Origin of the sequence: Paenibacillus sp. AK121 (assembly GCF_019042715.1) — a bacterium.
GTDB classification, from domain to species: domain Bacteria; phylum Bacillota; class Bacilli; order Paenibacillales; family Paenibacillaceae; genus Paenibacillus; species Paenibacillus polymyxa_C.
This window is the reverse complement of sequence record NZ_JAHPJM010000017.1, coordinates 1-57671: the sequence shown is the minus strand read 5'-3', so window position 1 is coordinate 57671 and position 57671 is coordinate 1. Positions and strand designations below refer to the sequence as shown.

32 protein-coding genes (1 of these 32 running past the window's edge) are annotated in these 57671 nt (G+C 48.0%); 31 read left to right on the top strand and 1 reads right to left on the bottom strand.

All coding sequences use genetic code 11. From position 1 onward, the window contains the following. From spoIIE to KSP24_RS22480, 31 genes are all read left to right on the top strand, one after another. Positions 1 to 781: the 3' end of a stage II sporulation protein E gene (spoIIE, locus tag KSP24_RS22630; protein WP_216976820.1), read on the top strand. 1727 nt of this gene lie to the left of the window's left edge; the window shows 781 of its 2508 coding nt (coding positions 1728–2508); its start codon lies beyond the left edge, outside the window; the stop codon is at positions 779 to 781. 126 nt (positions 782 to 907) lie between these two features. Beyond that, on the top strand, positions 908 to 1657 hold the full coding sequence (locus KSP24_RS22625) for a vWA domain-containing protein (protein ID WP_016818910.1): 750 nt from the start codon (positions 908 to 910) through the stop codon (positions 1655 to 1657). After that, positions 1641 to 2579, top strand: a complete 939-nt coding sequence (locus KSP24_RS22620) for a protein kinase domain-containing protein (RefSeq protein ID WP_013368691.1) — start codon at positions 1641 to 1643, stop codon at positions 2577 to 2579. The genes KSP24_RS22625 and KSP24_RS22620 overlap by 17 nt, the downstream gene beginning before the upstream one ends. Before the next feature lie 66 nt (positions 2580 to 2645). Further along, on the top strand, positions 2646 to 4094 hold the full coding sequence (gene tilS, locus KSP24_RS22615) for a tRNA lysidine(34) synthetase TilS (protein ID WP_216976818.1): 1449 nt from the start codon (positions 2646 to 2648) through the stop codon (positions 4092 to 4094). 47 nt (positions 4095 to 4141) lie between these two features. Next, positions 4142 to 4681, top strand: coding sequence for a hypoxanthine phosphoribosyltransferase (hpt, locus tag KSP24_RS22610; protein WP_013368693.1), 540 nt, complete (start codon positions 4142 to 4144; stop codon positions 4679 to 4681). Positions 4682 to 4778: 97 nt separating this feature from the next. Beyond that, a complete protein-coding gene (gene ftsH / locus KSP24_RS22605) occupies positions 4779 to 6818 on the top strand; it encodes an ATP-dependent zinc metalloprotease FtsH (RefSeq protein WP_013368694.1) in 2040 nt (679 codons plus the stop codon). Between the two features lie 280 nt (positions 6819 to 7098). Beyond that, positions 7099 to 8712, top strand: a complete 1614-nt coding sequence (gene nadB, locus KSP24_RS22600) for an L-aspartate oxidase (protein WP_216976816.1) — start codon at positions 7099 to 7101, stop codon at positions 8710 to 8712. Further along, complete coding sequence (gene nadC, locus KSP24_RS22595) at positions 8702 to 9592, top strand: carboxylating nicotinate-nucleotide diphosphorylase (protein WP_013368696.1); 891 nt, start codon at positions 8702 to 8704, stop codon at positions 9590 to 9592. The genes nadB and nadC overlap by 11 nt, the downstream gene beginning before the upstream one ends. A 6-nt stretch (positions 9593 to 9598) precedes the next feature. Then, on the top strand, positions 9599 to 10366 hold the full coding sequence (locus KSP24_RS22590) for a type III pantothenate kinase (protein ID WP_076294550.1): 768 nt from the start codon (positions 9599 to 9601) through the stop codon (positions 10364 to 10366). A 218-nt stretch (positions 10367 to 10584) separates the two neighbouring features. Beyond that, entirely contained in the window at positions 10585 to 11469 is an 885-nt protein-coding gene (gene hslO / locus KSP24_RS22585; RefSeq protein WP_025674491.1) for an Hsp33 family molecular chaperone HslO, read from the top strand. A gap of 20 nt (positions 11470 to 11489) precedes the next feature. Further along, positions 11490 to 12440: a peptidyl-prolyl cis-trans isomerase gene (locus tag KSP24_RS22580; protein WP_013368699.1), complete on the top strand. Its 951-nt coding sequence runs from the start codon at positions 11490 to 11492 to the stop codon at positions 12438 to 12440. Between the two features lie 241 nt (positions 12441 to 12681). After that, complete coding sequence (gene cysK, locus KSP24_RS22575) at positions 12682 to 13620, top strand: cysteine synthase A (protein WP_016818901.1); 939 nt, start codon at positions 12682 to 12684, stop codon at positions 13618 to 13620. Between the two features lie 146 nt (positions 13621 to 13766). After that, positions 13767 to 15389, top strand: coding sequence for an anthranilate synthase component I family protein (locus KSP24_RS22570; RefSeq protein ID WP_216976814.1), 1623 nt, complete (start codon positions 13767 to 13769; stop codon positions 15387 to 15389). 5 nt (positions 15390 to 15394) lie between these two features. After that, positions 15395 to 15970, top strand: a complete 576-nt coding sequence (pabA, locus tag KSP24_RS22565) for an aminodeoxychorismate/anthranilate synthase component II (RefSeq protein WP_013368702.1) — start codon at positions 15395 to 15397, stop codon at positions 15968 to 15970. Between the two features lie 3 nt (positions 15971 to 15973). After that, entirely contained in the window at positions 15974 to 16861 is an 888-nt protein-coding gene (locus KSP24_RS22560; protein WP_216976813.1) for an aminotransferase class IV, read from the top strand. Beyond that, positions 16858 to 17724: a dihydropteroate synthase gene (gene folP / locus KSP24_RS22555; RefSeq protein ID WP_129548507.1), complete on the top strand. Its 867-nt coding sequence runs from the start codon at positions 16858 to 16860 to the stop codon at positions 17722 to 17724. Before KSP24_RS22560 ends, folP begins: the two co-directional genes overlap by 4 nt. A 319-nt stretch (positions 17725 to 18043) precedes the next feature. Further along, a complete protein-coding gene (folB, locus tag KSP24_RS22550; protein WP_013368705.1) occupies positions 18044 to 18406 on the top strand; it encodes a dihydroneopterin aldolase in 363 nt (120 codons plus the stop codon). Positions 18407 to 18415: 9 nt separating this feature from the next. Then, entirely contained in the window at positions 18416 to 18964 is a 549-nt protein-coding gene (folK, locus tag KSP24_RS22545; protein ID WP_013368706.1) for a 2-amino-4-hydroxy-6-hydroxymethyldihydropteridine diphosphokinase, read from the top strand. After that, positions 18916 to 19116 carry a helix-turn-helix domain-containing protein gene (locus KSP24_RS22540; RefSeq protein WP_013368707.1) on the top strand — a complete coding sequence of 67 codons (201 nt, stop codon included), beginning with the start codon at positions 18916 to 18918 and terminating at the stop codon, positions 19114 to 19116. The genes folK and KSP24_RS22540 overlap by 49 nt, the downstream gene beginning before the upstream one ends. A gap of 45 nt (positions 19117 to 19161) precedes the next feature. Beyond that, on the top strand, positions 19162 to 20190 hold the full coding sequence (gene dusB, locus KSP24_RS22535) for a tRNA dihydrouridine synthase DusB (protein ID WP_013368708.1): 1029 nt from the start codon (positions 19162 to 19164) through the stop codon (positions 20188 to 20190). 214 nt (positions 20191 to 20404) lie between these two features. Further along, positions 20405 to 20881 (top strand): transcription elongation factor GreA, encoded by a 477-nt coding sequence (greA, locus tag KSP24_RS22530; protein WP_013308160.1) that lies wholly within the window; start codon positions 20405 to 20407, stop codon positions 20879 to 20881. A 112-nt stretch (positions 20882 to 20993) separates the two neighbouring features. After that, the gene (gene lysS / locus KSP24_RS22525; RefSeq protein ID WP_013368709.1) at positions 20994 to 22520 is read left to right on the top strand and encodes a lysine--tRNA ligase; all 1527 of its coding nucleotides are present in this window, start codon (positions 20994 to 20996) and stop codon (positions 22518 to 22520) included. Positions 22521 to 22607: 87 nt separating this feature from the next. After that, entirely contained in the window at positions 22608 to 23945 is a 1338-nt protein-coding gene (locus tag KSP24_RS22520) for a TrkH family potassium uptake protein (protein WP_040102440.1), read from the top strand. Positions 23946 to 24233: 288 nt separating this feature from the next. Next, positions 24234 to 24767: a hypothetical protein gene (locus KSP24_RS22515; protein ID WP_216976811.1), complete on the top strand. Its 534-nt coding sequence runs from the start codon at positions 24234 to 24236 to the stop codon at positions 24765 to 24767. A 423-nt stretch (positions 24768 to 25190) separates the two neighbouring features. Then, positions 25191 to 25961, top strand: coding sequence for an enoyl-ACP reductase FabI (gene fabI, locus KSP24_RS22510; protein ID WP_216976810.1), 771 nt, complete (start codon positions 25191 to 25193; stop codon positions 25959 to 25961). Positions 25962 to 25973: 12 nt separating this feature from the next. Continuing rightward, positions 25974 to 27434 (top strand): class I adenylate-forming enzyme family protein, encoded by a 1461-nt coding sequence (locus tag KSP24_RS22505; protein WP_058831387.1) that lies wholly within the window; start codon positions 25974 to 25976, stop codon positions 27432 to 27434. A 44-nt stretch (positions 27435 to 27478) separates the two neighbouring features. Further along, positions 27479 to 28702, top strand: coding sequence for an aldehyde dehydrogenase family protein (locus tag KSP24_RS22500; RefSeq protein WP_013368715.1), 1224 nt, complete (start codon positions 27479 to 27481; stop codon positions 28700 to 28702). Next, entirely contained in the window at positions 28699 to 30399 is a 1701-nt protein-coding gene (locus tag KSP24_RS22495) for a thiamine pyrophosphate-binding protein (protein WP_064962611.1), read from the top strand. Before KSP24_RS22500 ends, KSP24_RS22495 begins: the two co-directional genes overlap by 4 nt. Before the next feature lie 20 nt (positions 30400 to 30419). After that, complete coding sequence (gene fabF, locus KSP24_RS22490; protein ID WP_013368717.1) at positions 30420 to 31664, top strand: beta-ketoacyl-ACP synthase II; 1245 nt, start codon at positions 30420 to 30422, stop codon at positions 31662 to 31664. Between the two features lie 4 nt (positions 31665 to 31668). Further along, positions 31669 to 32076, top strand: coding sequence for a 3-hydroxyacyl-ACP dehydratase FabZ family protein (locus KSP24_RS22485; RefSeq protein WP_013368718.1), 408 nt, complete (start codon positions 31669 to 31671; stop codon positions 32074 to 32076). A 95-nt stretch (positions 32077 to 32171) separates the two neighbouring features. Beyond that, positions 32172 to 55901 carry a non-ribosomal peptide synthase/polyketide synthase gene (locus tag KSP24_RS22480; RefSeq protein WP_216976808.1) on the top strand — a complete coding sequence of 7910 codons (23730 nt, stop codon included), beginning with the start codon at positions 32172 to 32174 and terminating at the stop codon, positions 55899 to 55901. Between the two features lie 115 nt (positions 55902 to 56016). On the opposite strand, the gene KSP24_RS22475 is transcribed toward KSP24_RS22480, so the two are convergent. Then, positions 56017 to 57051, bottom strand: coding sequence for an alpha/beta hydrolase (locus KSP24_RS22475; RefSeq protein ID WP_216976806.1), 1035 nt, complete (start codon positions 57049 to 57051; stop codon positions 56017 to 56019). Between the last annotated feature and the right edge of the window lie 620 nt (positions 57052 to 57671).

Sequence of the window (57671 nt, the reverse complement as noted above, 5' to 3'; positions counted from 1 at the left end):
CGAAACGGAGGCAGATCGCCGCCAAGGCTTGGCTACAGTCATGTTCGGCTCTGCTAAAACATATGAGATTGCTACAGGAGTAGCTAGTGCAGCCAAAGGAGGCGATTTCTTCTCAGGAGACAGCTACAGCATGATGGAGCTAGGGAATGGGACTTTTGCAGTCTCTTTAAGCGATGGTATGGGGAACGGAGAGCGTGCGCAGCAAGAGAGCAGTGCAGCACTTAACATTTTGGAAGAATTACTGCAATCGGGGATGGACGAAAAATTGGCGATCAAGTCGGTTAACTCTGTGCTGATGCTGCGATCACCTGAGGAAATGTATGCTACGGTGGATATGGCGCTGATTGATCAGTATACGGCCCGGACAACCTTTATGAAGATTGGATCTACACCGAGCTTTATTAAAAGAGGGGAGGAGGTTATCCCCGTATCTGCCAGCAATTTACCGATTGGCATTATACAGGATATCGAGGTTGATTTGGTTTCGCTGCAACTCCAGCCGGGGGATATTCTCATTATGATTACAGACGGTATATACGATTCACCGGGTTATGCAGTCAATAAAGAGATATGGATGAAACGCATGATTCAGGAAATTGAAAGTGAAGATCCACAGCAATTGGCTGACTGTTTGCTAGAACGGGTTATACGATACCAACAAAATCAAATCTATGATGATATGACTGTAGTTGTTAGTAAAATAGATCATTTTCGCCCAGAGTGGGCAACTCTCCATGTACCCGGCATGAGGTGGTTAGAACGTCCACGGACGGTGAGCTAGACTGACATTGCCCGGGAAATTCCTTATACATTTTTAAAAATCCGCATCCTTCGTTTGAATCGTTCCGGATTAGGCAAAGATAGAATCTATCGGAATAGATTAAGAGGAAGCGGAGGTCAAAAAGCGATGAAGCAAATTTTGATCATTACAGATGGATGCTCTAACGTAGGTGTTAGCCCAGTTATGGCGGCTGCCCAAGCTTTACGGGAGGGAATTACAGTGAACGTCGCTGGAGTCATAGACTACGGAACCATCGGCGAGCTTGGGAGCGCAGAGATTCAGGAAATTGCTAAAGCAGGGGGAGGGTTTAGCCAAATCGTCGGTACGAAGCAGTTGGCGCAAACCATGCAAATGATGACGCGCAAAACAGTGGTTCAAACGATTCAGCAGGCGGTTAATAGAGAGTTAACGCACATTTTGGGTGAGGGCGGTGCCCGGCATATCGGTGAACTGCCTCCGGCCAAACGAGCCCAGGTAGTTGAGGTAATGGATGAATTGACAGAAACTAGTCCTCTGGAAATTGCTTTACTCATTGATGCAAGTGCAAGCATGAAGCCTAAGCTGCCTGCTGTAGAGGACAGTATACGCGATTTGCTGCTCAGCTTACAGTCCAGAAGCGGACTCAGCCGTATATCTGTATTTCATTTCCCGGGTGGACGAATGGGAGAAGACGCAGTCATGGATATCGGGTGGACCTCTGAGCTTGACCAGATCAAATCGATATTCGGACGCTTACGGATGAAAGGAGCGACACCGACAGGACCGGCCATTTTACAAGTGATTGATTATTACCGATATGTTACACTAGGGGAACAGAAAGATCTGGAAGAATCCTATGGCAAAGGAGAAGGGATGCTCGGTGACTACGTCGTCTGATCCCGTTCTTGCACCCGGAACGGTCATCAAGGGCAAGTGGAAGCGGAGTAGCTATGTCATCCAGCGCTTGCTGGGCCGGGGAGCGAACGGAACTGTATATTTGGTAAAAGAAGCACAGGCCGATCGGCAATTTGCTCTCAAAATGGGAAAGAACACGCTTGATCTGCAATCGGAGATTAATGTGCTGACCACATTACAGTCTCAAGGGACTCAGGCTGCCCTCCAGCGCAATGGAAATCCTTCCTTCTTGTTTGAGGTGGATGATGTAGTGTTACGTAGTGGGGAGATCCCCTTTTATGTTATGCGATACGTCAAAGGAGATCCGCTTCATAAATTTGTGGCAGCCAAAGGGTCTGAGTGGTATGGTGTGGCTGGAACCGGCATACTGAATCGTCTGGCCGATCTCCATCAGGCAGGATGGGTGTTTGGCGACCTGAAGCCTCAAAATATATTGGTCAATGCCTATGGAGAGGCTGAGTTGATTGATTATGGCGGGGTGTCCCTTGCAGGTCGGAGTGTTAAACAATTTACAGAATGGTACGACAGGGGATTCTGGAATGCTGGTAGCCGAAATGCTGATCCCCAGTATGACCTGTTTGCCTTTGCTCTTCTAACGATTCATATATTAGAGAGCGAATCGTTAAAGGCAGCTGCGAGCAGGCTACCACAGCTACGTAATACGGCAGAATTGACAGTCATCATTCGTCGCAGCCGTATATTGCGCCCCTACGCCGAATGGCTGCTGGGTGCAGTGCGTGGAGAATATTCCGATACTCGTGCAGCGGCCCGAGCTTGGTCGCGTCTGGCTTCCGCACATGTCAGGCAATCATCTGTCAAAAGGGGAAATCCACGCTGGCTGGGATATGCTTTTACGGTATCGCTTTTGCTGCTTGCCGGAGCGCTCTGGATTGCGTTAAGGTAGCAGCATGACTTACATAAGATAACAGAGGATCATCATTTTTACGGTCGGGAGAAAAGAGGGTCGTAAATGGGAACAACAAAACCGACCGGTGTTGTACAGGAAGTACTCGCTTTGGCGCGAGAACATTCACTGTGGAGCCCCGGAGACCGCATTGTGGTTGCTGTATCCGGTGGACCGGATTCGGTGGCCCTTTTGCACATTTTACATGAAATATCCGTTATACATATGCCATTACAACTCGTCTGCGCTCATGTTCATCATGGCTTCAGGCCAGAGGAATCGGATGCGGAGGCTGAAGAGGTACACAATATTGCCCGAAAGCTCAAGCTTCCATTTGAAATGATTCGGGTGGATGCACCCGCTTATATGAAGGAGAGCGGTAAGGGTCCACAGGAAGCCGCCCGTGAGCTACGGTACAGCTTTCTACATGATACGGCTACGAAATGGGAGGCACAGCATATTGCTATGGCTCACCATGGCGATGATCAAGCGGAAACAGTTCTCTTGCACTTGCTGCGCGGTAGCGGACCAGCGGGTTTGGCGGGTATGCGTTTGGCACGCAATGAAAAAAATGTGCAACTCATTCGCCCGCTACTTCGTATGTACAAGGCTGACTTGATTGCGTATTGCAACTTTCATGGTCTTTCCTATGTGACAGACAGCACTAATTTATCGTCTAAATACCGTCGTAATGCTATCCGCATGGATGTGCTCCCTTTTTTGGGGCAATATAATGAGCAACTGACACCGTCCCTGAATCGGCTGGCCGAAACGATGGCTGACGAAAATGATTTTATGGAGGCAGCTACACTGGCAGCATATGAGAAAATGGTGCACTTCAATAATGGCAGGTACATGTTTTCCATCGCTTCATATCGTAAGCTATCCGTTGCTTTACAACGGAGGTTGATTAAACTAATATTAAATTATCTGCCTTCGGGCAGTGAAAATTTTGATTTTCGTAAAATTGAGACCGTTCGACTAAGACTTCTCCAAGAGACATCCTCTACATGGAGCTTGGACTTGGGCGGCGGTGCGGTTGGAGTCCGCGAATATGACCAGGCGGTTTTGTTTGACCGTAAGCAGGTCGTTATGGATGAATGGAGCTATGGACTGAGCGTATTGCCTATTTCCGGTGAGCTTGAGTTGCCTGAAGCGGGTGGTATACTCCGGTGGCGAAGAGCTTCCTATTGGGATGGACACAATCCGGCGAATGAGGAAGAAGCATGGTTCGACGCAGACGAATTGACTTTGCCGTTGACTGTACGTTCGCGATTACCTGGAGATACCATGTATGTAATGGGATTAAACGGAAGAAAAAAGGTTAAAGATATTTTTATTGATGAAAAAATACCTCCTTTAATGCGTTCCGTTATTCCTATCGTCTGCGACCACTCTGGAGTTGTTCTCTGGATTCCGGGCGTACGACGTTCTGTACATGCTGCGGTGCAAAAGCACACGTCTTCGGTTATATATATGTCATGGCAAAGACGAGAGAGTCCGGGGCACCAGTAATTGCGCAGGAACGGCTTTCATAGTATAAACTTAGGAGGTTTACACCGTTGCAAAATGATATTCAGGAAGTATTGATCAGTGAAGAAGAGATTCAGAGTAAAATCAAGGAATTGGGCGCACAGCTTAGCGTGAAATATGAAGGAAAAAATCCATTGGTGATTTGCGTGCTGAAGGGTGCGTTTATCTTTATGGCGGATTTGGTTAAATCCATTACAGTGCCGTTGGAACTTGATTTCATGGCTGTATCTAGTTATGGAGTATCCACCAAATCATCAGGCGTTGTTAAAATCATCAAAGATTTGGACGCTTCAGTGGAAGGACGCGATGTTCTGATTGTCGAAGATATTATCGACAGTGGTCTGACGCTGACACATTTGATTGAATTGCTTAAGAATCGTAATGCCAATTCGGTATGTGTCGTAACTTTGTTCGACAAGCCTGCACGCCGGACCGTTAATCTTGAAGCTGATTACACCGGATTTACACTTCCGGATGCGTTTGTTGTCGGCTATGGTCTGGACTATGCCGAGCATTACCGGAACCTCCCATACATAGGGATTTTGAAGCCGGAAATCTACACCAGCTAATCTCAGCCTCCAGTCCTAGGACTAAATAGGGTCCTTTGTTGAGAAGGGCTTACAGGCTATGGTAAAATAACTTAAGTGTCTCGAGAGGAGGTAGGGGATGAATCGGTTCATCCGGAATTCTGGTTTTTATTTGATTCTTTTTTTAGTTGTGGTGGGTATCGTTCAGTTTGTTAGCAACAGTAACGAAGCCTCCGATCTCCCTAGATATGACCAATTACGGCAAGAGGTTAAAGCTAATAACATCTCTAAAGTAACGGTCCAATTTGACGGTTACGCCTATCTTGTAACCGGTGCATATAAGAAGCAGCCGGCTAATGCTAAATCAACCAATTTTTCCGTATACGTTCCGCCAACGGATCAAGCACTAAGTGAACTGGTGAATGCCAGCGAAACGAACGGGTTTGAATACGTGCAGAAGAAAATGGAAGGCGAAAGCATTTGGCTGACATTTTTGACTTCTATCATTCCTTTGGTGATCATGTTCCTGTTGTTCTTCTTCCTGTTTAATCAGGCACAGGGCGGTGGCGGCAAAGTAATGAACTTCGGCAAGAGCAAAGCCCGTCTGTATAACGAAGAGAAGAAGAAAGTTACCTTCGAAGACGTAGCAGGGGCTGACGAAGAGAAACAGGAGCTTGTCGAAGTCGTAGAATTCTTGAAGGACCCACGCAAGTTCGCAGCTGTGGGTGCTCGTATTCCAAAAGGGGTTTTGTTAGTAGGCCCTCCAGGTACGGGTAAAACACTCTTGGCGAGAGCTGTTGCAGGTGAGGCCGGAGTGCCGTTTTTCAGTATCTCGGGTTCTGATTTTGTAGAAATGTTCGTAGGGGTCGGTGCTTCCCGTGTTCGTGACTTGTTCGAGAATGCGAAGAAGAACGCACCTTGTATCATTTTCATTGATGAAATTGATGCCGTTGGACGTCAACGTGGCGCCGGATTGGGTGGCGGACATGATGAACGTGAGCAAACGCTCAACCAATTGCTCGTAGAGATGGATGGATTCGGCGCAAACGAAGGCATCATTATCGTTGCTGCTACTAACCGTCCGGATATTCTAGATCCGGCCTTGCTTCGTCCAGGGCGTTTTGACCGTCAAATTACGGTTGACCGTCCAGATGTTAAAGGTCGCGAAGCAGTATTGCATGTACATGCACGCAACAAACCATTAACGAAGGATGTTAAATTGGACGTTATCGCGAAGCGTACAACAGGCTTTACGGGCGCTGATCTGGAAAACCTGTTGAACGAGGCTGCCTTGCTGGCCGCTCGTCGCAACCGCAGAGATATTTCGATGCGAGAAGTAGATGAGGCGATCGACCGCGTTATCGTAGGTACTGAAAAACGCAGCCGCGTAATCAGTGACCGCGAGAAACGAATTGTTGCTTATCATGAAGCAGGGCATACGATTATCGGTTACTTCCTAGAGAATGCCGATATGGTTCACAAGGTAACTATTATTCCACGTGGACGTGCAGGCGGATATGTCATCATGCTTCCGAAGGAAGACCGCATGCTGACAACCAAGCAGGAATTGCTGGACAAAATCACTGGATTGCTGGGTGGACGTGTTTCCGAGGAGCTGTTTATTGGTGAGATCGGAACAGGGGCTTATAGTGACTTCCAGCAAGCGACAAGTATTGCGCGTAGTATGATCGTGGAATACGGTATGAGTGAGAAGCTTGGCCCGATGCAGTTTGGAACTTCCCAAGGTCAAGTATTCCTTGGACGCGATATCGGTCATGAGCAGAACTACAGTGATCAGATCGCTTATCAGATTGACCAGGAGATGAATCGCTTCATCACTGACTCTTATGAGCGTGCTAGAGAACTCTTGACGAAGTATTCCAAAGAGGTTCATTTGATCGCTCAAACATTGCTGGAAGAAGAAACTCTGGAACTTGAACAAATCAAACGTTTGATCGAGACAGGTTCTTTGGACGGCAATACGAATGAGGGAGAAGGAACACCAGAAAACGGTGAACCTGTGATTGATAATATCGGAGATGTTCGTGTACGTATTCAAGGTAAGGATGACGAACCTAAGAATACAACGGATCAACCAAACGATATCCCTAATCTGAAAAAGCCAGAGGATGATAACAATTCAGGCAATTCCGGTGGTACTCCACCGACAACAACCTGATCATCTGATGGATAGTTGAATAAGCATATATGTAAGCTTCGGGGAACCAGATCCTACTGGTTTTCCGGAGCTTTTTTAAATATGGAAGATTATTGCTAACGTGATTTGACAGACAAAGGAACGTTGTGTACATTTATTGTTAAATAAACGGCTGTCGCCTTCTTAGCTTAAAAGGCCAACAGTCGTTGCAATCGACTTACTATCATTTTGAACATATTCCGTGAGCGCATACTGTACAATCTATGGTGTGCGCTATTCTTCTGTGAAATCAGGTGAAGGCATGATTCCAAGATATCTAGTTGATTTTGATGTAGCGGAATTGACCCAATACGAAGCCGACGTCTTGATTATCGGCTCCGGCATTGCGGGCTTATATACGGCGATTAAGGCTGCGGAGAATCGGAAAGTGTTGCTGATTACCAAGAAAACTTTAATGGAAAGCAACACACGTTATGCTCAAGGCGGCATTGCTGCTGTCACATCGGACGAGGATACACCAGCTTATCACATGCAAGATACTCTGATTGCTGGTGCAGGTCTGTGTGAACCCGAGGCGGTCAGAACGCTTGTTCATGAAGGCCCAGACGGCATTAAAGAGTTAATACGATTGGGGACAGCCTTTGACCGTGTGGATGGTGAACTAGCGCTGACCCGAGAAGGGGCGCATAGTCATCGTCGCATTTTGCATGCAAATGGAGATGCCACCGGTTATGAAATCGTGCGTGCCTTATCACAGCAGGTTGCTGCCCATCCCGGTATCGAGGTGTGGGAAGAGTGTATGGTCATTGACCTGCTGACTGAGCATGGTGAGTGTATTGGGGCCCTCGTCCAAATGCCAGATGGAGAAAGGTCGTATATCACTGCCAATGCAACCATTTTGTGTTCAGGAGGTAGCGGGCAATTATACCGTTATACAACTAACCCGGATATCGCAACTGGGGACGGTATTGCTATGGCATATCGTGCTGGGGCGGTTGTACGGGATATGGAGTTCGTACAGTTTCATCCTACGGCCTTGTGCCATCCGGGCGCTCCAAGGTTTCTAATTTCTGAAGCCGTGCGGGGAGAAGGTGCCGTGTTACGCAACATTCATGGAGAACGCTTCATGGACAAGTATGATTCCCGGCAGGAGCTTGCGCCCAGAGATATCGTAGCTCGTGCGATCATCCATGAGATGGAACGCACCCAGGCTACGTTTGTATACCTGGATATTACACACGAGCCGCCCGAGCGGGTAAAGCAACGCTTTCCAACGATTTATCAGACATGTCTGTCATATGGTTTGGATATGACGACAGGCTGGATTCCCATTGCTCCTGCTGCCCATTATATGATGGGTGGTGTCCAGACTAATCTATACGGGGAAAGCTCCATTAGGCGTTTGTTCGCCTGTGGTGAGACCTCTTCCACAGGTGTTCACGGCGCTAATCGTCTGGCGAGCAATTCGTTATCTGAAGCTATTGTGTTCGCCAGCAGGATTATCGAGCGGCTGCATTCATTGCCACCGCTGGTTGGCCATACTTTGATATCTTACAATGATAACCGTGCAGAGTTTCAGGCTTCATCCGTCGCGGAACAGCGGTATAAGCTGCAAGAAACGATGGTTCATTATGCTGGAGTTCGTCGGCATAGTGAAGGGCTGCAAGCAGCATTAGAAGAGCTGCGCGGGCTAGTGACTGCTTTTCAGGCTGTGATCACCAGTCGGGAAGAGATCGAATTCGCCAATTTGCTCACCTGTGCTTTATTAGTAGCAGATGGTGCGTTGCTGCGTGAGGAGAGTCGGGGGGCACACTATCGTGAGGACTTCCCTGAGACAGATGATTGCAAGTGGCGAAAGCATGTTCAGCAGCGACGTGAGCAAGGCATAACGGAGGAGAGCGTTCATGACATCTAACAGCGAGCTTTATGGAGAGTTTAGTGGATATCAGGAGGAACTGACGGCACAAATTCGCAGCTGGCTGCGAGAAGATACAGGTTCTGGCGATGTGACCACACGTTGGACGATTGAGCCGGGCCACCAATCCAAGGCTGTCATTCATGCCAAGGAGAGCGGCGTGATTGCGGGTTTACCTGTGGCTGAAATTGTATTTCGAGTAGTGGACCCTTCCTTGTCGTTCACTCCGTTGGTGACCGATGGTCAGTGGATTGAAAAGGGGAGCGTTTTGGCAGAAGTGAGTGGAAGTACTCATGCGATTTTGACCGGGGAGCGATTGGCGTTAAATTTACTCCAGCGGATGTCCGGTATTGCAACGCGGACGCGAACTTTTATAGATCAATTGCACGGACTTTCCACGCGCTTGGTGGACACACGTAAAACAACACCAGGGCATCGACTGTTGGAGAAGTATGCTGTGCGTGTAGGTGGCGGCTCGAATCATCGCTTTGGTCTATACGATGCTGTTATGATTAAGGATAATCATATTAAGGGCGCGGGTGGGATTGCACAGGCGGTGAGCCGAGCGCGCGCGCACATACCGCATACAATGACGATTGAAGTAGAGACGGAAAACATGACACAAGTCAGGGAAGCCCTGGAGGCTGGGGCGGATATTATTATGCTGGATAACATGTCCGTCCCAGATATGAAGGAAGCCGTTCGCTTCATTCGTGAACAGGCCCCACACGTCAAGACAGAAGCCTCAGGCAATGTATCGCTGGATACAGTGCGTGAGATGGCTGAGAGCGGCGTAGATGTGATTTCTGTAGGCAGGCTGACATACTCTTTTCATAATCTGGATATCAGCCTTGACCTTAACGCTAAGAAAGATAGGTGACACCCATTGATTCTTGTAGTGGATGTAGGTAATACCAATATTGTTCTGGGGATCTATGAAGGGCGCGAGCTGTTGCATCACTACCGGATCAGCACCTCCAGACAGGCAACCGCAGATGAATACGGCGTACTCATACATAATCTTTTTAGTATGGGCGGCGTATTAAAGGATGACATTCAGGGAGTTATTATTTCCTCTGTCGTTCCGCCATTGGTCCGTGTATTAGAGGAAATGTGCGATAAATATATAGGCAAAACGCCGTTAATCGTCGGACCGGGAATCAAGACCGGTCTTAATCTGCGTTACGAGAATCCGCGTGAAGTAGGCGCGGATCGGATCGTGAACGCTGTTGCGGCTGTAGAACGATTCGGCGGACCTCTCGTTGTGGTGGATTTTGGAACAGCAACCACGTTTGATTGTATTGATGATAAGGGAAACTACCTGGGTGGAGTCATTGTGCCCGGTATTGGCATTTCGACGGAGGCACTGTATCAACGGGCTTCCAAGCTCCCTCGTATTGAGTTGGAGAAACCCAAAAAGGTTATTGGTCGGAATACAGTCCACGCCATGCAAGCCGGGATTATTTTCGGTTATGCTGGACAAGTGGATGGCATTGTGAGGCGTATTAAGGAAGAAATGCAGGCGGAACCCACGGTTATTGCAACCGGAGGTCTTGCGGAGCTAATCGCATCAGAGACAGAGAGCATTCAGAAAGTGTTGCCGATGTTGACGCTCGAAGGATTACGCATCATTTACCAACGTAACGCCGAATAAAAAGTAGATATAAGTTGCCGCTGAGTCAAGCCGACGATCTTATCGGTTTGGATTAGCGGCGTTTTTCGTCTATACTGAAATATGTTACGTTTTTGAACAATTCGCGTGATCTGTAGATGCAGGTTGTTTATATAGTAGGAAATGATGCTTCAAGGATGAGGGAATACTAACGAAAATAAGCAGCATGGCTGCCTTGGATAATAGGGGAGGATATCAATATGGAAAATAAACAGGATCGACTTATTCGCGGCACAGCCATGGATGGAAGGGTCAGAGCTTTTGCAGTTCGGACAACTCAATTGGTAGAGGAGTTGCGGAGAAGACATGATACTTATCCTACGGCAACCGCTGCTTTGGGACGAACCCTCACAGCGGGTGCAATTATGGGTTCTATGCTAAAAGGCAAAGAACGATTGACCATTCAAGTCAAAGGCGATGGACCGATTGGGCAAATTGTCGTTGATGCCAATGCTGTAGGAGAAGTGAGGGGTTATGTTACTGAACCACACGTGCATTTGCCGAGCAATAGTATGGGCAAACTGGATGTAGCGGGTGCCGTAGGTACAGAGGGATTCATTCATATTATCAAGGATTTGGGGTTAAAAGAACCGTACCGCGGTAGTATCCCGATTATTTCCGGTGAGCTCGGTGAGGACTTTACCTATTATTTTGCCAAATCCGAACAGACTCCGTCAGCGGTGGGTTTGGGTGTGCTGGTAGATACGGATAACTCCGTTATTGTGGCCGGCGGATTTATTATTCAGTTGCTTCCAGGTCTGAATGATGATGAGATTACTGCTATCGAAAATGCAGTTGGCTCAATTCCACCCGTTACCGCTCTGCTGGATCAAGGGCTGGAGCTTGATGAAATGCTGCGTTGGATGCTGCCGGACGTTCGAGTTCTGGATGAAATGGATATCCATTTTCAATGTGAGTGCTCACGCGAGCGCGTGGAAAAAACATTGATCAGTCTGGGAGAAAGTGAATTAAAGCAATTAATTGAGGAAGAAGGACAGGCTGAGGTCGTGTGTCACTTTTGTAATGAGGCTTATCAGTTTAATAAGGATGAATTGCAAAATCTGTTAGATCAAGCCAAGGCCTAACCGGATAGGCGGTGCAAGCGATGACTACACGGGAAAAGGGATTATGGACAGCTGTCATTATTCTGACCGTTAGCGTCGCCGCCTTGGGTGGTCTTATCATGCTTCGGGGGCTGTTAAAGCCGGGTGATGTAAGCAAGGATGACGGCGATCATACTGTGGCGGAGATGGGTCAGGAAGGCATATCGGAGGAACAGTGGGTAGCGGAACTGAAAAAGCGATATGGAACTAATACGCTGTTGCAAATGTTGAATCGTAAAGCCGTGCAGGCTGAAGCCAAGCGTCTCGGTATTAAGATCACCCAAGAGGATTTACAGCAAGTGCTGGAGCAGGATAGTAAAGGGTACGACTCAGAACATGCCTACTTTGAGGAAATGCAGCGACAGTTTGGCTTAAATCCGGTTGACTTGCGGAATGAAGCGGAGTACCGGATTGGCTTGGAGAAAATAGCCACCCAAGGTATTCAGGTTGAGGAAACGGAGATTGACGAGTATTGGGAACAGCACCCCGAAGAGTTTGCCGTTGGTAAGCAGATCAAACTTGCAGCTATTTATGTGGCTAAAGCAGAGGAAGCAGAGACGTTGCTCGATCGGGTCAAGCAAGGAGAAAGCTTCGACATGCTGCTTCGGGAGCATTCAGTCTCAGGTAACCCTCTTGGCGAGGATCACAGCGGACAGTTGGGATGGTTGGATGAATATGATCCATTTCAACCAGAGGCAGTCATGAAGGCGGCGAGAGAACTAAGCTCCGGGGATGTTGCAGGTCCCATCTCTGTTAATGATGGCTATGCGGTCATTTATGTACAGGATGTCAGACTAAAGAATTCTCCCGATAAGCAGCAAATTCGTCAGCAAATCCGCCGCTCTCTTGCGCTTGCACAAGCTGCTCCTTTGGATGAGGTCGAAAAGAGTCTGCGTGATAAATATGGAGCTCGTATTTTATCTGGGAAAGAGGCACCCTCTGCTTCTCTTTAGCATAGTGAAAGGATCTTGCTTTTGATGAAGATACGGTGCCGATAACGCGGGAGAACAGCCTATTGGCTTATTTACTTGTATTGACATTGGAATTGAAGATTGTTATGATTAGCGTATAAAACCAACTATTTTTATCGGAAATTAAATGAACGGCATAAAACTAAGATAGATTTACCTAGAATCATCTACAATATGTTTTCGCAATTTTTAATATATCATCTACAGTCAGGGAGGAATTATCATGGCTAAAGTTGTTAATAACATCACCGACCTTATCGGGGAGACTCCCCTCGTTCGCCTCAACCGGATCGTACCGGAAGATAGCGCCGAAATTTATTTGAAACTCGAATATCAGAACCCGGGCTCCAGTGTAAAAGACCGTATTGCGATTAGTATGGTGGAAGAAGCTGAGCGTGAAGGTTTGCTTAAGCCGGGCGGTACCATTATTGAAGCAACTAGCGGTAACACAGGAATCGGCCTGGCTATGGTTGCTGCTGCGAAGGGATATAAAGCAGTAATTGTTATGCCAGAAACGATGAGTATAGAGCGTCGTAATTTGTTGCGTGCTTATGGAGCCGAGCTTGTGTTAACACCTGGCTCAGAGGGTATGAACGGATCTGTTAAAAAAATGGAAGAGCTATTGAGCGAAAACCCGGATTATTTCGCTGCCGAGCAGTTCAAGAACAAAGCCAATATCAAAATTCACCGTGAAACGACGGGTCCTGAGATCGTAGAAGCGATTCGCTCCATTGGCGGCACGCTGGATGCTTTTATAGCAGGTATAGGGACTGGTGGAACCATTTCCGGTGCTGGAGAAGTGCTTAAAAAAGAATTCCCTGATATTAAAATCGTGGCTGTAGAGCCCGCTTCTTCCCCATTGCTAGCAGGCGGCAAGCCAGGACCTCACAAAATTCAAGGGCTGGGTGCAAACTTTATTCCTGAAATTCTAAATCGTGATATCTATGATGAAATTTTTCATGTAGAAAACGATGAAGCTTTCGAGGTAGCGCGTAGAGTGGCCAAGGAAGAGGGCATTTTGTCCGGTATTTCTTCTGGTGCGGCTGTTCATGCGGCCTTGAAGCTTGCTAAGCAATTGGGCAAGGGTAAGCGGATTGTTGTCATTATTCCAAGTAATGGCGAACGTTACCTGAGTACACCACTATACAATTTCGAGCTGTAATTATGTCGTAGCTGTAATTATGTCGTAATTGTGTATACTATACGTAAGGAAACCCTCATTTCCCTGTAACCGGGGGGGATGAGGGTTTCTTTGTAGGGAGAAAATGCAGACTTTTGGCATAGTAAGGGAAGGGGTAGCACACACAGATGAAATGGACAGCTAGAGTGACGGAGGCGCAGTGGCAAACCTGGCAGGAGGAAGGCTGGAGTGTACTTCCCTATATTGCTGAGTACCCTTTGCCCGTAGGTGGTTTACCTTCATCGTGGCGGAGGGCTTGGGAGGATTCGTCGCCATATGCCTTCTTGCTGGAGAGCGCTAAAGGTGGAAGGTATACCTATCTGGCCTTGAATCCGGTTGCTATATTGGAAGGCAAGGGAGAACAAGCAGTTTGGACTGATTTGCAAAGCGGGGAGCATGGTGATATACATGGACAACCTTTGACAGTCATGAACGATTGGATCGCTTCTTACCGTGCGCCGCGTGTGCCTGGCATGCCTTTTTTCTCTGGGGGATTTGCGGGTTATCTGGGCTACGATGTAGCTCGCTCGCTGGAGCGTTTGCCAACTCAAGCTGCAGACGACACGGATATACCTGATTATGTGTGGATGCGGGTGAATGAGCTATGGATTTATGATCACGAAACATCATGCCTATATTGTGCTGTTCATATCCCCAATCCTGCCCGCTCCGGTGAATTCAGTGGCCAGACTGATTTGGCGAATGAGCTTATGGTGGATGAGACCACATCCATACTTGGCAAGCTTTATGCGGAAGCGGTCCAACGTGCAGAACGCATGCTGACTCAGTGGAAGGACATCATACATGCGGGAGAGACTGATCCAGCTAATCCTCGTCGTTATGCTCGGCTGTCCGAAAAAGGATTAGAGGCTGCTCATCAAGAATCTGAAGGCTGGAAAATGGCATTCAGTCAACAAGATTTTGAACATGCCGTGAAACGTGTGCAGGAATATATTGCCCAAGGAGATGTATTTCAGGTTAACTTGTCGATTCGCCAGCAACGTACGCTTGCAGCCCTTCCTGAGAATATATATGAATGGCTTCGTCTGCTGAATCCATCCCCTTATATGGGGATGCTGCGTATGCCAGATTTACGGATCGTCAGTGGCTCACCGGAATTGCTGGTGAAGCTGGAGGATGGACGTGTGAGCGCTCGACCTATTGCAGGTACGAGAAGAAGGGGGCTAACACCTGATGAAGACGCCGCTATGGCTGCAGAGCTTCTATCAAGTGAAAAAGAACGCGCCGAGCATATTATGCTCGTTGATCTGGAGCGTAACGATATCGGACGAATTGCTGAATACGGATCGGTGCATGTTCCTGAATTGCTGACTGTCGAATACTATTCGCACGTTATGCATTTGGTTTCTCAGGTTGAGGGGAAGTTAGCCTCGGGTCGTACAGCTATAGACGTAATTGCTGCTACCTTCCCGGGCGGAACCATTACCGGAGCTCCTAAGGTGCGCACGATGGAAATTATTGAAGAATTGGAGCCCGTCCGTCGGGGTCCTTATACGGGGTCCCTTGGATGGATTGACTATAATGGTAATATGGAATTAAATATTATAATAAGAACACTAGCTGTTCAGGGCAATACCGCCTATTTACAGACAGGTGCGGGTATCGTCATTGATTCAGACCCGTACAGGGAATATCGGGAGTGTCGGAACAAGGCCAGAGCTGTCATGAAGGCGGTACAATGTGGGGAAGAAGAAGCCGCTTTGAACAGGAGCGGTATCACAGGAGGGTGAGTCAAATGATTTTGGTGATTGATAATTATGATTCATTTACGTACAATCTTGTTCAATATCTGGGTGAACTTGGCGAAGAAGTAACCGTAAAACGGAATGATGAGATTGATGTGAAAGGCATAGAAGAGCTGGCACCAGAGCACATTTTGATCTCGCCAGGTCCATGCACACCGAATGAAGCGGGAATATCGCTGGATGTAATCAGCCATTTCAAGGGCCGGATTCCGATTTTTGGCGTGTGTCTCGGTCACCAGGCCATCGGACAGGCTTTTGGCGGTAAGGTTATCCGCGCTGATCGGCTCATGCATGGCAAAACATCACCGATTCTCCATCACAATACCTCAGTATTCGAAGGCCTGCCTTCTCCGTTTACAGCCACCCGGTATCATTCATTGCTAGTAGAGCGCGAGAGCCTGCCTGAATGTCTAGAGATTACCGCTGAAACCGCAGAGGGTGAAATTATGGGTTTGCGGCATAAAGAGTTTGCCGTAGAAGGAGTTCAGTTCCATCCCGAATCCATTATTACGGACTACGGGCATCAACTGTTGCGCAATTTCCTAAAACGCAAGGTAGGCGTCTGATTTATGAGATATATTGGAGTCAATGGCGTCCTCACGGAAGCCGCAAAAGCCGTGATTCACGTAAGTGATCACGGCTTTTTATACGGTATGGGCTTGTTTGAAACATTCCGAACTTATAAGGGTGTTCCATTTTTGCTGGATCGGCATCTGCATCGACTGAAGGAAGGCTGTCGAATGCTTGGCATTCCTTTTCAACCGGATGAAGAGCAGCTTACAAAACACATCCAGCATCTGATGGCGGCAAATGGATTGAATGAAGCCTATATCCGCTACACTGTATCCGCAGGTGAAGAGGCTCTGGGCTTGCCATCTGGTGACTACACGCGGCCCAACCATATTTTGTTCGCCAAGCCGTTGCCCTCTATAAATACACAACCCGGGCAATCATCGGCGCTTCAGTTGCTGCGAACCCCCAGAAACACTCCGGAGGGTGAGGTTCGATTAAAATCGCTCCATTATATGAATAATGTTCTTGCGAAGCGGGAACTTCAGCAATATGCTGAGGCTGTTCGTTATAAGGCTGAAGGAATAATGCTTACAGCCAACGGTTTTCTAGCAGAGGGAATAGTTAGCAATCTGTTTTTTGTGCGGAATAATACGCTGTATACCCCTGACTTGTCTACAGGAATTCTGCCAGGCATTACACGTGAGTTCATTTTGGAGTTGGCGGACTTGCGGGGCATTCCATGGGAGCAAGGGCTATACCACTGGTACGAGCTGAAACAGGCTGATGAAATTTTTATGACCAACTCTATACAAGAAATACGACCTGTGGATTTATTGTTGGAGCCGGTAGAAGTGGCAAGCCATTTATCGGTTCCTTTGGCGCAGACCGAGTCCATAACAGCTTTGCTGTTGCACGATTATAGGCAGAAAGCAGGGATGAAGTGAATATACCAACTCTTTATCAACGTAGCTACCAAATGGGGGATGCCAAGCTTACACTCGGACACTCCACCCAGATTATGGGCATCCTCAATGTGACCCCGGATTCTTTTTCTGATGGAGGATTACATTATAATCCAGAGATAGCTGTTTTACATGCATTGAAACTAGTGGAAGATGGAGCGAATATCATTGACATTGGCGGGGAGTCTACTCGTCCGGGCCATGAACCAGTAGGTGTGGAAGAGGAACTGGCTCGGGTCATTCCGGTCGTCCAGGCGATCCATCGTATTGCACCGCACATCCCATTATCTGTGGATACTTACAAAGCAGAAGTAGCCAGGCAGGCGCTTGAAGCAGGCGCACACATCATTAATGATGTGTGGGGCTTTAAGGCAGATCCCGATATGGCACGTGTAGCTGCGGAATTCGATTGTCCGGTCATTTTGATGCATAATCGTCACGACCGTAACTATAGCGATTTGGTTTCTGATATGCTGTCCGATTTAAAAGAAAGTATCCAATTGGCGCTGGATGCAGGGGTTCGTAAGGAGCAGATTATTTTAGACCCAGGCATCGGTTTTGCCAAGGATTACGATGAAAATATCCATGCTATGACTTCTCTCGATACATTGAGTCAGCTGGGGTTTCCGCTGTTATTGGCTACATCGCGCAAAAGATTTATCCGTACAGCACTGGATTTGCCTGTGGATGATGTGGTGGAGGGAACTGCGGCTACCGTGGCCTTTGGCATTGCTCAAGGGTGCCAAATTGTACGTGTGCACGATGTGGCACAGATCAAGCGCACCGTACGTATGTGTGATGCGATGGTGTACGGGGCTAAAAATCCACTGAGTTATGGTGGGTGAAGCCCGCTTCACGAATCCTTTGATTCTACGATCGCTGTTGCAACGGGATTCTTTGAATTGATAAATTATATATCTGTAAGAATCTCGTTAAGTATATGCTTACGATGTAGCTTTTCCTTGAAAAGCTTTGGAGGCGAGCGCTACGCTTCTTCGAATTCAAATGATTCGCTCCGCTACCACCAGCATAAAGTCACTGTATTTTTAGGGAGAAGTTTATGTAGGATGAAGGAAAAAACCATCTGACTGCGCAGTGGCACGATATTGAATTTTTAAGTGGAGCTTATATAGATAAAATCAAAAAAAAGGGGACTTACCTACAATGGATAAAATGAAATTGCATCGCATGGAGTATTACGGATATCACGGTGTTTTTCCAGAGGAGCGTAAGCTGGGACAGCGTTACTATATTGATTTGGAACTGGAGCTTGATCTGCGTGAAGCAGGGGAGCAGGATGCTTTGGACAAAACGGTTAATTATGCTGAGGTGCATTACACCGTGAAAGATATCGTAGAAAAGGAATCTTACCAATTGATTGAAGCTTTGGGCGAACGTATTGCATCTTCCCTACTGGACACTTATACTAGTGTCAATGCACTGACTGTCAAAGTGACGAAGCCACATCCGCCGTTTGATATTCATTTTCAGGGTGTGACGGTTGAGCTTTATCGCGCAAGAAAGTAGGAACGATACATGAATGCACATTCGACCTCTGAGGCATCAGAGGCTTATATTGCTTTAGGGGCTAATTTGGGGGAGCGTGAGCATACCCTGTATGAAGCCATTACCGCACTGGACGAACATCCTGCGATACGAGTGGTGCGCTGCTCCAGTTTGTACGAAACAGAGCCTGTTGGATATCTGGATCAGCCTTCTTTTTTGAATATGACAGTAGCCGTCTCTACAACACTTGCTCCAGAGGAGCTTTTGTTTTATATGCTAGAGGTGGAGAGTCGTCTGGGGAGGGTAAGGCATATTCCTAACGGTCCACGAACCATTGATCTGGACTTGTTGTGGATGGAAGCGACACAACTGGCTACGCCAGATTTGGAACTTCCTCATCCTCGTATGCTGGAGCGTGCTTTTGTGCTGGTTCCTCTGGCTGACATTGTTCCGAGCCAAGACTCGTCCGGTCTGTACAGTATCGTGCATACAGCATTGAATTCTGTGGATGGAAAGGACGGCATACAGCTTTGGAAAACTTGCAGCTGGCGCAACGACTCCGCGCCTTTCGGAAGCTAAAAGGGTTCACCCAGCAGGAGTTGGCAAACCGAACCGGCATATCTTTGACTGTATTAGGTGCTGTGGAGCGAGGTAATCGTACAGTAGAAGCAGATATGCTGAACATCATCGCCCAAACGCTAGAAATTGAAGTCCGGGAATTGACGGATTGACGATAAGTATACGATATAAAAGAAGGAATAAAGGGGTGAACAGATATGTTGAAAATCGGCGATATTGAAATGAAAAACCAAGTCGTCTTGGCACCCATGGCAGGCGTGTGCAATCCTGCTTTTCGCTTGATCGCCAAGGAATTTGGTACAGGCTTGGTATGTGCAGAGATGGTTAGTGATAAAGCCATCATTCACGGCAACAAGCGTACACGTGAGATGCTGTTTGTAGATGAGCGCGAGAAGCCGCTTAGCTTGCAAATTTTCGGAGGCGATCGTGAATCTTTGGTGAAAGCGGCGAAGGTCGTAGACCAGGAAACGAATGCAGATATTATTGACATTAATATGGGCTGCCCGGTTCCCAAAGTGACCAAATGTGATGCAGGTGCTCGGTGGTTGCTTGATCCAAATAAGATTTATGAGATGGTATCGGCAGTAGTAGAATCGGTGAGCAAGCCAGTTACCGTGAAAATGCGTATCGGTTGGGATAGCGAGCATATTTACGCTGTAGAGAACGCTCGCGCTGTTGAACGTGCCGGAGGTCAGGCCGTCAGCGTACATGGCCGTACACGGGAGCAACTGTATACGGGGCATGCGAATTGGGATATTATAAAAGAAGTTAAAGAAGCAGTATCCATTCCTGTCATTGGAAATGGTGATGTTGTAACACCGGAAGATGCTCGGCGGATGTTGGATTTGACCCATTGTGATGGCGTTATGATTGGACGCGGCGCGCTGGGGAATCCATGGATGCTGTACCGTACGATTGAGTATTTGCAGACGGGTAAGCTGTTGCCTGATCCATCACCGGAGGAAAAAATCCGTATTGCCATTCTGCATATGGATCGACTGGTGGCGCTGAAGGGCGAAGCAGTAGCTGTTCGTGAAATGCGCAAGCATCTGGCTTGGTACCTCAAGGGCCTTAAAGATTCTGCACGTATTAAGGATTTAATTATGGAAGAAACAAAGCGCGACGATATGGTACGTATTTTGGATCAATTTGTATCTCAATTGCACATGGTGGAAAACGAAGGGCCTTCTACAAACGCTGCTTCTCTTGCTACTGTTGCGCAATAAGGAAGCTGTTCCGGCCTGCGCACGCGATTGACTTTTCCAATTGCTTGCCCTATAATCGTTCAGTATAAAATCTTGATGTATACTACAAATTGTATGCAGCTCTCAAGACAACAGCAGGAAATGTTCTCATTCCCTCAGAGTGGCATATTATGTTTTGAAAGCGTGCATTCCGATGCACTTTTAAACTTTTCCCATGACAGGAGAATCGGTTGAGATGAGCGATAAAGAAGTCATTCTGACACAGGAAGGCCTTAGAAAGCTCGAAGATGAGCTTGAAAACTTAAAGTCTGTCAAACGCCGCGAAGTGGCTGAACGGATTAAAGTAGCCATCGGATACGGAGATATTAGTGAAAACTCCGAATACGAGGATGCGAAGAATGAGCAGGCCTTTATTGAAGGCCGTGTAATTACGCTGGAAAAGATGCTACGCAATGCCCGTATTATCAATAGTGATGAAATTGACACCGATGTTGTGGGAGTAGGGGCAACTGTAACCGTTGAAGACTTGGAATTCGGGGATATTACAGAGTATGCTATCGTAGGTTCTGCCGAATCCGACCCGCTCCAGAACAAGATCTCCAATGAAAGCCCGGTTGGCAAGGCCATTCTCGGTAAGAAAAAAGGAACTGTTGTAGATGTAACCGTTCCAGCAGGAGTTATTCAATATAAAATCGTGGATATCAAGAAATAAAAACACGGACTTTGGAATTTAATGTAAAAGCTTCCTTGTGGAAGCTTTTTTTCTCTACACCCGAGACGGACCCCGGCCCGTCTATTCATATTGAAGGAGCTGATTTAGCACCATGTCGGATGAAACTACTAACCAGGAATTACAAGAAAATCGCGAGGAATTAAGTGAATTATTGCAAATTCGTCGTGCCAAATTGGACGAGCTTCGCTCATTGGGCATTGATCCTTTTGGACGCAAATACATACGCACGGCTGAAGCGGGCGTACTACTGAGCAAGTATGACAGCTTGACCAAAGAAGAATTGGAAGAAAAGAATATTGAAGTTAGCATAGCAGGCCGCATTATGGCTAAACGAGTTATGGGGAAAGCCAGCTTTGCTCATATACAGGATCTTAGCGGACGGATCCAAATTTATGTTCGTCAAGACACTGTACCTGAAGCAAATTATAAAGCATTTGGTATTTTGGATCTCGGGGATATTGTTGGTGTTAAGGGCGTGCTCTTTAAAACCAAGACAGGCGAAACGACGATCAAAGTGCTGGATATTGAGGTTTTGTCCAAATCCTTGTACCCATTACCGGAGAAATACCACGGTCTGAAGGATGTTGAATTGCGCTACCGTCAGCGTTATGTCGATCTGGTTATGAACCCTGAAGTACAAAAAACGTTCATTACACGGTCCCGTATTATTCAATCCATGCGTCGTTATCTCGATTCGCTCGGCTATTTGGAAGTTGAAACTCCAACATTGCATGCCATTGCTGGCGGGGCGGCAGCAAAGCCATTTGTTACGCACCATAATGCATTGGACACGCAGCTTTATATGCGTATTGCTATTGAACTTCATTTGAAACGACTAATTGTTGGCGGAATGGAGAAAGTATATGAGATCGGGCGTGTATACCGTAATGAAGGTGTTTCGACCCGTCATAACCCTGAGTTTACGTTGATTGAGCTGTATGAGGCGTATGCTGATTATAAAGATATCATGCAATTGACGGAAAACTTGATTGCACATATTGCGCAGGAAGTACTGGGCACACAGCACATTCAGTATCAAGGTCAGGAAGTGGATCTGACGCCGCAATGGCGCAGAGTTTCCATGGTCGATGCTGTTAAAGAAGTAACAGGTGTGGACTTTAGTGCGCAAATGAGTAATGAAGAAGCTCATCGCCTTGCGAAAGAGCATAAGGTTCCGGTTGAACCGCACATGACATTTGGTCATATCCTGAATGCATTCTTTGAGCATTTTGTAGAGGAAACGCTCATTCAGCCAACCTTTATTACAGGACATCCAGTTGAAATCTCACCATTGGCTAAGAAAAACGAACAGGACCCGCGTTTTACGGATCGCTTCGAGCTGTTTGTGGTCGCTCGCGAGCATGCGAATGCGTTCACTGAGCTGAATGATCCAATTGACCAGCGTCAACGTTTTGAAGCACAATTGCTAGAACGTGAGCATGGTAATGATGAGGCTCATCAAATGGATGATGACTTTATCCGCGCCTTGGAATACGGTATGCCGCCAACAGGCGGGCTGGGCATCGGCATCGATCGTTTGGTGATGTTGCTGACAGATGCACCTTCCATTCGCGATGTGCTGCTTTTCCCGCATATGCGTAACCGTACCGTAGAATAACATAACATTATGAATATAGAGGATCAGCCGGGGTTCCCGTGTCTTGTTCCTCTTTTTCATAAGAACGGATGGAGAGGAATAGTTCTGATGAAACGCAGCGTCAAGCTTAGTCGGTTCGCATCGCCTCCTTTTATATTGGTCATCGGATATGTATTGATTATTGCATTGGGTACTTTACTGCTGATGCTTCCTATTGCCAATCATGGTGGACATGCTCCGCATTGGATTGATTCGCTTTTTACGTCCGTCTCTGCTGCTTGTGTCACAGGATTGGTCGTTGTTGACGTCGATTCGACCTATACGGTATTTGGAGAAACCGTCATTTTGGTGCTGATGCAGCTAGGCGGGTTGGGCTTTATGACCTTAGCGACCTTGTTTGCGCTGTTATTGGGACGACGACTTTCGTTGAAGGATCGGCTACTGCTTAAGGAGGCGATTAACGCCGATAGCATGGAAGGGATCGTGCGCATTATTCGTAAGGTGCTGATCTTTTCTTTTACCATTGAAGCGATTGCGGCTGTCGTCTTAGCTTTGCGGTGGATGCGAGAGATGCCGGTCGGACAGGCGATATATTATGGGATTTTTCATTCCGTATCCCTCTTTAATAACGGGGGATTCGATCTGTTCGGAACCAGCTTCCAGCAATACGCAGGGGATTTTGTTTTCAATATGATTGCATCTGTGCTTGTAATTTCGGGAGGATTGGGTTTCCTCGTACTAAGCGATTTGTTCGACTTTCGTCGTGCCCGGAGACTGACTTTACACTCTAAAATGGTGCTAAGCGTGTCGGGAGCGCTCATTGTCATTGGTGCGCTGGTTATATTTATTTTTGAGTTTACCAATGCACGAACCTTGGGTGGACTGAACTGGGAAGGCAAAGTATATGCCGCTGTCTTTCAATCCGTCTCCACGAGATCATCGGGTACAAGCACAGTCGACATCAGCGGGTTAAGGCAGGCCAGTCAATTTTTTATTATGCTGCTGATGATTATTGGTGCTTCCCCAGGCTCTACTGGAGGAGGAATTAAAACAACTACGTTTCTGCTTATGGTAGGTGCGTTAATCGCCGTCATGCGAGGACAGAAGGAGATTGTGTTTTTCCGTCATAGGGTTCCTCAAGATATCATGATGCGGGCGTTGACCATCATTGTAATGGCGCTATTTATATTCTCAATTGTGGTTATACTGCTCTTAATGACAGAGGATGCTCCATTTCTCTCTCTTGCCTTTGAGGCGGCTTCTGCAATCGGAACGGTAGGGTTGTCTGTAGGAGTGACGCCAGGATTGTCTGACGCAGGCAAGCTGATTATATGTGTGACCATGTTTATTGGTCGAATCGGTCCTCTTACGATCGCCTATGCCATTCGCCCACGTTCGACCAAGACGTTGTACCGTCGTCCTGAAGGACATATTGTAATTGGATAGCTTATCTATATAAAAGATGCACCCGTGCTGATGACAGGGGTGCATCTTTTTTTATTGCACATATCATAATCCTTTATTTGCAGCATATTATGAAAAATGCCCAATTTGAGAATAAGAGGAAATGGACTAAATAACCAAAATTCTTTTGTAAAAAAACGGCTATTTGTTTCCTTTTATGTAATTATAGACAAAATACTAGGAATATTATGTATAATATTGTATGATAGTGGGCATGAAGGGGGGGACTTAGGGGAATACCAATTTCAAATTTGAAAGGAATCGTCCATTATGTATTTATTTATTATTAGTGCTGAGGTTTTGTTTTGGGTTTTTGTTGTTGCAGGGTTAGTCGCAAGGTATATGTTTGGGTTGAAGAAATTAGGGGGCCTTCTTTTACTCTTTACCCCAATTATTGATATCCTGTTACTGATTGCGGTGTTCATCACGGTGAGAAGTGGCATGGAGATTACGACTGCTACTGGCCTGGCAGCCTGTTATTTTGGTATTACCGTAGCGTTTGGTCATAGGTTAATTAAGTGGGCGGATGTACGGTTCTCTCATTGGTTTGGTAAAGGACCTAAGCCTGAACGCAAGTATGGTACTGCGCATGCAAAAGAGGAACGGATAGGTTGGCTGCTTCACCTCTTGGGCTGGGCTATAGGCAACGCTTTGTTGCTCGCCATCATTGTATATGTAGGTGATCCGCAGCGTACGGCGGCATTGGAGGGCATTATGCAAACATGGGCGATCGTTCTGGCAATCGACTTTGTTGTCTCCTTTAGCTATACGGTAGCTCCTAAAAAACATAAACATAAGGCTTAGCCAAGAAGAATAGAGCCTCAAGCTTGAACCGAATCAGGCTGGTCACTCAGAATGTTCAAATCGGGAGAGTCATTGCTGGTGAAAATGAAGTGGTTACTTTCGATAATGGGATAAGTCTATCGCCGGAATGGAAATATTTATAAGAGTATGATATTTTTATATTAAACTCGCTTTGACAGTCACCTTATTGTTGCCTCTCTACTTTTTTCACACGCATGGACTCCTTTCGATTTGGACACAGACCAATAAAAACAGCATTCACAATTTTTAAAATATTCTTGGCATCTGCCTAAAACGGCGCCTATATAAGTTTGGCAACTGACGAGATAATATTCCAGGAAAGATTATATATGTCTATATATGTAGACAAACGCAATTAAGTTGTTATTATGTTTAAAAATGTAAAAAAGAAAGGTGGTTTCTGTGGCAGTACTACTGAGTGGAAAAAACATTTTGATTATGGGTGTAGCTAATAACAGGAGTATTGCCTGGGGGACAGCCCAATCTTTAGCTGCGGAAGGAGCAAATCTCATTTTTACTTACGAAAATGAGAGGGTTGCAGAACGGGTGCTAAAGCTCGCTGAAACCATTCCGGGTTCCATTGTCTGTCCTTGCAATGTACAGAGCGATGAAGAATTGGACGCGCTGACGGATTTTCTTGAGGAGAAGGTAGGCGTCTTACACGGATATTTCCACAGTGTTGCGTTTGCTAAGGCTGAGGATTTGGAGGGCTTGTTCGTCGACACTTCTCGCGAGGGATTCGCAATTGCTCAAGAAATCAGTGCCTATTCTCTGGCTGCCGTATCCCGTCGCGTATATCCGCTGATGACTGAGGGTGGGAGTATCGTCACCATGACGTATATCGGTGCAGAACGAGCCATCAAGAATTACAACATTATGGGTGTAGCAAAGGCTTCACTAGAAGCCAGCATGCGCTATCTGTCGAATGATCTGGGTACTTATGGCATTCGTGTAAATGCAATTTCGGCTGGTCCTATACGTACTTTGGCCGCCTATGGCATTAAAGATTTTAACACAATGCTAAAGCATATTGAAGAAACTACGCCCCTACGCAAGACGGTCGATACGTCCGAAGTCGGAGATACGGCGTTATTCCTATTTTCCCATTTATCAAGAGGCATTACGGGTGAAGTGATCCATGTAGATGCTGGATACCATATTACGGGGATGTAAGGAGGGAACGTTGTGCTTATTACGCATACGGATTGCCGTATTATCTCACCTGAAGGAATTATGAGCAGGGAGCGCCTGGAACGGGACGTGGCGATCTTCTCACGGATGTTGACTCTCAGAGGAATTCCTGAAGACGGTAGAGTGATTCTAAAAGCGGCCAATTCCTATTGGTTTGTTGTATCTCTGTTCTCCCTGTGTCATCTCGCAGTCTCGGTAACTGTGGTGGACGAGCAGACTGTAATTGATGAGGTGGCCCAAATCTATGATGAAGCGGGTGCCTGTTGCATCCTGACGGATTCCGATTTAGAACTTCCTCATGCTCTCGTTATTCTGATTCAAGATCTCATTCAAGAAAAAGCAGTACACCCGTATTGGGTGGGAGAGCCAAAGTCCGAAGCCCTCGACTTTAACAAGTGGTGCGAGAGATCTGATGCGCTCATTCTGTATTCTTCAGGTACGACGGGAAAACCCAAGGGAATCGTGAAAGCTGGTTCAGCTTTTATGGAGAATATCAGGCATTCTATACACGCTATGAACTACATACCGTCTGACCATATGCTCCCCGTGGTGCCTTTCTCTCATTTTTATGGAGTTTCACTTATCTTCTCCTGGTGGTTAACCTCATGTTCTCTCATCATCTGCAATCCAAAAAACCTCTGGAGCGTCATTGCAAGTATTACGAAAGACCGGGCGACGGTCGTAGACGCTAACCCCTCTGCTTTTTACACCTTGTTGCGTATGCTAAGCCGAAAACCCGAACAGCTGGAATTGATCAAGCAATCTCCAGTCCGCATGTGGTGCGTAGGCGGTTCTCCACTTACCCAAGACCTCGAAGAGAAATTTAACAACATATTTGGACAGCCCCTGCTGAATGGTTATGGCCTTTCTGAACTGGGCAACGTTACGCTGGGGACGCTGGATTGTCCGAAGGGTTGTGGCAAACCATTACCCGGTGTGGATTTGAAAATACTTGATTCTACAGGCAACCAGCAGGCAGACGGTATCGTAGGCGAAGTGTGGATACGAAGTGCCGGATGTATGGAAGGTTATCTGAATCGTCCAGACCTGACACAATCTGTTCTACAGGATGGCTGGTTCAAGACGGGAGATCTAGGCTATCTGGATGACGGAATGCTGTATGTTATTGGTCGCAGCGGTAAGACGGTCAATCGGATGGGCTACATGGTCTCTCCAGTCTATATCGAAGACCGAATTGGTTCGCTAGGTTACCGATCCTGCGTGATTACTTTGGAGGATGAGGCAAAAGGGACTTTGCTTGTTGCATTCATCGAAAGTGAATCCCCACAGGTCTTACCTGTGCTCCGCAAAGAGATGAATCGGGTGCTCCCTTCTTACATGTTTCCCGATCTTTTGCTTCCACTCGATCATTTTCCTTTAAATCGCAATGGAAAAGTAGATCGTCTGGAGATGGAGCGGACTGCTCTAGAGAAAGCTGCTTCTCGCAAAGCATAACAAGATATTTATCAAAATCGCATATAGGAAAGGGAGAATGTGCCATGAGTATAAATCCAGAACTGGCAGAAAACACGCTGTTTTTGAAAAGGCATGAATCTATTCTGAAATGCCTCAATTATTTGATTGAAAATCGGCAAGAAGTGATGGATATTCTCACGCAGTTTTCATCCTATCGGGCCGCCAATGCAGAAATTGACTCCACGATCCTCACACTTCAAGGTGCATTGCAAGAAGTGCAGACCCATCAGCCAAGCTGGCAACGATCTATGGCTGTATTCATGCCCTCCAACGTCATTTTGTACTCCTATGCATTATACCTCTTGATTCCATCCCTGTACGTTGAAAATATAGACTTTCGCCCTTCTTCTCACGTAAACGAGTACGTCAATATGCTGCATGAAAAGCTTCAGGCTGTACATGAATTACCCATCTATATTCGTAAAGTTAGCCAGAAGGTGTTCATGGAAAACTCCGTGATGCCGGCTGATATTGTGGTGTTTACCGGAAGCTACACCAATGCGGAGAAGATCAAAAAGCAGATCCGCAAAGATCAGCTCTACATTTTTTATGGGCAAGGGATCAATCCTTTCATCATTGGGCCAGATGCCGATCTGGAGCTGGCGGTTACTGATGTGATCCGCATGAGATTGTTCAACTCTGGACAGGACTGCCTGGGACCTGACATCATCCTGGTACATCAAGAGGTGAGTGAGCCATTCAAAAACTTGCTGATTCAACGGCTTGACGAACTCGTATTTGGAGCCAACAATGACCCGAATGCGAACTACTCCCCTATATTCTATAAAGACACGCTATATTCGGTTTCTGAATATTTTAATACAAACGATAAGTTTATTATTTATGGCGGCGGCATTGATTTCCGTACGAAAAAGATGGAGCCAACGGTTGTATATAGCGAATTGGATCAGAACTTGGAGATTATTGAGTATTTTTCACCAGTGTTCAATGTAGTTAGCTACCAAGACGACGAGCAATTGATCAAACGCATTTCCTCCAGTTATTTCAGCGAACGGGCAATGGGTTGCAGCTTATACGGGTCGGAGCATCTGACTGATGTTCTACGAAAGAAGCACACATTGACCATTAATCAAACACTTGAGGATGTGGATCAAGGCAATAAGCCTTTTGGTGGCTATGGCACGATGTCGAACTATATTTTTTATGATTATAAGCTCGTTTCTAAGCCGATCTTGATCTCGGAAATTGTCGCAGAATATTTGTCAGAAAAGAGGAGTTTGGTATGACCGCAAGTATATCCCCCTGGGATGCCATCATTGGCTACTTACAGTCGGCTGGGGTTCAGCACCTCTTTGGATTACCAAGTGACGATCTCAATATCGTAGCGTCACTCCCCTCATCCGGTATGGATTTTATTCTCTGCAAAGATCAGCGTAATGCTGTATTTATGTCCGCAGGCTATGCGCTCACAACTAACCAGATGTCCGTGTGTGTTGTGGGGAAAGGCCCTGCGCTTAGCAATACACTTACGGGGCTGCTGGAAGCCAAGAACCTGGGTGCCCCGCTACTGCTTTTGGCGCTTGGCACCGGAGGAGACAAGCTGGGTACCCGATCCTTTCAAGAAGCCGATCAAATCTCACTCGTGAAGCCACTCGTAAAATGGGCTTACCGTGTCGAGCATGTGGATCGGCTTGTATGGGCAATGGAGCGGGCTGCCTTTTTGACTATCAATGGAGCACCGGGACCTGTCTATATCGAACTACCCGAAAACCTGATGGACCAGCCTGTGCCCACAGAGCTTCAGTTTGCCCCGCCAGAAAAGCTGTCGTGCTCTCCATCACTTCGGGAGTTGGATGCGGCATGGAGCATTATTGAGACAGCCCGCAAGCCACTTATTCTAGTGGGAGGCGGAATGAAGTCAGGAACAGGTGATGTCATTGAGCGGTTCGCCAGCCAACATGGAGCAGCCTTGTTCGCGACTGCCTCGGGAAGAAGCGTAATTAATGAAGATCATGCACTTTTCTGTGGTGTTGCCGGGCTTTATACCGATCTGAGTCTGAGGCAAATCTGGAATGAATCTGATGTAGTTATTACCCTGGGCAGCCGATTGGAAGAAACGGCTACATTCGAGTGGGATATTTTGCTGCAGGATACGCCTTTGATTCAAGTCAATGTAGAGCTGGAGGATTTCGCTCACGAATTCAGGGGCATTAAGTTGCTTGGTGACGGATATGCGGCAGTGGAGCAATGGCTTGAACGACGCGGGCAAGAGCCTGATGAGGCATGGCTTGAAACGATCGGGAGATGCAAACAGAAGGCTTTTTCTCAGAGGGCTAATTATCTGGAAGAGCTGAAAAGGGCCCCCGGCATCCACGTTCCAGAGCTGTTGGACATGATTCAGGCAGAGTTCCCTGAAGACCTGGTGCTTTTACAAGAGAACGGATTGCAGGATATGTGGTCTTACTTTTATCCATATTTCCGTTTTGCCTCAGGCTCACTTTCGATTGTTCCCAGTGATCAAACGAGTCTCGGCTTCGGTGCGGCCGCTGCTCTGGGGGCAAGTGTGGCGACAGAACGCCCGGTAGTAGCGCTTGTAGGTGACGGTGCATTCAATCTATTTTGTTCAGATTTTATGACGGCGGTACAGTATCAAATACCAGTAATTTATCTTGTACTTAATAATGGCGGCTACGGTTGGCTGCAAAATCAGATGAATTATAAGCATATCTCAGGACAGGACTTCCCATTTGTTTCGGAGGCGGTCAAAACAGGAATCCAAATTCCCCAGTATGAGTTTGTCGAAAGTCTGGCGATCCGGAGCAAGGGGGAGGCTCGGGAACAGCTTCAGCTTGCTTGGCAAAAGTACAAGGAGAACAAGCTTGTGGTCGTCGAGGTATTTGCTGATCTTGCAGATGTGCATGAGAAAATTAGTCATGTATATGGCGACTTTCCTCTCTACGAGCAACAGGCTTCCAAGAATTAATTTCAGCGAAGGACGTGGGTATGGTGAGAAGACGTGTTGTAGTGACAGGACAGGGAGTCGTAACGCCGGTCGGGCTTCATCTTACAGATTTCTGGAATTCATTGCTGGAAGGAAAAAGTGGAATCGGACCTGTCACTGTTTTCGATACAGCAAATATACCAACAAAAATTGGTGCGCAGGTTACGGGCTTTGACCCGTTGGAGTATATGAGCAAAAAGGAAGCGCAAAAGGTTGCGCAGTTCACTCAATTTGCCTTGGCAGCTGCCCGCCAGGCAGTCGAGCAATCGAAGTTAGTCATTGATGAACGGAATGCAGGTCGTGTGGGTGTTATCGTCGGTTCTGGGGCAGGCGGTCTTGATGTCATAGAGGAGAACTACCGGAAACTAACAGAGCTGGGTCCTAAAAGGGTTTCGCCTTATTTTGTTTCCTCAATGATGATTAATTCTGCGCCTGGCGAAATCTCTATTGCTATTGGAGCAAAGGGACCCTCGTTTGCCGTAGTTACAGCTTGTGCTACAGGAAGCAATGCCATCGGCGAAGCATTACGTACGATCCAGTATGGCACGGCTGATGTCGTAGTAGCTGGAGGAGCAGAGGCCAACTTTAGTCAGCTTGATTTGGCATCTTTTGCGAATATTCACGCTCTCTCCAGACGTAATGAAGAGCCACAGAAGGCCAGTCGCCCGTTTGATACGGATCGCGATGGCTTTGTCATCGGTGGAGGAGCAGGGGTTCTAGTGTTGGAGGAGTTGGAACATGCCTTGAACCGGGGGGCCACCATTTTGGCTGAAGTGGCGGGTTACGGATGCACAACAGATGCATATCATATCACGGCTCCAGATCCCTCAGGCTCCGGCCCGGCAGAAGCGATTAATATAGCACTGCAAGATGGCGGCTTGACACCGCAGGAGATTGACTATGTCAATGCCCACGGTACGAGTACGCCGTTTAATGACCGAATGGAGATTAACGCTATTCAAAAAGTATTTGGAGAGCATGCTCCCCGTTTGGCGATATCGTCTATTAAATCCATGACAGGCCATTTAATGGGCGGTGCAGGGGCAGTCGAATTAATTGCAACGGTACAGAGTATGATCCACAGCAAAGTACCACCGACACTCAATTGCGACAATCCCGAAGCCCCTGAACTGAATTTTGTACCGCATGTATATCAGGAACGTGAAGTCCGTGCGGCGATTAGTAACTCTTTTGGCTTTGGAGGGCACAACGTCTGTCTTGCCGTTCGTAAGTGGGAGGGGGTATAAGCCTGTGAGCGAAGAGCTAATCCGTATTGAGGATGTGCTTCCGCACAGGTACCCATTTCTTCTGCTCGATGGCGTGACCGGGTACGAAACGTCGCAATGGGCGAAGGGGTACAAGCTTGTTACTCGGAGTGAGTGGTTTATTACAGAGGCTAATCCATACATGCCTCCTATGCTGATCGTGGAGTCGCTTGCACAATTAGCGGCATTCGCTGCGATTGACAAAAGGGGTATTTCATATCTGACCAACCTCAATGGCGTTCGTTTCCATAGCTTCGCGAAGCCTGGGGACCGAATTGACCTCTATTTTGAAGTGGTCAAGCGTCGGCGTGGTTATATTCTCGGAAGTGGTCGGGCTACCGTAGGCGATCGACTGGTGGCTGAGGCGGAGGAAATTGTTTCACTTGATCAATGACGGAGTGGAAGCGCGCGTTAAACTGTCTTTTTGTCCTCCTGACTGCCAAGGTGCAGCGGGAGGATTTCACATCACGGATATAGGAGTGAAATGAGATGAATAACATGCAGTTATTTGATTTAACGAATGCGCAAAAGCGTATATGGTATACCGAATTACTCTATCCGGATACATCTGTGTCCCAGCTATCTGGTACAGCCAAGATGAAGGGTCATATTCATATCGCTGCCTTCATGCAGTCTATCAATTTGATTATCAAACAGTATGATGCGTTCCGCATTCGTATTACCTCAGTGGATGGAGTACCTAAGCAGTATGTCGTTCCTTATGAAGAGAGACAGTTGGAGTGTCTGGATCTTACCCACATCGAAAGCATTTCCGAGGTCGAAGCCTTGCTTGAGCAGCACAAAAGCAAACCTTTGCCATTATTGGACTCTGAACTCTTCCAGTTTTTAATTGTAAAGATTAGTGAGGAAGAATATTGGATTAATATCAAAATGCACCATATCATTTCTGACGGGATTTCTATGGTGGTCTATGGCAATCAACTGATAGCCTTTTATATGGATTTAATTCAAGGAAATGAACCTAAGCTGAGCGATGATTGCTCTTATATTGAATATATTGCAGATGAGAACGCATATGAGCTTTCTGATAGATACCAGAAGGATAAAGCGTACTGGCTGGACAAATTTTCTGATTTGCCTGAACTGACAGGTTGGAAATCATATAATCCGTTATCGCTAAGTACCCAAGCTGTTCGGGAGCATTTTACTGTGCCAGAGGCGCTATATCGCGAGCTACAGGCATTTTGCCAGCAAAATAGGATTTCTCTCTTCCAATTCTTCATGGGTGCGATGTATATCTACATACACAAAGTGACGAATCAGCCGGATGTGGTGATCGGCACCTCGTTCGCTAACCGGGGGAACAAGAAAGAAAAGCAAAAGATCGGTATGTTTGTCAGCACGGCTGCAGCCAGAACATACGTTGACAAGGATGTAGAGGTGTTGAACTTCCTGCAGGACGTAGCTAGGGATCAAATGTCAGTCTTGCGGCATCAGAAATATCCGTACAATCAGTTAATTCAGGATCTTAGAGAAATGCACGGCAACAAGGATATTCAGCGGCTTTTTGGTGTTTCCATGGAATACCGCCTTATCAACTGGGTCGATTTGGATGACGTGCGCATTTTGACGGATTATGATTTTTGCGGCGATGAAGTGAATGATTTCGTGCTTCATATCGTGGAGATCTTGGATGAAGGCGAGCTGGTACTGGATGTCGATTATCGGACGAAGCTGTTTGAACGCAGTGAAGTAACGGACATGGTGTCCCAGCTGCTTACGATCGCCGAGCAGATCATTCATACACCGCAGCTTTCCATCGCAGAGGTAAACCTATTGGGAGAAGCAGAAGAGCAATCCATTCTGGCTCTTTCAGAAGGTGATGTAGTGGATTACCCGCGTGAGAAAACGATTCATGGCTTATTCGAGGAACAAGCCGAGCGCACGCCGGACCACGTAGCTGTTCAGATGGGCGAGCAGAGTATTACATACCTAGCTCTAAATGAGCAGGCTAACCAGCTTGCGAGATATTTACGCACCGAAGGTGTGGGTGCAGATGTACTCGTGGGGATTATGGCTGATCGTTCCCTAGAGATGGTCATCGGCATGTTGGCGGTTTTGAAGGCAGGAGGGGCCTATGTGCCAATTGATCCTGACTATCCTGAAGAACGTATTCGTTACATGCTAGAGGATTCAGGAGTCCGCTTATTGCTCACCCAAAGCCATCTATGGGAGAGTACCACGTTTGACGGGAAGCTTGTGAGTCTGGACGAAGCCGCAACGTATACAGGAGATGCTTCCAATCTGGAGAGCATTTCGGGACCAAACCATTTGGCCTATGTTATTTACACATCGGGTACAACTGGCAAACCAAAGGGAACGCTGATCGAGCATAAAAATGTAGTTCGTCTGCTCTTTAACGATAGCAATTTATTTGATTTCAGTTCCCAGGATACATGGACGCTGTTCCATTCGTTCTGCTTCGATTTCTCTGTATGGGAGATGTATGGAGCGCTTCTTTACGGAGGGAAACTGGTAATTGTCCCAGCCCTTACAGCCAAGAGTCCGGCAGCTTTCCTGGAGCTGTTGAAAGACAATCAAGTTACTATTTTGAATCAAACGCCGACCTATTTTTATCAGGTGATACAAGAAGAGTTAGCACACTCATCCACGGAGCTCAGTCTTAGAAAAATTATTTTTGGCGGAGAGGCCTTGAGCCCATCTCTTCTGAAAAACTGGCGGGCAAAGTATCCTGGTGTGCAACTGATTAATATGTACGGAATCACGGAAACGACGGTCCATGTCACTTACAAGGAAATCACTGAACATGAGATTGAAGCAGGCAAAAGTAATATTGGTAGAACCATTCCAACGCTTAGCGCTTATATCTTTGATGAACACAGACACCTGCAGCCTGTCGGAGTTCCAGGGGAGCTATACATCGCCGGGGACGGTCTGGCCCGTGGGTATTTGAACCGACCAGATTTGACGGCTGAAAAATTTGTAGAACATCCGTATCGGGCGGGTGAACGCTTGTATCGAACCGGGGACCTGGCTCGTTGGTTGCCTGACGGCAATATTGAATATTTGGGCCGGATCGACCATCAGGTCAAAATTCGCGGCTACCGAATTGAGCTGGGCGAGGTCGAAGCCCAAATTCTTAAGGCTCCGAACGTACGGGAAACAATTGTCCTCGCCCGGGACGACGAACAGGGACAAAAATTGCTGTGCGCCTACTATGTAGCCTCCAGCGATCTTTCGCCAGGGGAATTGCGGTCTCAGCTGGCAACGGAATTACCAGCTTACATGATTCCCACTTATTTTGTCCGGCTGGAGCAAATGCCGCTTACACCTAACGGCAAGCTGGATCGCCGTGCGTTGCCGGCTCCTGAGGGCAGCGTGCAATCTGGTGAGGATTATCTGGCTCCAAGAACTGCAGTGGAAGCACAGCTGGTGCTCATCTGGCAGGATATCCTGGGAGCTGCCCGCGTGGGCGTCCGCGATAATTTCTTTGAGATCGGTGGTCACTCTTTGCGGGCGACATTGCTCGTTACGCGGATTCGTAAAGAGCTGGGATGCAGCATTTCGCTGCGTGAAGTATTCCAGTCGCCTACGGTTGAATCTCTGGCGCGACTGGTGAAAGAACGCATTCCAACCGTGTACGAGTCTATTCCACAGGCTGAGAAAAGCGAAGCATACCCAGTGTCCTCAGCGCAAAAGCGGTTATACGTGCTGAGACAGATGGACGGGGGAGAGCTCAGCTACAATATGCCAGGGGCCTTCACCGTGGACGGACCGTTGGATCGCGTGCGGCTGGAGTCTGCGTTCAAAGCACTGATCCAGCGTCATGAATCGCTGAGAACCGGCTTTTATATGCAGGATGGAGAGCTTGTTCAACGTGTGCATAAGAATGTTCCGTTTGCGTTGGACTACACAGAGGCGTCGGTGGAGGAAACGGATACGCTCATTCACAGCTTTACCCGTGCCTTTGATCTGAGTCAGGCTCCATTATTGCGTGTTGGCTTAGTAAAGCTGCAGGAGGAGCGTCATCTGTTGCTGTTTGATATGCATCATATCATTTCAGATGGTGTTTCCATTCAAATACTGGTGGAGGAACTCACGCAATTGTATCAAGGAGAACACCTACCAGAACTGCATATTCAATATAAGGATTATGCGGTATGGCAACGGGAACAGTCTGAGAGAGAGTGGCAAGACCTTGAAGCGTATTGGCTGCAAGCCTTTGAAGGAGAGTTGCCGGTATTGGAGTTGCCTACCGACTTCCAGCGCCCTTCGGTTCGGAGTTTCGAGGGAAGCCGAATTGATTTTACATTGGACGAGTCTGGCAATAAGGCGATACAAGAGCTTGCATCCCGTACAGGTACTACACTGTATATGGTATTGCTGGCGGCTTATTCGGTGCTGCTGCACAAATATACGGGGCAGAAGGACATCGTCGTAGGATCTCCAGTAGCCGGCAGACCACGGGCGGAGCTTGAGGGCATCATTGGGATGTTTGTCAATACACTGGCCTTGCGCAGTTACCCGGCAGGAGAGAAAACCTTTCAGGATTATCTTCTGGAAGTCAAGGAAACAGCACTCAAGGCGTTCGAGCATCAGGATTACCCTTTTGAAAAATTGGTCGAAAAACTGGGCGTAGGACGTGATGTGAGCCGCAATCCGATCTTTGACACCCTGTTGGTATTACAAAATACGGAGCAAGAAGAGCAGGACATTGATGGAGTGCACTTTACTCCTTACCCAATGGACACCGTCACAGCCAAGTTTGATTTGTCCCTTAATGTAGAGGAGAAGGGTGCTGAACTAGCCTTTGGCCTTGAGTATAGTACGGCTTTGTATCGGCGGGAAACTGTAGAGCGATTGGCAACGCACTTGCTTCGGGTTCTGCATGCAGTCGCGGCTAATCCTCAGTTGCAACTGGCCGAGATTGAGATGATCACACCAGAGGAGAAAGTACAAATCATTGAAGTATTCAACGCGACAGCTACTCCTTATCCAAGGGATAAGACTATTCATGAATTGTTCGCTGAACAAGTCAAGCGTACGCCGGAGCAGACGGCACTGGTATTCGGCGATGTCCGATTAACGTACCTTGAATTGGAAGATAAGGCACGCCGATTGGCCCAAAAACTGCGTCGTTTGGGGACACTAAGGGAGCAACCAGTGGCTATTATGGGCGGACGGAGTATCGAGATGGTGGTTGGTATGCTCGCAGTGCTTCAGGCTGGTGGGGCCTATGTGCCGATCGATCCTGATTACCCGGAAGATCGGGTTCGTTATATGCTCGAAGATTCCGATGCCAAGCTACTACTGGTACAAAAGGGCGAGCTTATAAATGTAGACTACGGTCTACCGATTGTTGACCTCAGCAGTGCAGAGGCTTATGCGTCTGAGCCTGTCCAAGCTGAGGAGGTAGTTCAGGGACCAGAGGGACTCGCTTATGTTATCTATACATCGGGTACGACAGGTAGACCGAAGGGCGTTATGGTTGAACACCGGAACGTGGTCCGTCTGGTCAAAGAAACCAATTATGTGGAACTAAACGAATCCACGCGAATTTTGCAGACAGGAGCCGTGGCCTTCGATGCGTCGACCTTTGAGATATGGGGGGCATTGCTTAACGGCGGACAGCTTTATTTTGTGGAGAACGATGACATCCTGATTGCCGATCGGCTCAAAGCAGCTATTGCCAAGTACGGGGTTACAACCATGTGGCTTACTTCACCGCTTTTCAATCAGCTTTCACTGCAGGATGAGTATCTGTTCAGAGGATTGAAAGCATTGTTGGTGGGTGGTGACGTACTGTCCATATCTCATATAAACCGTGTCATCGAGGCTAATCCTGATCTTGTCCCTATCAATGGCTATGGTCCGACAGAGAATACGACCTTCTCCACCACCTACAAGATTCCGGGTCATGTTGAAGGGGGCGTGCCGATTGGTCGCCCGATTAGTAACTCGACCGCTTATGTAGTCAATGAATCGCTGCAATTACAGCCTATTGGTGCTTGGGGCGAGCTGATTGTCGGCGGTGAAGGTGTAGCTCGCGGATACCTCAATCGTCCTGACCTCACAGCAGAAAAATTTGTCCCTAGTCCTGTTAAGGACGGGGAACGCTGCTACCGAACTGGCGATTTGGTACGCTGGCTTCCAGATGGAAACCTGGAGTTTAAAGGAAGAATTGATGAGCAGGTCAAAATACGCGGATACCGCATCGAACTCCCCGAAATTGAGGCTCAATTAGCCAAGGTGGAGTCAGTAGTTGAAGCCGTAGTCGTCGTTCGCGCGGATGAGCTTGGAGAGAAGCAGCTTTGCGCTTATTATGTGGCGGACCGTGCGCTCACGGCAGGCGAAGTACGCCTTGCCCTATCGCAGGTACTTCCGGGCTATATGATGCCATCCTACTTTATCCAGATGGATCGTATGCCATTAACATCAAACGGAAAAGTAGACCGCAGGTCTCTGCCAGCTCCGCAAGTAGGTGCGCATACAGGACGGAAGTATACAGCTCCTCGTACACCGGCTGAAGAAGCTTTGGCGTCTGTCTGGCAAGGGGTGCTGGGTGCTGAACAGGTGGGTATCCATGACAATTTCTTTGAATTGGGCGGAGATTCCATCAAGGCCATTCAGGTGTCGTCACGGTTACTGCAGGCTGGCTATCGGTTAGAGATGAAGCAACTGTTCAAATCCCCAACCATTGCCGAGCTAGGTGCAGAAATACAAACGGCTGTGCATATGGCTGAACAGGGAGTTGTGCGTGGAGCGACTCGCTTGACTCCAGTCCAGCAGTGGTTCTTTGGGCGGAATCAGGCAGAGCCTCATCACTTTAATCAAGCGGTCATGCTGTATCGTGAACAGGGATTTGAGGAAAAGGCTTTGCATCATGTGCTGAGAAAATTGACCGAGCACCATGACGCCCTTCGTATGGTTTTCCGTCAGACCGAGCATGGCTACGAGGCTTGGAACCGTGACCTTGAAGAAGGAGAGCTGTATAGTCTGTTCACTGCTGATTTACGGAACGAATCCAATCCAGTTGCAGCCATTACAACGCTGTCGGACGACATCCAGCGCAGCATCAATCTGGCAGAAGGTCCGCTGATGAAGTTAGGGCTTTTCCATTGTCAGGATGGAGACCACCTGCTGATTGTGATCCACCATTTGGTGGTGGACGGAGTATCCTGGCGGATTTTGTTTGAGGATATCGCAGCAGGTTATGAGCAGGTGATTCAAGGACAAGCACTGATATTCCCGCAGAAGACGGATTCCTTCCGTGACTGGGGAGATGCCCTTGCCCGTTATTCGGAAAGCCCAGAAATCGAGATTCATCGGGCGTATTGGAGAGAACTGGGGGATCAACCGCTCGAGCAGTTGCCGAAGGATGAGGCTGTGGAAAGCCTTTTACTGAAGGATAGCGAAATGGTGACAGCAGAGTGGACTGTGGAAGAAACCGATCAACTGTTGAGAAAAGCCCATCGTGCTTACCAAACGGAGACGAACGATCTGCTATTGGCCGCTCTGGGCATGGCGGTATCCAAGTGGTCTGGCATTGGCAAGATTGCTGTGAATCTTGAAGGGCATGGTCGTGAACCGATTGTGCCGAATATCGATATTACCCGTACTGTCGGTTGGTTTACAAGTCAGTACCCAGTCATTTTAGACTTGGGAAATAATACTGAATTGTCAGCCTTGATCAAGTCTGTGAAAGAGGGGCTACGCCGTATTCCGAATAAAGGTATCGGGTATGGGTTGCTCAAAACGATGGCCAGTCAGGAGGACGCAGACAGTTTCAACTTGCAGCCTGAGATTTCTTTTAACTATCTGGGGCAGTTTGATCAGGATTTGCAAGGAAGCTCGTTGCAGGTTTCTCCTTATCCAACCGGAAGCGCGCAAAGCTTGCTGGGAGAGTCAGCCTATACACTAGATATCAATGGTATGGTGACAGACGGAGCCTTGACTCTGACGATGAGTTATAACGGAAAACAGTATAAGTCATCCACAATGAAACAGCTCGCTGGATATATCGAAGAAAGCCTACGGCTGCTGCTTCAGCATTGTGTAACCCAGGAAAGAACTGTATTGACGCCAAGTGACGTGCTTGCCAAGGGACTGAGTATTGCTGATCTGGAGGAGATTTCTAAGCAGACCAATCACATAGGCGATATTGAGAATGTATACAGTCTGACGCCGATGCAGAAGGGCATGCTGTTTCATGATATGTTCGAGCCGCATACAGGGGCTTATTTTGAACAGGCCGCCTTTGACTTTAAGGGTAGCTTTGATCCGACCGCTTTCGGACACAGTCTGGATGCAGTGGTGGAGCGCCATGCTATCCTGCGTACGAACTTCTACAGCGGATGGGGCGGTGAGCCTTTACAGGTTGTATTCCGGCATAGAGGCGCCAAATTGGTGTATGAAGACGTGCGTGAGATGAATGCATCGCAGCGTGAAGCTTACCTGCAGACATTTGCCGCTAAGGATAAAGAGCAAGGCTTCAATCTGGCTGAAGATGAGCTTCTCCGTGTATCGATTTTGCATACAGATGAAGAGAGCTTCCGTCTCTTATGGAGTTTTCACCACATCGTCATGGATGGGTGGTGTGTCCCATTAATTACACAGGAGGTGTTTGAACACTATTTTGCCCTCCTGGAAGGAAGAGAGCCTCAGCTGGCAGAGGTTCAGCCGTATAGCCGGTATATTGAATGGCTGGAACAGCAGGATGAGGCAGCTGCGGCCGACTATTGGAGCCGATATCTGGCCGGTTACGAACAACAGACGCTTTTACCTCAAGTCGATGGAGCAGCTAAAAGAGAAGGTTATGTAGCAGAGAAGCTGAATTATCCTGTCAGCAGGGAATTGACTGAACGCCTGGAAAAGGTGGCCAGAGATGCTCATGTTACGATGAATATATTGCTGCAGTCTATCTGGGGCGTTGCGCTTCAACGCTATAACGGTAGTCGGGATGTTGTATACGGAAGTGTGGTATCAGGCAGACCAGCTGAAATCCCAGGTATTGACCGGATGATCGGTCTGTTCATTAATACCATTCCAGTTCGTGTGAAGACGGAAGAAAATCTCCCCTTCACAGTCCTGATGAAGCAACAGCAGGAGCAGTATATGGCTTCTCATATGTACGATACCTACCCGTTGTTTGAAATCCAGGCTCAGACGGACCAAAAGCAGGATCTCATCTCTCATATTATGGTATTTGAGAACTATCCTGTGGAAGAGGAAGTAGAACGTCTGGGAGGTGGCGAGGCTGCCTTTGAGATTGAGGAAGCGGAGCTTCTTGAACAAACGAATTACGATTTTAACTTAATTGTTCTACCGGGCAAAGAGATGAGATTGTTGTTCCAATACAATGCGCTCGTCTATGATCCAGCCACGATCGAACAAATCAAGGGCCACTTGTTCCACCTGATGGAACAAATTGTGGAGAATCCTGCAATTTCCGTGGATGCTCTGGAATTGGTTACACCACAGGAGAGAGAGCAGATTCTGAACGTATGGGGAGACACGGGGGCCAGTTCCAAACACCGTACTACGTTTCACGGGCTGTTGGAGGAGCAGGCAGGTCGAACGCCGGACGCCACGGCCATTGTATTTGAGAACGAGGTACTGACCTACGCCGAGCTGAACGCAAAAGCCAATGGATTGGCGAGAAGACTGCGCGCTGAAGGAGTCAAAACGGGAGACCTGGTGGGGCTGATTGTTGAACGGTCAACCGATATGATCGTTGGGATGTACGGCATTATGAAAGCCGGAGGCGCCTACGTTCCTATTGATCCAGAGTATCCGAAAGAGCGGATCAACTACATGCTTGAGGATTCGGGGACGAAGATGATCCTTGCTCAAGCTCATCTGCTGGAGCATAGAGGCTGGACGGGGAATGTCCTGTTGCTGGATGAACCGTCGACCTATGATGCCGACACTTCGAATTTGAAGGATACGGCCGACCCTGATGATTTGGCTTACGTGATCTATACCTCAGGCACGACAGGTCGGCCTAAGGGCGTATTAGTGGAACACCGGGGACTACAAAATCTGTCGGACGTATACCGCGGACTCTTCGAAGTTACACCGCAGGATCGGATTGTTCAGTTTGCAAGCCTGTCGTTCGATGCATCGGTTTCGGAAATTTTAACGACATTGAGCCACGGAGCTACTCTGTGTATTCCTTCTACACAAGAGATTTTGGATCATGCTTTGTTCGAGCAGTTCATGAACGATAAGGGGATTACGGTAGCGACTTTGCCACCAGCCTACGCTATCCATCTCGAGCCAGAGCGTCTGCCGACACTGCGATGCCTGCTAACAGCTGGGTCAGCCACATCGGTCGAATTGATCGAAAAGTGGAGAAAGCATGTACAATACTTCAATGCATATGGTCCAACTGAGGACTCCGTATGCACTACCATATGGAATGCCCAGAACAGTGAAGAAACCGTAGGAATCGTATCCATTGGACAACCAATTGCCAACCATCGTGTGTATATCTTGGATGACCATTTCAGATTGCTGCCTGTCGGCGTAGCTGGAGAACTGTGCATTTCGGGTATCGGGTTAGCACGGGGGTACCATAACCGCCCTGAGTTAATGGATGAGAAATTTGTGGACAATCCGTATGCTCCAGGAGAGCGTATGTATCGGACGGGCGACCTGGTTCGCTGGTTACCGAATGGAACCATCGAGTACCTAGGTCGAATAGATCATCAAGTCAAAATTCGTGGCTATCGGATCGAGCTGGGCGAGGTCGAAGCACATATGCTCAGAGTGCCGTCCGTTCAGGAAGTCGTGGCTTTGGCTGTGGAGAGTGATGACGGCTACAAGGATCTAGTCGCTTACTTCGTAGCTGCTCAGAAACTTGAGGTATCCGAGCTCCGAGCAGATCTGTCGGAGATGCTGCCTGGATATATGATCCCTTCTCGCTTCATACAACTGGAGGACATGCCTCTAACGTCGAACGGAAAAATAGATCGAAAAGCGCTGCAAGGCGAGCGTGGATGGGCAGTTGCTTCATCTGAGGCTCCAAAGACACCTGTAGAAATCCAATTAGCCGAAATCTGGCAAGAGGTGCTGGGTGTAGAGAGCGCGGGAGTAAAGGATAATTTCTTCCATTTTGGAGGCCATTCACTGCGTGCAGCTTTGCTAGTCTCACGAATTCGTAAGGAGATGAATCGCGAGATTAGTCTAAGAGAAGTGTTCGAGTCGCCTACCATTGAAGGATTGGCTCGGGCCATTGAAGCCTATACACCGCTGAATTTCGAAGAAATTCCTACAGCCGAAGCACGCGAGCACTATCCATTGTCCTCAGCCCAAAAACGGCTGTTTATCCTTAGTCAGCTGGAAGGTGGAGAGCTGAGCTACAATATGCCAGGTATCCTTACGGTTGAGGGAGACCTGGATCGGGAACGGCTAGAGCAGGCATTCCGTCGTCTGATTCGTCGTCATGGTTCGCTGCGCACCCGTTTTGTGACCGTTAACGGTGAACCTGTACAGCAAATCCTACCGGATGTTCCGTTTACGGTGGAATATGCGGAGTTGAGCGAGTCAGAGGCAGAAGCTACCCTTCAGCAATTTGTCCGTCCTTTCGATCTTGGTGAAGCTCCATTGCTGCGGGTGGGTCTGATTCGTATTGCACATGAGCGCCATTTACTATTGTTTGACATGCATCATATTGTCTCAGATGGGGTTTCTATGAATATTCTCATAGAGGAGTTTCTCCGTTTCTACCAAGAAGAGGACGTATTGCCTGCGCTACAAATCCAGTACGCGGATTATGCGGTATGGCAGCAAGAGCAGCTCGGAAGAGAGCGTCTCAAAGCCCAGGAAGCTTACTGGCTGGATGCATTCCGCGGGAGCTTGCCGGTGCTGGATTTGCCAGTGGACGAAGTTCGTCCTGCGGTACGAAGCTTTGCGGGAGATCGGATTGACTTCCAGATTGATGCTTCTCTGAGCGCTTCACTTCAGGAGCTGGCTACCCGAACAGGTTCTACGCTGTTTATGGTGCTGCTGGCAGCCTATACGACGCTCTTGCATAAGTACACGGGTCAGGAAGATGTCATTGTCGGTTCACCAGTGGCGGGAAGATCCCATGCCACACTCGAAGGTCTCATCGGTATGTTCGTAGGCACAGTGGCACTGCGTACTTATCCAGAGGGCGAAAAGTCCTTCGAGGCTTACTTGCAGGAAGTGAAGGAAACAGCCCTGCGGGCCTATGAAAACCAGGACTATCCGTTCGAGGAGCTGGTAGAGAAGCTGCAGCTTCAGCGTGACCTGAGTCGTAACCCACTATTTGATACTATGTTTGTTCTGCAAAATATCGAGCAGGGAGAACAAGAAATCGAGGGATTGCGTTTCACTCCTTACGATCATGTACATCCTGCTGCCAAGTTCGACCTCACACTGACGGTGAGCGAAGCGGATGGGACATTGAACTGCACGCTGGAATACGCGACTGCAATCTACAAGCGGGAGACCGCTGAGCGGATGGCAGGCCACTTTGTACAGCTTATTCAGGAAGCTATCGCCAATCCGGGAATGTCGTTGTCATCCCTGGATATCGTGACACCGCAGGAAAAATCGATGTTGATGAAGGATGCGGACGAAGCCAAAGCAGATTATCCTCGTGACAAAACGATTCATGCACTGTTCGAGGAACAGGCTGTTCGTAATCCGGATGCAGTAGCAGTCGTATGTGAAGAGGCAACCCTGTCTTATAGCGAGCTGAATGAGCGGGCCAACGGACTTGCCAGAACACTGCGCGAGCGTGGTCTGCAACCAGATGGTCTGGTTGGAATCATGGCAGATCGTTCCCTTGAAATGGTCGTTGGGATTTTAGCCATTTTGAAGGCGGGCGGAGCTTATGTCCCTGTGGACCCTGAATATCCAGAGGATCGCATTCGTTTTATGCTTGAGGATTCGGGAGCCAAGCTTCTGCTGACACAAGCACATCTGGAGACACGTGTCTCCTTTACCGGGGACGTCATCAATCTGGATGAGCCGGCTTCCTACAAGGAAGATATCTCAAATCTGGAGCCTGCAGCTGGACCGAATCATCTTGCCTACGTCATCTACACATCGGGTACGACAGGCAAGCCTAAGGGAACACTGATCGAGCATAAAAATGTAGTCCGCTTGCTCTTTAATGATAAAAATATGTTTGACTTCGGTTCTCAGGATACGTGGACGCTGTTCCATTCGTTCTGTTTCGACTTCTCTGTATGGGAAATGTACGGGGCATTGCTGAACGGAGGTCGTCTGGTCATCGTTCCGTCGTTGACCGCGAAGAGCCCTGAGCGATTCCTGCAATTGCTTAAGGATCAGAAGGTTACCGTGTTGAACCAGACGCCAACATACTTCTACCAGTTGCTACAGGAAGAACTTAGTCATCGCGCGGCAGAGTTGAGCCTCCGCATGATTATCTTTGGTGGAGAGGCATTAAGCCCGGCCTTGCTCAAGGACTGGAGAGCGAAATATCCGCAAGTGCAGCTCATCAACATGTATGGCATCACGGAAACGACCGTGCATGTGACCTATAAGGAAATTACAGAACTGGAAATTGAGCAGGGTCGCAGTAATATCGGTATCCCGATTCCGACACTACGTGCGTACATTCTGGATGAACAACGCCGTCCACAACCGATTGGCATTCCGGGTGAACTCTACGTTGCGGGCGAAGGGCTGGCGCGTGGCTACCTAAATAGACCGGAATTGACGGAAGAGAAGTTTGTAGCTCATCCGTTTGAAGCGGGCGAGCGTATGTACCGCTCAGGTGACTTGGCACGCTGGTTGCCGGATGGCAGCATGGAGTATCTCGGGCGGATTGACCATCAGGTTAAAATTCGGGGTTACCGCATTGAGCTGGGCGAAGTGGAGGCGAAGCTGCTCCATGCTCCGTCTGTAAGGGAGGCCGTTGTGCTTGCCCGAGAGGATGGAAGTAGACAAAAAGTGCTGGTCGGCTATTTCACTGCGGATCAGATGCTGACGGTAGGCGAATTGAGAAAAGCCTTGGCTGCTGAACTGCCGGCTTATATGATTCCATCTTACTTTATGCAATTGGAACAGATGCCGTTGACGCCAAATGGCAAGCTGGATCGCAAAGCGCTTCCGGCTCCAGAGGCCAATGTGCAGACTGGAGCGGTTTATGAAGCGCCGAGGAACGCAGCTGAGGAAGCTTTAGCTTCCGTATGGCAAGGTGTGCTGGGAGCACAGCAGGTCGGCATCCATGATCATTTCTTCGATCTGGGCGGTGACTCCATCAAGGCGATTCAGGTATCCTCCAGATTGTTCCAGTCTGGATACAAATTAGAGATGAAGGATCTCTTCAAATATCCGACCATTGCCGAGCTAAGCCCGTATCTTCAGGTAGCCGGACGCACAGCAGAGCAAGGTGAAATCAAGGGTGCAGCGGAGTTAATGCCAATTCAGCGTTGGTTCTTTGAACGCCACACAGCAGAGCCGCATCATTACAATCATGCTGTCATGCTCTATCGGAAAGAAGGCTTTGATGAAGCTGCACTCCGGTTGACAATGGACCAAATTGCGATCCATCATGACGCGCTTCGTATGGTTTTCCGACCTACAGAAGCTGGATACACGGCTTGGAATCGGGGAGTTGACGAAGGTGAACTCTACACATTGGACATCGCCGATATGCGACAGGCAGATGACGAGGCAGCTGCTGTTCAAACCCAAGCTGATGCCATTCAGGCGAGCTTCCACTTGGAAGAAGGCCCGCTGTTCAAGCTAGGCTTGTTCCATTGTAAGGATGGCGATCATTTGTTGATTGTCATTCATCACCTCTTGGTTGACGGCGTGTCCTGGCGCATCCTGTTTGAGGACATTGCAACAGGATACGAGCAGGCGTTGAATGGACAAGCGATTGTTCTTCCGCAAAAGACCGATTCGTATCTTGTATGGTCCGAGCAAGCGGCGAAGTATGCAGCAGGCCCTGCTCTGGAAAAGGAACGTTCATACTGGCAGCAGATTGAGGAGACGGTTCTGACTCCACTGCCAAAGGATCAGGATCAGGAGCCAGGCACCATTCGAGATACCGAGTCGGTTACGGTAACGTGGTCTGCTGAAGAAACCGGCCTGCTGCTGCGACAAGCAAACCGGGCTTATCATACGGAGACGAATGATTTGCTCTTGACTGCTCTGGGAGCAGCTATTCAGCGCTGGACAGGCATGGAGCAGGTTCTGGTTAACCTTGAAGGGCATGGCCGGGAAATGATCATACCAGATCTGGATATTACCCGTACCGTGGGCTGGTTCACAACTCAGTACCCTGTTCTGCTGAACCTGCAAGATGGGCAGGAAGTATCTACCCGGATCAAGCGCATCAAGGAGAATTTGCGTGAGGTTCCGCACAAAGGTATCGGCTACGGTCTGCTGAAATATATGGCACCGGAAAATGGCGCTCGATTCAGCGTAGAACCAGAAGTTTCCTTCAACTACCTTGGACAGTTTGACCAGGACTTGGAGGGCAATGCTCTTAGCTTGTCTACACATTCAGTCGGTAAGGCGCTCAGCGATTACACACCACAGCAATATGCTCTGGATGTGAATGGCATGGTTGCCGAAGGACAGCTATCACTGACGATTACGTATAGCAATAGGCAGTACCGTAAGGAGAAGGTAAGCCATTTTGCTGAATTATTACAGTCAAGCCTTAGCGAGGTTATCCGGCATTGTGTGGCTCAGGAGCGTGTACAGCTTACTCCAAGTGATGTTCTGTTCCAAGGTCTGACCCTGGAGCAGCTTGATCGACTCACAGCCCAGACGGCCCATATTGGAGAGATTGAGGATGTGTACAAGCTAACGGCAATGCAGAAGGGCATGCTCTTCCACAGCTTGCTGGAGCCGGACTCCTCTTCCTACTTTGAGCAGGCAACGTTTGAGCTACGTGGCAGCTTCGATGTAGATACCTTCTTCGAGAGCTTCCAGGCTTTGGCGCAACGACATGCCATACTGCGTACCGGTTTTTACAACAATATTACTGATGTACCGCTGCAAGTTGTCTTTAAGCAACGGCCTATCCCTCTGAACTACGTAGATTTGCGTGCCGCTACGTTGGAGGAGCAAGAAGCCCAGATTCAGGCTTACACTACTGAAGATATGGCTAAGGGATTCAGCTTGTCAGAAGATCCGCTGATGCGAGTGAGTGTCTTGCAAAAAGAACAAAGCCACCTTGTATTGTGGAGCTTCCATCATATTGTCATGGACGGCTGGTGCATCCCGATTATTACACAGGAGCTGTTCGATTATTATTCTGCCCTGCGTCAGCAAGTACAGCCTGTACTGCCGCCGGCTCAGCCCTACAGCCGTTATATTGAATGGCTTGATGCACAGGACGATCAAGAGGCTTCAACATATTGGAGTCAATATCTCGAAGACTATGACGGCAATACGGTATTGCCAGAAGCTAAAACGAAATCTCAAGCTAAAGAAGAGGGCTACGTTCTGAATGAGCATGTTCTCCATTTGGGTACAGCCTTGACCCGCAAAATGGACGTTGTCGCGAAGCGCAATCATGTGACGGTCAACACACTCATGCAGACAGCCTGGGGACTGATTCTCCAGCGTTACAATGCCAGCTCGGATGTAGTTTTCGGCGGTGTTGTATCGGGTAGACCTGCTGAGATTGCAGGGATCGAGAATATGGTGGGTCTGTTTATTAATACAGTACCTATCCGTGTACAGTCATCCAAAGACGAGGCCTTCGTCGAGGTGATGAAACGTACACAGGCACATTCGTTGGCTGGTCGTGCCTACGACACTTATCCGCTGTATGAGATTCAGGGGAAAACAACTCAAAAGCAAGACCTGATTTCTCATATTATGATCTTTGAAAATTATCCGCTTGACGAACAGGTAGAACAGTCGGGTAATCAAACAGAGGACAATCTCGAAGTCGCCAACTTCGCCATGTTTGAGCAAACTAACTATGACTTTAACCTGGTTGTCATTCCAGGCGAGGACATTAAGGTCTGCATTCGCTACAATGCTTCGGTCTACGAGCAAGAAAGCATTGCGCGAATCGGAGGACACTTGTTGCAAATGCTCGATCAGGTAGCTACTCGTCCGCAAGCGACGATACAGGAGCTGGAGATTGTAACACCGGAGGAACGGACGAAGCTGCTCGACTGGGGTGGCAAGGCTCATGTCTATCCAAGTGATCAGGGTCTGCACACCTTGTTTGAAGAACAGGTTGCCCGTACGCCGGATAAGATCGCGGCAATAAGCGGTGACATCCAGATCACGTATCGGGAGCTGAACGAGCGGGCAAACAGACTGGCTTCGACCTTGATAGCCCAAGGACTGCGGAGCGAACAAGTAGTGGGTCTATTGGCGGATCGATCAGTGGAACTGTTGGTTGCCATTATGGGCGTGCTCAAAGCGGGCGGAGCCTATGTACCGATTGATCCTGAATATCCGCAGGAGCGGATACAGTATATTCTGAAGGACTCTGGCGCTGAGATTCTGCTCACACAGAGCCACCTGACGAAGCTAGCGTCCTTTGAGGGAATGGTTATGGAATTGGATTCTCCGCACATCTACGGAACTGGAGTGAATAATCCTAATATTCCTGTGAGAGGAAACGATTTGGTGTATTTAATCTATACTTCGGGTACAACAGGAAATCCGAAGGGAACCATGATTAACCATAAAGGAATCGTGAACTACATCTGGTGGGCCAATAAAGTCTATTGTGCAGGGCAACCAACGGACTTCCCGCTGTATTCATCCATCTCGTTTGACTTGACGATGACATCAATGTTTACTCCGTTAATAAACGGAGGAATAGTACGGATTTATGATGGTATAGATAAAGCGGAGGTTGTTCAGCATATTTTGCGCGAAAATGCGGTCGATATTCTCAAGCTGACGCCGACACATCTTAGTCTCATAAAAGACATGACCATTCCAGCGGAAAGTCGTATTCAGCAGCTCATTGTGGGTGGAGAGAATCTGACCACGCATTTGTCAAAAACGATTACCGACCTCTTTGGTGGCAACATCAAGATTTACAATGAATACGGTCCAACCGAAACCGTCGTCGGCTGCATGATTCACCTGTACGATCCTGCGAAGGATACACGGGAATCCGTACCGATTGGATTGCCGTCCGATAACATATACATTCATATCTTGGATGAACAGCTTCGTCTCGTACCGTTAGGTGTGGAGGGCGAAATGTACATCGCCGGGGACGGAGTAGCCCGTGGATACCTGAACCGTCCGGATCTTACCGCCGAAAAATTCATTAGGAATCCGTTCGCCCCGGAAGGAAATATGTATCGGACCGGAGATTTAGCTCGTCGCCTTCCTAATGGAGACATTGAGTACATTGGGCGTATTGACCATCAAGTCAAAATCCGGGGCTATCGTATTGAACTTGGTGAGATTGAGGCCAAGTTGCTGGAAATACCACTTGTCGAGGAAGCTCTCGTTGTTGCGTGGGCAGATGCCAATGGACAGAAGTCTCTATGTGCTTACTTTGTAGCGGATCGGGAAATGTCTGTCAGCGAGCTGAGAAATGAACTGTCTGCTGAACTGCCTGCATATATGATTCCGTCTTACTTTGTCCAAATGGACGTAATGCCTTTGACACCGAATGGCAAGCTGGATCGCAAGGCACTGCCTGAACCAAACGTGGGTGTGCAGGCAGGAGCTGCCTTTGCTGCACCGCGGACGGATGTGGAGAACATTTTGGCTTCGATTTGGCAAGGTGTGCTCGGCGTGCCGCTTGTTGGTATACATGATAATTTCTTTGAACTTGGAGGCGACTCGATCAAATCGATTCAGGTTTCATCAAGACTTCTCCACGCAGGCTACAAACTGGAAATGAAGAATTTGTTCAGCTATCCAACAATTGCCGAACTGGCTCAGCGCGTTAGCGCAGTCAGCCGAATTGCAGATCAGCGCGAGGTACACGGAACAGTAAAACTGGGACCTGCCCAGCGCAGATTTTTCGAAGAGCAGTCAACGGATCTTCATCACTTTAATCAGTCGGTTATGCTGTACCGACGTGAAGGCTTTAATACCGATGCGCTCGCCAAGGTTATTCAAAAAATTGCAGAGCACCATGATGCGCTGCGACTGGTGTTCCGCCAAGGAGAGCAAGGAGTAGAAGCCTGGAACCGTAGCTTGGGCGAAGGTGAGCTGTATAGCCTCCAAATCCACGATTTGCGGGATGAAAAAGATCCGGCTTTGGCAATAGAAGCAGGTGCAGAAGCCATTCAGCGCAGCATCTCTCTGGAGGATGGACCACTCTTTAGACTAGGTCTGTTCCGCTGTACGGAAGGCGAACATTTGTTGATCGTTATTCATCACTTGGCTGTGGATGGCGTATCCTGGCGTATTCTCTTTGAGGACCTACAGGAAGGCTACGAGCAGGCAGCACGTGGAGAAGCGGTCAAACTTCCACAGAAGACGGATTCGTACCGTGCATGGGTTGATGGAATCACGCAATACGCCAACAGCCCGGCGGCTGAACAAGAACGCAGCTTTTGGGCTGAGGTGGAAGGAGAGGGATTTGCCCTTCTTCCAAAAGACAAAGTGGACGGTATTCTTCTTATAAAAGACAGCGAGGCTGTTACGGTAACATGGTCGGTAGAAGAGACAGAGCAGTTCTTGAAAGAGGCGAATCGAACTTACAATACGGAAGTTAACGATCTGCTCTTGACGGCCCTCGGTATGGCGGTTCACGAGTGGACAGGGATCGAACGTATAGGCATCCTACTGGAAGGACATGGACGGGAGCCTGTAGTACCGGAATTGGATATCACTCGCACGATAGGCTGGTTTACAAGTCAGTATCCTGTCGCTCTTGAGATGGGAGGCGAATTGGAGATCGGCGCCAGAATCAAGCGTATTAAGGAAGATCTGCGTCGTATCCCGAACAAAGGTGTAGGATATGGTATTTTGAAATATTTGAGCGACGTATCGGTTGGCTCCTCCTTCTCGGCAGAACCGGAGATTATCTTCAACTACCTAGGGCAGTTTGACCAGGATCTTGCAGAGGGAACGATGGAGGTATCACCTTACTCGGCAGGATCTGAGGTCAGTGAGCAGATGGTACAGCATCAGGCATTGAACATCAATGGGCTGATTACCGAAGGACAGCTTCAGCTTTCGGTCAGCTATAACCATCAGCAGTTCCATGCAGATTCGGTAGAGAAGTTTGTCGGTATCCTGAAGGAGCGTCTCAGTGAAGTTATTGGGCACTGTGTGCGCAAGGAAAGAACCGAACTTACACCAAGCGATGTACTCCTCAAAGATATCAGCTTGGAGGAAATCGAGGAGCTGGAAGAGCAGACACGGCACATCGGTAGCATTGAAAATATGTATAAACTGACACCAATGCAAAAGGGAATGTTGTTCCACAGCTTGCTGGAGCCTCATTCAGAGGTCTACTTTGAGCAGGCCACATTTGAAATTCAGGGAGTGTTCTATCCTGAGGATTTCAAACGCAGCTTACAGCATCTGATGAAACGGCATGCCATATTGAGAACGAATTTCCATGCCGGATGGGGCGATTTCCCCATACAGATTGTGTTCAAAGAAAGAGCATGCGATTTCGTGTACGAGGATTTGCATGAGCTGGAATCCAGTGAAATAGAAGCGTGTCTTGCAGCTTACATTGCCCAAGACAAAGCAAGAGGCTTTGATCTTGCGAACGAAGCCTTGCTGCGTGTTGCTATCCTACGTACTGCAAAAGAGCATTACCATCTGTTGTGGAGCTCTCATCACATCATTTTGGATGGCTGGTGTATGCCGCTTGTGCTCCAGGAAGTGTTTGAAACATACGGAGCTCTACGTGAGCAAAGGGAACCTGAGTTTCCTGCAGCAGCATCGTACAGCCAGTACATTCAATGGTTGGAGAAACAAGGCGAGGAAGAGGCATCCTCTTACTGGAGAGGATACCTGGAAGGCTACGAGCAGCAGACGAAGCTGCCACAGGCTATTACACAGCCATCGGCCAAAGCAGAAGCCTACTTGTCAGAGAAGCTGGTATTCACGTTGGATGCGGAATTGACCGAGCGCCTGGAACAAGTGGCCAAGCAGCACCAGGTGACGATGAACACACTGATGCAAGCAGCCTGGGGAATCGTGTTGCAACGCTATAATAGAAGCCAGGATGTCGTCTTCGGAAGTGTGGTATCAGGCAGACCTGCCGAGATTCCGGGTATCGAAAGCATGATCGGTCTCTTCATTAATACAGTTCCAGTTCGGGTTCAGGCCGAGGGAAGCGAATCGTTCTCGCATGTAATGAAGAGACAGCAGGAATTATATTTGGCAGGACATGCTTATGATTCCTATCCGCTCTATGAGATTCAAGCACAGAGTGAGCAAAAGCAAGATTTGATTTCCCATATTATGGTATTTGAAAATTATCCGGTAGAAGAGCACCTGGAAGAGAAAATTGCCAATGATGAGGCCGAATACAAAATTACGGATGTTCAGATGTTTGAACAGACAAATTATGACTTTAACCTCATTGTGCTGCCGGGACGTAGTCTAGAGTTCTTGTATCGTTATAATGCTCGTGTCTATGACCGGGAGAGCGTGGAACGGATTCAAGGACACTTGACGAAAATTCTGACAAGCGTATCTGTACAACCTGCTATCCGTATTGATGAGCTGGAGCTGATTACGCCAGAAGAGAAATCACAAATTATAGAGGTATGGGGAGACACAGCAGCTCCTTATCCGCGTGAGAAGACCCTTCACGGTATATTTGAGGAAAAAGCTGCGCTCACACCGGATCATACAGCACTTATTTTCGGCGAAACGGAGCTTACCTACGGAGAACTTCATCAGCAGGCCAACCGCCTCGCACGTACGCTGCGTGCGCAAGGGGTCAGACCGGATCAGCCAGTCGGCATCATGGTCGAGCGTTCGCTTGAGATGATCATTGGCATCCATGCCATTCTAAAAGCGGGCGGCGCCTATGTACCGATTGATCCGGAGTTTCCGGAAGACCGTATCCGCCACATGCTGGAGGATTCGGGAGCGAAGCTTCTGCTGACGAAGAGTCATCTCATAGATCGTTTCCCATTCACTGGCACGATCCTGGCACTGGATGATCCGCAGGCGTATCATGCGGATGACTCCAATCTGGAGCCAATTGCAGGGCCAGAGCATCTGGCGTATATCATTTACACGTCGGGTTCAACCGGCAAGCCGAAAGGTGTAATGATTGAGCATCGCTCCGCCGTCCATACACTGAGCCAGTTGGAAGCTGAATATCCGATGTTGGCAGGTGATCGATTCCTGCTCAAAACGACATTCACCTTTGACTTCTCCGTGCCAGAGCTGTTCTGCTGGTTCTTTGGACAGGGGACGCTTGTGATCCTGCCGCCGGGCGTGGACAAAGACCCGGTGGCACTGCTGGAGGCTGTGGATACGAACCGAATCACGCATCTTAATTTGGTACCTTCGATGCTCAGCGTGCTCGTTCAATATTTGAAAGAAAGCAGTACCCAAGGATTCCTTACTCTGAAATATCTGTTTGCCTGCGGCGAGACGCTGCCTGCCAAACTTGTGGAAGAGTACTATAAAGTGTCTCCTTATGCAGTACTGGAGAACATCTACGGTCCTACGGAAGCGGCTGTATATGCGACTCGATATACAACGAGTCCTGAGACTGCGACTCTAACGCATGTGCCTATCGGCAAACCGTACGCTAACGTCCAAGTATGGATGATGGATAGCGCTTCTCAGGTATCACCAGTAGGTGTGCCAGGGGAACTCTGCATTGCAGGTGAAGGGGTAGCGAGAGGGTACTTCAATCAGCCGGAACTGACGGCAGAGAAGTTCATTCCTCATCCGTACAAACCGGGAGAACGGATTTACCGAACGGGCGATTTGGCCCGGTGGTTGCCAGACGGGAATATTGAGTATTTGGGACGGATCGATCACCAGGTAAAAATCCGCGGTTACCGCATTGAACTGGGAGAAGTGGAAGCACAAATCCTGAAGGTGCCGTCGGTGCAGGAAGCGGTTGTTCTAGCACTGGCTGACTCCAGCGGAAGTACTCAGCTTTGCGCATACTTTGTGGCCGAGGAAGGGCTCGCAGCGGGCGTCCTACGCGAGGCACTGGCCAGCGAGCTGCCAAGCTACATGATTCCATCTGCTTTCATACAGCTGGGACAAATGCCACTGAATCCGAATGGCAAATTGGATCGCAAAGCGCTACCAGCACCGGAAACCCTTCTGCGGAGTACGGCGGAGTATATCGCGCCGCGTACGCAGACAGAAGTAGAGCTCGCTCAGATTTGGTCCGAGGTGCTCGGTGTACAGGAAATCGGAATCAGGGATCATTTCTTCGAGCTTGGGGGCCATTCCCTGAAAGTATTGGGCTTGATTCAAAGGATCTCGTCCAGTATGGGCGTCCATCTCCCGCTCCAGGCCGTGTTTAATCTGCCGACAGTGGAAGAAATGGCACATGAAATTTTCAAGCTGCAGGCAACAGCTGCTGCGGATGAACAAGAAATGGAGATTATCCGCTTCCCAGGGAAAGGAACACTTAAAGTATTTTGCTTCCCTCCACGGGTAGGCCACTCTTTGGGGTACTATGAGATGGCCAAGGAGCTGGAAGGGCTTTGCGAGGTGTACGGGATGGAATTTATCGGCGATCGGTACCAGGGTCAGGATATGCTGGATCGATACATCGATGCCATCGTGGATATTCAAGCAGAGGGTCCATATGTATTCCTGGGATACTCACTTGGAGGAAATCTGGCCTTCGAGGTAGCTAAAGCCATGGAAATGCGAGGGTACCATGTTGGCGACATTATTATGGTAGATGCTATGAGAAAGATGTCCAAGGATGAATCGACACCAGAGGAGCTTGAAGAGATTGTCGAGACAGTGTTGGACAGCATTAGAGAGCAGTACAAAGCATTCCTCGCAGATCCAGCGGACAGGGAGCGAGTCATGGAAAAAATGCTAGTTTACTCCACCTACCGCGATGAACTTATTAACGCAGGTGAAGTTCATGCAAATATCCATGCTCTGATTGCAGAGGATGATAGTATTGGGCCGGATACATCATTAGATAAATTGTTATGGCAACAGGCAACACTTGGCCAATACAAAGAATACGAAGTCATCGGAACGCATGATGTGCTGCTTGATTCCGGTTTTGTCGGGGAAAATGCTAAAGTACTGAGACAAATACTTGGTAAAATTGCAGAAGCCTCATCTAAAAACAAGCCTATTTTGTCCTAAGATCAAACAACGAGAATAGTAGTGAGCAGCAAAGACGCCCGGGTTCCTTTATATAGGAGGGACCCGGGCGTCTTTTTTATTTTATGAAATCCTCAACATGCAGAGAGTAGTGCCTCTAATGATCAGTGTTTGTTTTAGCAACGGTTGACCGAGAATAATGGATATTGGAGATGAGCTCACGGATGACTTGAATGACAAGCTCTGGTTGATCATGAATAATCATATGCTCGCTCTTCTTGGCAACAATAAATTTACTATTGGTAGAGATATTGAGCATCTCGCGTTGCCCAATTTGCCAGCTTTGTTCGATCTGATCATTTCCACGCTTGCTAATACCAAACTGAGTCAAATCTTGCTGAATGCCTCGGGCTATCACACGCACAGGGAGGTTACCCAAATGCTGTCCGCGTATGGCATCTTCGGTAGTGCTCGCCAGATCACCCTCCTCGGCAACAGAGCGGAAGTACTTAGGGGAAGCAACAATATTCACAAAAGATTTTCTATCTCGATACTCCACCCGTCCGTTTAGCATAAAATTGGGAAACAGACGGAAAGCCCCTGCTTTTTCTAGGAGAATGGATATGAGTGGCGAGGGATTGCCCTTAGGCCGTTCTTTGGCATAAATCTTATTGGTCCGGCGAGCATCATTCTCAGGCCTAGCATCCACTAGAACCAGTCCTGCTACTTCGTTTCTGTATGTTTGTGCATAAAGCCTTGAGTACATCCCCCCGAGAGAATGACCTACAAAGATATAAGGAGGTTGGATGTCTGCATTCTTTAGAGCAGTATGAAGCTCCCGAACGATGTTTTCACCGGTGCGTGGTGTATTTGCCTCCTCGCTCCATGCATAGCCTGCCCGATCATAAGATACAACGGTGGCGAAGGATGACAGCTTCTCGGGAATATCCCTCCAGGACAGGCTACTTTCCCCGCTTCCTGATTCAAGCACGATCGTCGGAGAGCCAGCACCTATTTTATGAATATGGAGACGATAGCCTCCAGCGTCGACCATTCTCCCCAGAGGAGGATGTTGCGACTTATCATGTTTGGATGCAATCGACTCATACACAAATCCAGAGATAACAACAAGCAGTAAGCAAGAGATAACCCCAAATACGACTCTTGTCCAGGTTCGCCTTCGTTGTTTCATTTAAAATCTACTCCTCTACAATGTCATTATTTAAGTAGTCATCATCTATTTCATATGAAGTAAAATCGCTTTGGTGTGGTTTGGGCTTGATGAACATTTCATACTAAACCATTAAATTGAAGTTCCGTAGTATCCACCTATTCACTATTAAAGGCTGGGGGGAATGGCGCGGGTGTGCCTTATTATTTATACCCATCCTTTCTTTGTCAAATCATCAATATTAAAGAAAAAAGAGCATACAAATAAGAACCATTTGAACAAAAGCCCAGGGTCTAGTTACAAACATAAACGTTGTAAAAACAATTCAAAAAAAAGCTTGCATTCAAAAATGTAGAATGATATAATCTAATTCCGGCCAAGAGATATATGGTTGCGAGCGAGAAATACAAAAAAATGTTTTTAAAAAAATGCTTGCAAAGTTGGTTCGGAAGTGATATGATATAAGAGTTGATGAGGCGATGAGTTGATTCAACAGAATAAATGTTTGATCTTTGAAAACTGAACAACGAGTGAGTAAATGGTTTTGTTCGCAAAATCAACAATGAGATATTTTATCTCGTCAGTTTCAAAATGAGCTAATCGCTCTTTCTATAACCAACTTCGGTTGGTCTTTAATGGAG

Excerpts from the sequence above, each read along its gene's own strand:
- KSP24_RS22625 (WP_016818910.1), top strand. The coding sequence starts at position 908 with ATGAAGCAAATTTTGATCATTACAGATGGATGCTCTAACGTAGGTGTT.
- tilS (WP_216976818.1), top strand. The coding sequence starts at position 2,646 with ATGGGAACAACAAAACCGACCGGTGTTGTACAGGAAGTACTCGCTTTG.
- ftsH (WP_013368694.1), top strand. The coding sequence starts at position 4,779 with ATGAATCGGTTCATCCGGAATTCTGGTTTTTATTTGATTCTTTTTTTA.
- nadB (WP_216976816.1), top strand. The coding sequence starts at position 7,099 with ATGATTCCAAGATATCTAGTTGATTTTGATGTAGCGGAATTGACCCAA.
- nadC (WP_013368696.1), top strand. The coding sequence starts at position 8,702 with ATGACATCTAACAGCGAGCTTTATGGAGAGTTTAGTGGATATCAGGAG.
- hslO (WP_025674491.1), top strand. The coding sequence starts at position 10,585 with ATGGAAAATAAACAGGATCGACTTATTCGCGGCACAGCCATGGATGGA.
- KSP24_RS22580 (WP_013368699.1), top strand. The coding sequence starts at position 11,490 with ATGACTACACGGGAAAAGGGATTATGGACAGCTGTCATTATTCTGACC.
- cysK (WP_016818901.1), top strand. The coding sequence starts at position 12,682 with ATGGCTAAAGTTGTTAATAACATCACCGACCTTATCGGGGAGACTCCC.
- KSP24_RS22570 (WP_216976814.1), top strand. The coding sequence starts at position 13,767 with ATGAAATGGACAGCTAGAGTGACGGAGGCGCAGTGGCAAACCTGGCAG.
- pabA (WP_013368702.1), top strand. The coding sequence starts at position 15,395 with ATGATTTTGGTGATTGATAATTATGATTCATTTACGTACAATCTTGTT.
- KSP24_RS22560 (WP_216976813.1), top strand. The coding sequence starts at position 15,974 with ATGAGATATATTGGAGTCAATGGCGTCCTCACGGAAGCCGCAAAAGCC.
- folB (WP_013368705.1), top strand. The coding sequence starts at position 18,044 with ATGGATAAAATGAAATTGCATCGCATGGAGTATTACGGATATCACGGT.
- folK (WP_013368706.1), top strand. The coding sequence starts at position 18,416 with ATGAATGCACATTCGACCTCTGAGGCATCAGAGGCTTATATTGCTTTA.
- dusB (WP_013368708.1), top strand. The coding sequence starts at position 19,162 with ATGTTGAAAATCGGCGATATTGAAATGAAAAACCAAGTCGTCTTGGCA.
- greA (WP_013308160.1), top strand. The coding sequence starts at position 20,405 with ATGAGCGATAAAGAAGTCATTCTGACACAGGAAGGCCTTAGAAAGCTC.
- lysS (WP_013368709.1), top strand. The coding sequence starts at position 20,994 with ATGTCGGATGAAACTACTAACCAGGAATTACAAGAAAATCGCGAGGAA.
- KSP24_RS22520 (WP_040102440.1), top strand. The coding sequence starts at position 22,608 with ATGAAACGCAGCGTCAAGCTTAGTCGGTTCGCATCGCCTCCTTTTATA.
- KSP24_RS22515 (WP_216976811.1), top strand. The coding sequence starts at position 24,234 with ATGTATTTATTTATTATTAGTGCTGAGGTTTTGTTTTGGGTTTTTGTT.
- KSP24_RS22500 (WP_013368715.1), top strand. The coding sequence starts at position 27,479 with ATGAGTATAAATCCAGAACTGGCAGAAAACACGCTGTTTTTGAAAAGG.
- KSP24_RS22495 (WP_064962611.1), top strand. The coding sequence starts at position 28,699 with ATGACCGCAAGTATATCCCCCTGGGATGCCATCATTGGCTACTTACAG.
- fabF (WP_013368717.1), top strand. The coding sequence starts at position 30,420 with ATGGTGAGAAGACGTGTTGTAGTGACAGGACAGGGAGTCGTAACGCCG.
- KSP24_RS22480 (WP_216976808.1), top strand. The coding sequence starts at position 32,172 with ATGAATAACATGCAGTTATTTGATTTAACGAATGCGCAAAAGCGTATA.
- KSP24_RS22475 (WP_216976806.1), bottom strand. The coding sequence starts at position 57,051 with ATGAAACAACGAAGGCGAACCTGGACAAGAGTCGTATTTGGGGTTATC.